Origin of the sequence: Proteiniclasticum sp. C24MP (assembly GCF_043951855.1) — a bacterium.
In the GTDB taxonomy this organism is placed as follows: domain Bacteria; phylum Bacillota; class Clostridia; order Clostridiales; family Clostridiaceae; genus Proteiniclasticum.
This window is the reverse complement of the sequence record NZ_JBINJW010000001.1, coordinates 115,344-173,014: the sequence shown is the minus strand read 5'-3', so window position 1 is coordinate 173,014 and position 57,671 is coordinate 115,344. Positions and strand designations below refer to the sequence as shown.

At 44.3% G+C, this 57,671-nt stretch carries 62 protein-coding genes, 2 pseudogenes and 1 other annotated feature (2 of these 65 cut by a window edge); of the genes and pseudogenes, 57 read left to right on the top strand and 7 right to left on the bottom strand.

What is annotated here, in order from left to right; genetic code table 11:
* The 3 genes from nth to ACHAL6_RS00920 all read left to right on the top strand — a co-directional run.
* On the top strand, window positions 1–454 hold the 3' portion of the coding sequence (gene nth, locus ACHAL6_RS00930; protein ID WP_395268241.1) for an endonuclease III. Its footprint begins 203 nt before the window's first position; only the last 454 of its 657 coding nucleotides appear in the window; its start codon lies beyond the left edge, outside the window; its stop codon occupies window positions 452–454.
* A gap of 31 nt (window positions 455–485) precedes the next feature.
* On the top strand, window positions 486–2,831 hold the full coding sequence (locus tag ACHAL6_RS00925; RefSeq protein ID WP_395268240.1) for an ATP-binding protein: 2,346 nt from the start codon (window positions 486–488) through the stop codon (window positions 2,829–2,831).
* 147 nt (window positions 2,832–2,978) lie between these two features.
* Window positions 2,979–3,896: a D-alanine--D-alanine ligase gene (locus ACHAL6_RS00920; RefSeq protein WP_395268238.1), complete on the top strand. Its 918-nt coding sequence runs from the start codon at window positions 2,979–2,981 to the stop codon at window positions 3,894–3,896.
* 83 nt (window positions 3,897–3,979) lie between these two features.
* Here ACHAL6_RS00920 and ACHAL6_RS00915 read toward each other — a convergent pair whose 3' ends face one another.
* Window positions 3,980–5,005, bottom strand: a complete 1,026-nt coding sequence (locus ACHAL6_RS00915) for a M42 family metallopeptidase (RefSeq protein WP_395268236.1) — start codon at window positions 5,003–5,005, stop codon at window positions 3,980–3,982.
* 352 nt (window positions 5,006–5,357) lie between these two features.
* On the opposite strand from ACHAL6_RS00915, the gene ACHAL6_RS00910 reads away from it, so the two are divergent.
* The 16 genes and pseudogenes from ACHAL6_RS00910 to arr all read left to right on the top strand — a co-directional run.
* A complete protein-coding gene (locus tag ACHAL6_RS00910) occupies window positions 5,358–6,899 on the top strand; it encodes a VanW family protein (RefSeq protein ID WP_395268234.1) in 1,542 nt (513 codons plus the stop codon).
* Window positions 6,900–7,088: 189 nt separating this feature from the next.
* Window positions 7,089–8,021 (top strand): AAA family ATPase, encoded by a 933-nt coding sequence (locus ACHAL6_RS00905; protein ID WP_395268233.1) that lies wholly within the window; start codon window positions 7,089–7,091, stop codon window positions 8,019–8,021.
* Window positions 8,022–8,023: 2 nt separating this feature from the next.
* Window positions 8,024–9,127: a DUF58 domain-containing protein gene (locus ACHAL6_RS00900; protein ID WP_395268231.1), complete on the top strand. Its 1,104-nt coding sequence runs from the start codon at window positions 8,024–8,026 to the stop codon at window positions 9,125–9,127.
* Window position 9,128: 1 nt separating this feature from the next.
* Window positions 9,129–11,309 (top strand): transglutaminase family protein, encoded by a 2,181-nt coding sequence (locus tag ACHAL6_RS00895; protein ID WP_395268229.1) that lies wholly within the window; start codon window positions 9,129–9,131, stop codon window positions 11,307–11,309.
* A 47-nt stretch (window positions 11,310–11,356) separates the two neighbouring features.
* The gene (locus tag ACHAL6_RS00890; protein ID WP_395268228.1) at window positions 11,357–12,190 is read left to right on the top strand and encodes a Cof-type HAD-IIB family hydrolase; all 834 of its coding nucleotides are present in this window, start codon (window positions 11,357–11,359) and stop codon (window positions 12,188–12,190) included.
* A gap of 1 nt (window position 12,191) precedes the next feature.
* Window positions 12,192–12,659, top strand: a complete 468-nt coding sequence (locus tag ACHAL6_RS00885) for a tRNA (cytidine(34)-2'-O)-methyltransferase (RefSeq protein WP_395268778.1) — start codon at window positions 12,192–12,194, stop codon at window positions 12,657–12,659.
* A 244-nt stretch (window positions 12,660–12,903) separates the two neighbouring features.
* On the top strand, window positions 12,904–14,058 hold the full coding sequence (locus ACHAL6_RS00880) for a BMP family protein (RefSeq protein WP_395268227.1): 1,155 nt from the start codon (window positions 12,904–12,906) through the stop codon (window positions 14,056–14,058).
* Window positions 14,059–14,181: 123 nt separating this feature from the next.
* A complete protein-coding gene (locus ACHAL6_RS00875) occupies window positions 14,182–15,729 on the top strand; it encodes an ABC transporter ATP-binding protein (RefSeq protein ID WP_395268226.1) in 1,548 nt (515 codons plus the stop codon).
* The gene (locus ACHAL6_RS00870) at window positions 15,719–16,900 is read left to right on the top strand and encodes an ABC transporter permease (protein ID WP_395268225.1); all 1,182 of its coding nucleotides are present in this window, start codon (window positions 15,719–15,721) and stop codon (window positions 16,898–16,900) included. The genes ACHAL6_RS00875 and ACHAL6_RS00870 overlap by 11 nt, the downstream gene beginning before the upstream one ends.
* Window positions 16,900–17,865, top strand: a complete 966-nt coding sequence (locus tag ACHAL6_RS00865) for an ABC transporter permease (protein WP_395268224.1) — start codon at window positions 16,900–16,902, stop codon at window positions 17,863–17,865. Before ACHAL6_RS00870 ends, ACHAL6_RS00865 begins: the two co-directional genes overlap by 1 nt.
* Before the next feature lie 171 nt (window positions 17,866–18,036).
* Window positions 18,037–18,286, top strand: a binding site (T-box leader).
* 118 nt (window positions 18,287–18,404) lie between these two features.
* The gene (locus tag ACHAL6_RS00860; RefSeq protein ID WP_395268223.1) at window positions 18,405–18,926 is read left to right on the top strand and encodes a tryptophan transporter; all 522 of its coding nucleotides are present in this window, start codon (window positions 18,405–18,407) and stop codon (window positions 18,924–18,926) included.
* Window positions 18,927–19,070: 144 nt separating this feature from the next.
* Entirely contained in the window at window positions 19,071–19,907 is an 837-nt protein-coding gene (locus ACHAL6_RS00855; RefSeq protein ID WP_395268222.1) for a DegV family protein, read from the top strand.
* 211 nt (window positions 19,908–20,118) lie between these two features.
* On the top strand, window positions 20,119–21,045 hold the full coding sequence (gene trxB / locus ACHAL6_RS00850) for a thioredoxin-disulfide reductase (protein WP_395268221.1): 927 nt from the start codon (window positions 20,119–20,121) through the stop codon (window positions 21,043–21,045).
* A gap of 127 nt (window positions 21,046–21,172) precedes the next feature.
* Entirely contained in the window at window positions 21,173–21,823 is a 651-nt protein-coding gene (locus ACHAL6_RS00845; RefSeq protein ID WP_395268220.1) for an NAD(P)-dependent oxidoreductase, read from the top strand.
* A gap of 122 nt (window positions 21,824–21,945) precedes the next feature.
* Complete coding sequence (locus tag ACHAL6_RS00840) at window positions 21,946–22,830, top strand: hypothetical protein (protein ID WP_395268219.1); 885 nt, start codon at window positions 21,946–21,948, stop codon at window positions 22,828–22,830.
* A 504-nt stretch (window positions 22,831–23,334) separates the two neighbouring features.
* Window positions 23,335–23,712, top strand: a pseudogene (arr, locus tag ACHAL6_RS00835) (NAD(+)--rifampin ADP-ribosyltransferase); the annotation flags it as partial.
* Window positions 23,713–23,807: 95 nt separating this feature from the next.
* Here the strand turns inward: arr and zwf are convergent.
* Window positions 23,808–25,283 carry a glucose-6-phosphate dehydrogenase gene (zwf, locus tag ACHAL6_RS00830; protein ID WP_395268218.1) on the bottom strand — a complete coding sequence of 492 codons (1,476 nt, stop codon included), beginning with the start codon at window positions 25,281–25,283 and terminating at the stop codon, window positions 23,808–23,810.
* Between the two features lie 354 nt (window positions 25,284–25,637).
* On the opposite strand from zwf, the gene ACHAL6_RS00825 reads away from it, so the two are divergent.
* The 10 genes from ACHAL6_RS00825 to rnr all read left to right on the top strand — a co-directional run bounded on the left by ACHAL6_RS00825 (window position 25,638) and on the right by rnr (window position 38,605).
* Entirely contained in the window at window positions 25,638–26,678 is a 1,041-nt protein-coding gene (locus ACHAL6_RS00825) for a sugar-binding transcriptional regulator (protein ID WP_395268217.1), read from the top strand.
* A gap of 33 nt (window positions 26,679–26,711) precedes the next feature.
* Window positions 26,712–27,731 (top strand): type I glyceraldehyde-3-phosphate dehydrogenase, encoded by a 1,020-nt coding sequence (gap, locus tag ACHAL6_RS00820; RefSeq protein WP_395268216.1) that lies wholly within the window; start codon window positions 26,712–26,714, stop codon window positions 27,729–27,731.
* An 88-nt stretch (window positions 27,732–27,819) separates the two neighbouring features.
* Window positions 27,820–29,013, top strand: coding sequence for a phosphoglycerate kinase (locus tag ACHAL6_RS00815; protein WP_395268215.1), 1,194 nt, complete (start codon window positions 27,820–27,822; stop codon window positions 29,011–29,013).
* 13 nt (window positions 29,014–29,026) lie between these two features.
* Complete coding sequence (gene tpiA / locus ACHAL6_RS00810) at window positions 29,027–29,773, top strand: triose-phosphate isomerase (protein WP_395268214.1); 747 nt, start codon at window positions 29,027–29,029, stop codon at window positions 29,771–29,773.
* 74 nt (window positions 29,774–29,847) lie between these two features.
* Entirely contained in the window at window positions 29,848–31,377 is a 1,530-nt protein-coding gene (gpmI, locus tag ACHAL6_RS00805) for a 2,3-bisphosphoglycerate-independent phosphoglycerate mutase (RefSeq protein ID WP_395268213.1), read from the top strand.
* 44 nt (window positions 31,378–31,421) lie between these two features.
* On the top strand, window positions 31,422–32,717 hold the full coding sequence (gene eno / locus ACHAL6_RS00800; protein WP_395268212.1) for a phosphopyruvate hydratase: 1,296 nt from the start codon (window positions 31,422–31,424) through the stop codon (window positions 32,715–32,717).
* Window positions 32,718–32,918: 201 nt separating this feature from the next.
* Window positions 32,919–33,149 (top strand): preprotein translocase subunit SecG, encoded by a 231-nt coding sequence (gene secG, locus ACHAL6_RS00795; protein WP_395268211.1) that lies wholly within the window; start codon window positions 32,919–32,921, stop codon window positions 33,147–33,149.
* A 70-nt stretch (window positions 33,150–33,219) separates the two neighbouring features.
* Window positions 33,220–34,203, top strand: a complete 984-nt coding sequence (locus ACHAL6_RS00790) for an alpha/beta hydrolase (RefSeq protein ID WP_395268210.1) — start codon at window positions 33,220–33,222, stop codon at window positions 34,201–34,203.
* Window positions 34,204–34,267: 64 nt separating this feature from the next.
* A complete protein-coding gene (locus ACHAL6_RS00785; RefSeq protein ID WP_395268208.1) occupies window positions 34,268–36,286 on the top strand; it encodes a sodium-translocating pyrophosphatase in 2,019 nt (672 codons plus the stop codon).
* Window positions 36,287–36,472: 186 nt separating this feature from the next.
* Complete coding sequence (gene rnr, locus ACHAL6_RS00780; RefSeq protein ID WP_395268207.1) at window positions 36,473–38,605, top strand: ribonuclease R; 2,133 nt, start codon at window positions 36,473–36,475, stop codon at window positions 38,603–38,605.
* Between the two features lie 106 nt (window positions 38,606–38,711).
* Here the strand turns inward: rnr and ACHAL6_RS00775 are convergent, their stop codons facing one another.
* From ACHAL6_RS00775 to ACHAL6_RS00760, 4 genes are all read right to left on the bottom strand, one after another.
* Window positions 38,712–39,341 carry a GDSL-type esterase/lipase family protein gene (locus ACHAL6_RS00775; RefSeq protein ID WP_395268206.1) on the bottom strand — a complete coding sequence of 210 codons (630 nt, stop codon included), beginning with the start codon at window positions 39,339–39,341 and terminating at the stop codon, window positions 38,712–38,714.
* A 90-nt stretch (window positions 39,342–39,431) separates the two neighbouring features.
* Window positions 39,432–40,499: a tyrosine-type recombinase/integrase gene (locus tag ACHAL6_RS00770; protein WP_395268205.1), complete on the bottom strand. Its 1,068-nt coding sequence runs from the start codon at window positions 40,497–40,499 to the stop codon at window positions 39,432–39,434.
* Between the two features lie 57 nt (window positions 40,500–40,556).
* The gene (locus tag ACHAL6_RS00765; RefSeq protein WP_395268204.1) at window positions 40,557–40,988 is read right to left on the bottom strand and encodes an ImmA/IrrE family metallo-endopeptidase; all 432 of its coding nucleotides are present in this window, start codon (window positions 40,986–40,988) and stop codon (window positions 40,557–40,559) included.
* Between the two features lie 5 nt (window positions 40,989–40,993).
* Window positions 40,994–41,338, bottom strand: coding sequence for a helix-turn-helix domain-containing protein (locus ACHAL6_RS00760; protein ID WP_395268203.1), 345 nt, complete (start codon window positions 41,336–41,338; stop codon window positions 40,994–40,996).
* A 145-nt stretch (window positions 41,339–41,483) separates the two neighbouring features.
* Between ACHAL6_RS00760 and ACHAL6_RS00755 the strand changes: the two genes are divergently transcribed.
* Window positions 41,484–41,681: a helix-turn-helix transcriptional regulator gene (locus tag ACHAL6_RS00755; RefSeq protein ID WP_395268202.1), complete on the top strand. Its 198-nt coding sequence runs from the start codon at window positions 41,484–41,486 to the stop codon at window positions 41,679–41,681.
* Between the two features lie 231 nt (window positions 41,682–41,912).
* Here ACHAL6_RS00755 and ACHAL6_RS00750 read toward each other — a convergent pair whose 3' ends face one another.
* Window positions 41,913–42,227, bottom strand: coding sequence for a hypothetical protein (locus ACHAL6_RS00750; protein WP_395268201.1), 315 nt, complete (start codon window positions 42,225–42,227; stop codon window positions 41,913–41,915).
* A 65-nt stretch (window positions 42,228–42,292) separates the two neighbouring features.
* On the opposite strand from ACHAL6_RS00750, the gene ACHAL6_RS00745 reads away from it, so the two are divergent.
* The 27 genes and pseudogenes from ACHAL6_RS00745 to ACHAL6_RS00615 form a co-directional block, all read left to right on the top strand.
* Window positions 42,293–42,547, top strand: a complete 255-nt coding sequence (locus ACHAL6_RS00745; RefSeq protein WP_395268200.1) for a hypothetical protein — start codon at window positions 42,293–42,295, stop codon at window positions 42,545–42,547.
* 97 nt (window positions 42,548–42,644) lie between these two features.
* Window positions 42,645–42,875 carry a hypothetical protein gene (locus ACHAL6_RS00740; RefSeq protein ID WP_395268199.1) on the top strand — a complete coding sequence of 77 codons (231 nt, stop codon included), beginning with the start codon at window positions 42,645–42,647 and terminating at the stop codon, window positions 42,873–42,875.
* Window positions 42,868–43,017, top strand: a complete 150-nt coding sequence (locus tag ACHAL6_RS00735) for a hypothetical protein (protein WP_395268198.1) — start codon at window positions 42,868–42,870, stop codon at window positions 43,015–43,017. The genes ACHAL6_RS00740 and ACHAL6_RS00735 overlap by 8 nt, the downstream gene beginning before the upstream one ends.
* Window positions 43,014–43,214, top strand: coding sequence for a hypothetical protein (locus ACHAL6_RS00730; protein ID WP_395268197.1), 201 nt, complete (start codon window positions 43,014–43,016; stop codon window positions 43,212–43,214). The genes ACHAL6_RS00735 and ACHAL6_RS00730 overlap by 4 nt, the downstream gene beginning before the upstream one ends.
* 3 nt (window positions 43,215–43,217) lie before the next feature.
* Complete coding sequence (locus tag ACHAL6_RS00725; RefSeq protein WP_395268196.1) at window positions 43,218–43,514, top strand: hypothetical protein; 297 nt, start codon at window positions 43,218–43,220, stop codon at window positions 43,512–43,514.
* Window positions 43,511–43,732: a hypothetical protein gene (locus tag ACHAL6_RS00720; protein WP_395268195.1), complete on the top strand. Its 222-nt coding sequence runs from the start codon at window positions 43,511–43,513 to the stop codon at window positions 43,730–43,732. The genes ACHAL6_RS00725 and ACHAL6_RS00720 overlap by 4 nt, the downstream gene beginning before the upstream one ends.
* The gene (locus ACHAL6_RS00715) at window positions 43,729–43,899 is read left to right on the top strand and encodes a hypothetical protein (protein WP_395268194.1); all 171 of its coding nucleotides are present in this window, start codon (window positions 43,729–43,731) and stop codon (window positions 43,897–43,899) included. The genes ACHAL6_RS00720 and ACHAL6_RS00715 overlap by 4 nt, the downstream gene beginning before the upstream one ends.
* A gap of 88 nt (window positions 43,900–43,987) precedes the next feature.
* The gene (locus ACHAL6_RS00710; RefSeq protein ID WP_395268193.1) at window positions 43,988–44,365 is read left to right on the top strand and encodes a hypothetical protein; all 378 of its coding nucleotides are present in this window, start codon (window positions 43,988–43,990) and stop codon (window positions 44,363–44,365) included.
* Window positions 44,366–44,734 (top strand): hypothetical protein, encoded by a 369-nt coding sequence (locus ACHAL6_RS00705; protein WP_395268192.1) that lies wholly within the window; start codon window positions 44,366–44,368, stop codon window positions 44,732–44,734. It begins immediately after the preceding gene.
* On the top strand, window positions 44,710–45,885 hold the full coding sequence (locus tag ACHAL6_RS00700) for a DUF2800 domain-containing protein (protein ID WP_395268190.1): 1,176 nt from the start codon (window positions 44,710–44,712) through the stop codon (window positions 45,883–45,885). Before ACHAL6_RS00705 ends, ACHAL6_RS00700 begins: the two co-directional genes overlap by 25 nt.
* A 2-nt stretch (window positions 45,886–45,887) precedes the next feature.
* Complete coding sequence (locus ACHAL6_RS00695; RefSeq protein ID WP_395268189.1) at window positions 45,888–46,283, top strand: hypothetical protein; 396 nt, start codon at window positions 45,888–45,890, stop codon at window positions 46,281–46,283.
* An 18-nt stretch (window positions 46,284–46,301) separates the two neighbouring features.
* Window positions 46,302–46,901 (top strand): DUF2815 family protein, encoded by a 600-nt coding sequence (locus ACHAL6_RS00690; RefSeq protein ID WP_395268188.1) that lies wholly within the window; start codon window positions 46,302–46,304, stop codon window positions 46,899–46,901.
* Window positions 46,902–46,913: 12 nt separating this feature from the next.
* The gene (locus tag ACHAL6_RS00685) at window positions 46,914–48,881 is read left to right on the top strand and encodes a DNA polymerase (RefSeq protein WP_395268187.1); all 1,968 of its coding nucleotides are present in this window, start codon (window positions 46,914–46,916) and stop codon (window positions 48,879–48,881) included.
* Window positions 48,882–48,891: 10 nt separating this feature from the next.
* On the top strand, window positions 48,892–49,074 hold the full coding sequence (locus tag ACHAL6_RS00680) for a hypothetical protein (protein ID WP_395268186.1): 183 nt from the start codon (window positions 48,892–48,894) through the stop codon (window positions 49,072–49,074).
* Window positions 49,075–49,184: 110 nt separating this feature from the next.
* Entirely contained in the window at window positions 49,185–49,559 is a 375-nt protein-coding gene (locus ACHAL6_RS00675) for a hypothetical protein (protein WP_395268185.1), read from the top strand.
* The gene (locus tag ACHAL6_RS00670; RefSeq protein ID WP_395268184.1) at window positions 49,559–49,999 is read left to right on the top strand and encodes a hypothetical protein; all 441 of its coding nucleotides are present in this window, start codon (window positions 49,559–49,561) and stop codon (window positions 49,997–49,999) included. The genes ACHAL6_RS00675 and ACHAL6_RS00670 overlap by 1 nt, the downstream gene beginning before the upstream one ends.
* The gene (locus ACHAL6_RS00665) at window positions 49,996–50,241 is read left to right on the top strand and encodes a hypothetical protein (RefSeq protein WP_395268183.1); all 246 of its coding nucleotides are present in this window, start codon (window positions 49,996–49,998) and stop codon (window positions 50,239–50,241) included. Before ACHAL6_RS00670 ends, ACHAL6_RS00665 begins: the two co-directional genes overlap by 4 nt.
* A gap of 12 nt (window positions 50,242–50,253) precedes the next feature.
* Window positions 50,254–50,466 (top strand): hypothetical protein, encoded by a 213-nt coding sequence (locus ACHAL6_RS00660; RefSeq protein WP_395268182.1) that lies wholly within the window; start codon window positions 50,254–50,256, stop codon window positions 50,464–50,466.
* Window positions 50,457–50,732, top strand: coding sequence for a hypothetical protein (locus tag ACHAL6_RS00655; RefSeq protein ID WP_395268181.1), 276 nt, complete (start codon window positions 50,457–50,459; stop codon window positions 50,730–50,732). The genes ACHAL6_RS00660 and ACHAL6_RS00655 overlap by 10 nt, the downstream gene beginning before the upstream one ends.
* Before the next feature lie 2 nt (window positions 50,733–50,734).
* Entirely contained in the window at window positions 50,735–50,893 is a 159-nt protein-coding gene (locus ACHAL6_RS00650; protein WP_395268180.1) for a hypothetical protein, read from the top strand.
* The gene (locus ACHAL6_RS00645; RefSeq protein ID WP_395268179.1) at window positions 50,880–51,560 is read left to right on the top strand and encodes a hypothetical protein; all 681 of its coding nucleotides are present in this window, start codon (window positions 50,880–50,882) and stop codon (window positions 51,558–51,560) included. Before ACHAL6_RS00650 ends, ACHAL6_RS00645 begins: the two co-directional genes overlap by 14 nt.
* Before the next feature lie 30 nt (window positions 51,561–51,590).
* Window positions 51,591–54,053 carry a VapE domain-containing protein gene (locus tag ACHAL6_RS00640; protein WP_395268178.1) on the top strand — a complete coding sequence of 821 codons (2,463 nt, stop codon included), beginning with the start codon at window positions 51,591–51,593 and terminating at the stop codon, window positions 54,051–54,053.
* A gap of 315 nt (window positions 54,054–54,368) precedes the next feature.
* Window positions 54,369–54,665 (top strand): VRR-NUC domain-containing protein, encoded by a 297-nt coding sequence (locus ACHAL6_RS00635; protein WP_395268177.1) that lies wholly within the window; start codon window positions 54,369–54,371, stop codon window positions 54,663–54,665.
* Window positions 54,655–56,022: pseudogene (locus ACHAL6_RS00630) on the top strand (SNF2-related protein). Before ACHAL6_RS00635 ends, ACHAL6_RS00630 begins: the two are co-directional and overlap by 11 nt.
* Window positions 56,019–56,516 carry a hypothetical protein gene (locus ACHAL6_RS00625; RefSeq protein WP_395268176.1) on the top strand — a complete coding sequence of 166 codons (498 nt, stop codon included), beginning with the start codon at window positions 56,019–56,021 and terminating at the stop codon, window positions 56,514–56,516. The pseudogene ACHAL6_RS00630 and the gene ACHAL6_RS00625 overlap by 4 nt, the downstream one beginning before the upstream one ends.
* A gap of 171 nt (window positions 56,517–56,687) precedes the next feature.
* Window positions 56,688–57,071, top strand: coding sequence for an HNH endonuclease (locus ACHAL6_RS00620; RefSeq protein ID WP_395268175.1), 384 nt, complete (start codon window positions 56,688–56,690; stop codon window positions 57,069–57,071).
* Window positions 57,072–57,318: 247 nt separating this feature from the next.
* Window positions 57,319–57,671, top strand: partial view of a phage terminase small subunit P27 family gene (locus ACHAL6_RS00615; protein ID WP_395268174.1) — the 5' portion only. The gene runs 127 nt beyond the window's last position; the window shows 353 of its 480 coding nt (coding positions 1–353); its start codon is at window positions 57,319–57,321; its stop codon lies off the right edge, out of view.

The following is a 57,671-nucleotide window of genomic DNA, read 5'->3' as shown; positions in this document are numbered from 1 at the left end:
GGAAGAGCTTGAAAGCCATATTAAAGTCATCGGCCTTTATAAATCCAAAGGGAGGAATCTCATGAAGCTGTTTCCGATGTTAAAGGAAAAGCATAATGGTGAGGTTCCGAAAACCATGGAAGAGCTTGTGGAGCTTCCAGGTGTGGGCAGAAAGACGGCAAATGTGGTGCTGTCCACAGCATACAGAGTGCCTGCCATAGCTGTGGACACCCATGTGTTCAGAGTCAGCAACCGCATCGGCATTGTGGATGAGACCACAGTGGAAAAGACGGAAAAGGCACTGATGAGAAGAATCGACAAGGACCTGTGGATCGACACGCATCATCTGCTGATCTTCCACGGCAGAAGACTCTGTTTTGCCAGGGCACCGAAATGTGGAGCCTGTCCTGTGAATCATCTCTGCACCTATTACAAGAAGAACAGAAAATCACTGGCAGTGGAACAGAAAAAATAGGAAATGACAAAGAAGAAAGGGCGTGAGCAGATTGAATTCAAGAAAAACACTAAGCAGCTTGATCAGATCAAATATCATAGCCCTTTCTATTCTTGTGCTGTCAGGTCTTCTGGCATTTCTTGCAGCACATCTTTTCACAAGTGGGGGAGAAATACCGTTCTATCTTAATCTTGATGCGGCGAACATAGCCATCGCCTTGCTTTCATCCACCATGATTCTTCTCTACGGGTACTACACGAAGAAGAAATATCTCTACATTTTCGCCTTGGGGCTTCTCTTCGGATCGGTTCTCGAGTATCAGAACAATCTCTTTAATATAGACGGACAGATTGATGCTACGTTTCTCGGGTTCTATTTCCTCATAGTGGTTCTTTCAGGATTTATTCTCACAGCGAAACTGACCTATAGAATCATAAGGATCAATGCGGATTTTCTGGTTTTTCTTTCCATCATGATTCTGTTCTTCTATCTCTACCTGAGATCCTTTGTTCTGGATGATCCACTGATCTTCTCAAATGAGATGACCTATGCGCTCGAACTGATCATGCTGTCAGCCATACCGGTGTTATTCGGATGGTATTACAACACATTTTCGACACTGAAGAATGCCATGAATTTCTCCATCTATCTTGGGAGCTTCACCTACAGCACATCGATGATCTTCTACAGCATCTTTTCCAGCGGAAATGACTACAGATTTCTGTTTGCAGGAACAATCATGGAAACCATGACCTTTGGTCTTTACATCATTTTCGTGCCTCTGGCATTTTATGAGATTGTGAGAGAAAAGGATGAATCCATCAAGAAATCGGAAGTGCTCAAGAAAAATCTTTTCATGTTTTTCAAATCCGCGGAGTACAATGAGAACATCACTGTTTTCGTGAATTCCAGACATCAGATTCTGTATTCGAATTCCAAATACAAGATTTTTTTCAATCACTATGGAGAATATCTGGATAAGGACATGTCCAATTACCTTACAGAGAAATATGAAGTCATCAAATACAATATGAACTATTCTTCTTCCATGAAGTTCAACCTGGGAGACAATACCTATATTCTGGATGTGGATGTGGTGTACATCGAGCAGGATGATGAGGAGATCTTCTGTATCACGGCAAAGGACATCACTGTAATCAGAGCCATGCAGGAATCTCTGGAGAGATCGGAATATAAATACAGAAGCTTCTTCAATCTGATCCCGGATTTCATTTTTCTTTACGATCTTGTGCGCAAGCGCGTGGTGGAAGCCAATGATATTGTGTACAACGATTTTAGAAATCTCCCCAGTGTGAAGCCCGTCAATATGCCTGCAGAGGAACGTTTCATGGGGATGAGCTTCAAGGAGCTGGATGAAATCGGGGAGAGAATCTCCACAAGTGAAATTCTGAAGCTGGAAACAAGAAAAATCAAAGACCATAAAGGGCAGGACATTTATGTGGAACCCAATGTCCGGCTCATCGGTGTGGAAAGCAACAAGAAGCAGATGCTGGTCTTTCTCCGTAATGTGACCAATTCCATCAAGCTGCATGAACTGAGAATCGAAAACGAAGCCAACATCAGAAAGCTCTACATTGCGGAAGAGAATGAAAAGATGTTCAATGAATTCTTTGCGAATATGTCCCATGAACTGAGGACACCCATCAATATCATTCTATCGGCACTGGACATGATGGATATATCAGAGTATGAGAAAGGCAAAACCGAAAAGTATGCGGGGCTCATCCGGCATAATTCCTACCGCCTCATGCGTATTGTCTCCAATATTCTTGATATCACGAAGGTGGACTCTGGATTCTACACACTGCATATGATCAATCAGGATATCGTCAGTTTCACAGAGGATACGGTGATGTCTGTACTTCATTATGCAGAAGGAAAAGGACTGAAAATCATATTCGATACGGAAGTGGAAGAACATCTGGTCGCATTTGATCTCCAGTCTCTGGAGAGAGTGCTGCTGAATCTTCTCAGTAATGCCATCAAATTCACGAAGAAAGGTGGAAGCATCTTTGTGAATCTCTCTCTGGATGAAGAAGAGAATAACGTGTACATTGATGTGCAGGATACCGGAATCGGAATTTCGAAGGATAATGTGGATCATATATTCGACCGGTTCATCCAGGTGAATAAATCCACAACAAGAGATACGGAAGGGACAGGGATCGGACTTTCCATCGTGAAGAAGCTGATGAATCTCATGGAAGGTGACTGTATCGTATCCAGTGAACTGGATAAGGGAACCACCTTCAGACTGATTTTGAAGGACGAACTCACACAAGAAACAGATGAAGTGGCACTGGAGAAGGACTTTTACGAAAAAACTTCAAATCGTGTGGATATCGAGTTTTCCGATATTCCCAACGCAGAAAGATAGGGAAATGCTTCTCGTTAAGACAACCCTGTCTTTTCTCTTTTACATGGGAAAGCCAGAGATTAATTTTTCTTGTCAGAACGGTTTTTTGGTGCAATAATGTACTTTAGAATTTCAGTAATTGTGTAAGTGAAACAGGAGTGAGTTAGATTGAAGATTGGTGTAATCATGGGTGGGATTTCCAGTGAGAGGGAAGTCTCATTATCTTCGGGAAGAGAGATCCTGAAGAATATAAATTTTAACGGATACGAAGGTGTGGAAATCATACTGGACAGCAAGATGGATATTTTCGAGAAAGTGAAGGGAATTGATTTTGCGCTTCTTGCTCTTCACGGAAAATATGGAGAAGATGGAACGGTGCAGAGCATTCTTGACAGTCTCGATATTCCTTATTCCGGATGTGGAATGGCCTCCAGTGCTGTATGCATGGATAAGGACCTTACCAAATGTGTGCTGAAGAGCAAGGGAATCCGAACGGGAGACTGGTTCATCGTAAGAAAACCGGAAGATGTGACGGAAGAGAAGCTGAAGAAACTGGGATTCCCTGTGGTGGTGAAACCCAACTGCGGCGGATCTTCTGTGGCGACATTTATCTGCAGCACCATGGAAGAAGTGATTCATGGTGTCAGAGAAGGGCTCCTTGTGGATACGGAAGTGATGATCGAAGAGTTCATCAAAGGCGATGAAATCACCGTGCCGATTCTGGATGGGAAAGTGCTGCCGACACTGATCATTAAACCCAGCAAAGGCGGTTTCTTCGATTACTCCTCCAAGTATGAAGCGGGCGGTGCTGAGGAAGTGATCATAGAGTATGAAGAGGCCCTTCAGAAAGAGATCAATGAGATGGCCCTTGATACCTTCCGTGTGCTGAAATGTGATGTCTATGCAAGAGTGGATTTCATCATAAGAGATGGTATCCCGTATATTCTTGAAATCAATACACTTCCAGGGATGACAAGCACTTCACTCTTTCCGAAGAGTGCTGCGGGAATCGGGCTTGATTATAAAGGACTCCTGGATGCGATCATACAGACTTCAGTGAAACTGAGAAGTCCTGAAAAAGAATAAAGCAGAAGAAAAGGAAGCAGTGTCAGCCCTGATAAGTACAGGGAGGGCACTGCTTCCTTGATTTCTCCGGTTCGATTCAGCGTCTATTTCTTCGCATAACTTACAATGAGATCATAGGTGGCTTTCATGGATTCCATATGGGTTCTTTCATATCCGTGGGATGCGAAGACCCCCGGTCCGATGAGCGCAGTTCTGATATCATATCCGGCACCTAATGCCGCGGATGCGTCAGAACCGTAGAATGGATAGATGTCTGTGGCATAAGGGATATTCTCTTCTTCACAGAGCATCTCAAGTGTTCTTCGAAGTTCATAATCATATGGACCTGAGCTGTCCTTTGCGCAGATATTCACCTTGAATTCCGAGCTGTTCTGATCATTTCCGGGAGCACCCATATCCACAGCGATGAATTCAGTGAGGTGCTCTGGAAGTGCAGCCTTTGCTCCATGACCGACTTCTTCATAGTTTGAAATGAAGAAGTGAATCGTTTTATTCAGCGTTTCCTTCTTCAGAGTCTTCATGGCTTCCAGCAGGATGGATACGCTTGCCTTGTCATCAAGATATCTTGATTTGATGAATCCGTTTTCCAGAATTCTCAGCTTGGGTTCGATGAATATGAAATCTCCGACGTTTATACCCAGTGCCTTGACATCTTCTGCACTGCTTACCTTCTCGTCGATGATCACTTCCATGGTCTGCTGTTTTCTTTCCAGGGAGCGTGCTTCGCCACCATCAATGTGGACGGAAGGTTTGGTTGTCTGCACGGTTCCGCTGATGAGTTTTCCATGAGAGGTTCTGATCCAGCAGTTCTCTGATTCCAGCGTGTTATACATGTAACCGCCCAGAAGCATGAATTCGAGGCTTCCTTTGCCTTTTATGGATTTCACCATGGCGCCTAAAGTGTCCACGTGCGCGGAAAACAGTCTGCCTTCCTCATTTTCACCCTCTAAGGTAGCAAGAATGGCACCTTTAACTGTTTCCTTGTATGTGATTTTCGAATCATCCAGTTCCTTCCTGATATACGTCATGACTTCTCGGTGATACCCGGTGGGACTGTGGATTTCGATGAGGTCTGTGAGCGTCTTGCCTATATTCTGTTCAAATGACATGTGATCCCTCCTCCAATATTCTATTTTCATATTATCGCAAAATCAAATATCTGTATAGAATGTTATCGATTTTCTTTCTTATGGATATTCAGTCTGTATTGTGGATGGTTCAGCAGGTGGTGAAAATGTTAATTTTCGCGATCTCGATTGCTCTACCACAGAATATGAAGTATGATGGGTTGGATAATGATTATTAATTGAGTCTCAGGGCGGATTGATGATTATCATCGTGTTTTGTAACATATTTGTGAGATTTTGCAATATATCTCATGTTATAATACTTATGTTGAATAGACTGAATGTACAAACGCAATAGATATGGGAGGGCAGGGTAATTTAATTACCGGACAATATGAAGAGAAAAACGATAATCGCAATCATTCTTGCAATAGCATTATCCGGTGCAGGTGCCATCACCTACAGAGGATATGCTGTGGAGCAAGAGAAACAGCTGGCTGAGTCCATTGTCTCAGAGGCGATAGCTCAGGCTGAAATCATTCAGAACGAGCAGGACCAGAAAATCATAAATGCATGGAGCGAAAAGGTCTATCCTGGCGTAACAGTCATGGGGACGGATTTATCCGGAAAGACCAGAGAAGAAGCCAGAACTATTCTGGATACGGAAGTTTCAGAAAAGCTGATGGAACATAAGCTTTCTGTCAGTGCGAAGGATCAGATGTTTCCACTGACACTGGAAGAACTTGAAATCGAAGTGGATTCAGCGACTCTGGCAAATGAAGCTGTGAAACTGGGCAAGAATCTTTCCGATGAGGAAAAGCTTGCAAGAATCATAAGTCCTCAGGAAGAGGAACTGAGCCTGTCTTTTGGACACAATGAGGAAAAGATTGCTGAATTCGTCAAACAAGTGACGGATGAAGTGAATCAGGAAGCGAAGAATGCCACAATCAAGAGAACAGGTGGAGAGTTCATCATCGGTGAACATGCTGAAGGGCGTGTTGTAGATGAAGAAAAACTCATGAGAGATCTGAAGAAAGCCATCGATGAGCTGAATCCGGATCAGGTGGTAGAGGCGGATATCGTGGTATCCCAGCCTGAAATCACCACAGAAGCCTTGTCGAAGATAGACAGTCAGCTGTCTATCTATACAACGAACTATGCTTCTTCTGCGGCTGGAAGAAAATACAACGTAGGCTTTGCGGCATCCAAAATAAACGGTGCTGTGATCATGCCTGGGGAGACATTCAGCTATAATGAGGAAGTCGGGCCAGTCACTGCGGCAGCGGGATTCAGAAACGCCGGAGTCTATATAGGGGATAAGGTGGAGGAAGGAATCGGCGGAGGACTCTGTCAGGTATCCAGCACATTGTATCAGGCAGCACTCCACAGCAACCTTGAAATCGCCCAGCGAAGAAATCACTCCATGGCAGTGTCCTATCTGAAACCTGGTATGGATGCGGTGGTATATGGTCCTTATCTGGATCTGAAATTCACCAACACCTATGCGAATCCGGTATATATTTATGCTTACGGCAATGACACGAACCTTACGGTGGCGGTCTATGGTCATAAGGCGGATATGGGCGGATACACTTACAAGATTTTCAGTGAGACGACTTCTGTCATCCAGCCGAAGACCATCGAAAAAGAAGATCCGACCATGTTTGTGGGAGAAACGGAAATCGAGTTCAAACCTGTAACAGGTTATACTTCTAAAACCTACAAGCAGACCATAAAGGACGGCAAGGTTGTGAAGACGGAACTGATTTCACAGGATACCTATAAGAAGGTGGACAAGGTTGTGCTCGTGGGCACGAAGCCAAAGCCTGAAGAACCCAAGCCGGAACCGACTCCTGAGGAACCACCAGTTGAAAATCCGGTTGAACCTGAAGATCCACCAGTAGAAAATGGTGACAACCAGGATCCGAATGCATAAAAATTAAGCAATCGATATGAATCAGTAAAGCAGAAATGGATTCACCCTTTGGTGAGTCCATTTTCACTACAGAAAGCAATATAACTGTAAATTCATATTCTCATGGACAGGGATATGTTAAAATAATTCTAGATAACAAGAGAATGAGCAGCTGAAAAAGATCAACGGAGCAGAAGGAGATTTTGATAAATGGAATATGTAAGAAGAATAGAAGAGAACATTGAAAAAGTCATCATTGGAAAGAACAGTGTAGTGAAGAATATTCTGAAGGGTATTCTGGCGGGAGGGCATATCCTCATTGAAGACATTCCGGGCATCGGAAAGACAACCCTGGTGAAAGCCCTTGCCAAGAGTCTCAATCTGTCCTATTCAAGAATACAGTTCACTCCGGATCTGCTTCCATCCGATATTCTAGGCGTTTCCATTTACAATCAGAGAGACATGAGTTTTGAATTCAGAAAAGGTCCTGTCTTCGCCAACATTGTCCTGGCGGATGAAATCAACAGAACTTCACCGAAAACACAGGCCGCACTTCTGGAAGTCATGGAAGAATTCCAGGTTTCTGAAGGAACACAGAGCTATAAGCTGGAAATGCCGTTCTTTGTCATGGCCACACAGAATCCCATTGAATATGAAGGAACGTTCAATCTTCCGGAAGCACAGCTGGACCGTTTCATGATGAGAATCAAAATCGGATATCCTTCTCAGACGGATGAAGTGACGATTCTCAGAAACTTCAGAGAAGAGATTCCCATAGAAAAAATAAGCCCTGTGGCTTCCGTTAAAGATGTACTGATGCTTCAGCAGCAGACAAGACAGGTGAAGGTTTCAGAAGAAATCTATAAGTATATTGTGGACATCGTCAAGGAAACAAGAGAGAGCAAACTGTTTACTCTGGGAGCGAGTCCAAGAGCCTCCATTGCTCTCATGAGAGTAAGCCAGGCTACGGCACTGATGAAAGGGAGAAATTATGTGATTCCGGAAGATGTGAAGGAAAATGCCGGAATGGTCCTTGCGCACAGACTGATTCTTTCCTCCTACGCAAGAGGCCAGGGAAGCAATGCTTACGAAGCGCTTCAAGTCATGATTTCAACAGTAGAGCCGCCTAGAATGGATGATTAGCCATGAGAATAGATTACAGATTTATCTTCGGGTTTCTTATTTCCATCGTTCTTTACTATACCATCGGGGGGATTGTATTTACATCCCTCTATTTCATTTTCCTCAGTATGTTCATCCTTGCTCTTCTGAGCATTCTTCTCTTCTCTTTCAAAGTGTATGGAAAGCTCTCGACGATGAAGGAACACTATGAGGTTTTTGAAACTGCCAAGCTGAATCTTCAGATCTTTAACGATTCAAGAATTTTTCTGTCTTTCGTCACGGCGGTCAATGACTATGAGGAGATTGAAACGAGAAGTGTGAACAGCAGAAGCAAGGCGCAGGTGATATTCAACTTCTATTTTCCTAAAAGAGGGGTTTATGAATTCAGCCATCTGAGCATAGAAATCAGAGATTTCTTCAATATCTTCACTATCAGAAAAGCATTGCTGAAGGAGAATGTAAGGGTTTATCCGAAAACGAGGGCATTGAAACCCATGGACTTTGAGGTCGGGGTTGGTAACGAAGGCGTAAGACAGTCCTCTTCCTCCATTGAAGATCCCTACATGACCAAGGAAATGAGAAGATATCAGACTGGAGACAGCCTGAAGAGAATAAACTGGAAAGTTTCCGCTAAGCATGGAGAACTTTATGTAAGGCTTGGAGAGCAGACCAAGGGGATAGATTATCTTCTTGTCATTGACATGAATGAAGACATCTATAAGCTGGATGAAGATGGTGCGAAAGAGGAGATGCTGATCGCGGAAGCTCTGGCTGTCTCGCATCTGCTTCTTAAGGAAGGAAAAGAGCATAAAGTGATCATCAACGGACTGGAGAGAAGAGAATTCGATATGAGAAGAATGCAGCAGCATGATGCCCTGGTGGAATACATGGTGGTGCATGACAGCAATGGAAATAAGCCTATGCAGGACTTCATGAGTGAAAAGACAGAGGTGTTTCAGGGTGCCTCTTCCATCATTCTCTTTACCGGCAATCGCAGCCCGAATCTCATGAAAGTAGTCATGAAAATGAAAGACCGCTACAACAGGATTACCTGGTTTGCCATAGAAGACGAAAGTAAAAGAGAGTCTGAACATGAGGGTATTTCCATGAAATACATAGGTGAATGATATGAGTAGAATGAAAAATCTGGTGATTCCTCTTATAATGATTTTCATAAACATGATCATCATGGCCATGGTTATGGAAAGTGCATATTACATTCAGGGATTTCAGTATGGGAAAATCTGGATCTTTGCAGTGCTGCCAATTACTGCCGTAGTAGGTCTTATCGGCCTGTTCAAAGGAGACAACATCTGGTACAGACTCGGATTCTTTTTTCTCATTCTTGTCAGCGTCTATGCACTGTATTATAGAGTGAAGAGCATTGATATCTATGCGATTCCTGAAGACATCAGCATTATAAACAGCGCCATCATGAAAGGAGAGGACATACAGTTCGAGAACTTTCTCAATACCATCAGACTCATGATGGTGCTGGGTGCCAGCATACTGGCTGTAACGCTTTATATCTTCCCTTATAATATGGTTATTCTGGATATGGGACTGATTCTCTTTCTTTGGATTGTAGACTACTACAAGAACTCCTATGAGTATGTGCGATTCTTCATACCAGTCTGGGCGTTCAGCATACTGTTTTACAGAACCACTCTTTACGATCGCGAAGTGCGGGTGCTGAAAGTGAATCGGAACAAGAGGCTGGTTCAGGCACTGATTTTCACAGTGATCATTACCCTGTCTTCTTTTTTCATAGATATTGAGGAAAAAGGGATCTACTCAGACAGATTATGGAATTTCTTCAACGGACAGGTGGTGACTCAGAACTCCATCAATGGAAGAAATATAGAAGATCCGTTCAGTATTTCCATGTCCGGCTATAACAACTCCGAAAGCAAACTCGGAGGAGACATCATCATCAATGAAGAAGAAGTGCTACATGCCATCGGAGATGGTCCCATCTATCTAAGGGGAAGTGTCAAGGTGAACTATCTTGGTGACAGATGGACCAAGGAATTCAGAGACTATCTGGAGACAGGCAGTATTGTGGAGGAAAAAATCTCCTATTACGAAGATGCGACAGGAAATGATGAACTGAATATACTGGAGATCAGGCCTATAAGAGAAATGACATCGCATCTGTTCAACAGTATCTACACGCGGGATATGGCCATTTCAAATAATCTGGCCTTACTGTTTTATGACGAGAAATATGATGTGTTCACCAGCAACAAGACGGTAACGAATGACTATTTCATCACTTATTTCGAGGAAGATCTGATCAGAGCGCATCTTTCTGAAGTGGAAAGTCCATCTGCAAGAGATGAGGCGTTTCTGGCGAATTATGAGGAGTATCTTCAGATTTCTGATACCATCACCACAAGAACCATGGATCTGGTGTTTGAAATCATCGAACCTACCATGAGCAATCAGGAGAAGGCGCAGGCTCTGACGGATTATCTCAGAACCAATTACACCTATACACTGGAACCGGGAGACCTTCCTGAAGGGGAGGATTTCGTGGATTACTTCCTCTTTGAAAATCCGGAAGGATACTGCGTCTATTTCGGTACAGCTCTGTCCAATATGCTTCGAATAGCAGGTGTTCCCACCAGGTATGTGGAAGGCTTCAAAATGGCAGATGAACTGGATGGCGGCAGATTTGTCGTAAGGAACAGCGATGCCCATGCCTGGACAGAAGTCCTTATCGACGAGGAAAATGATATCTGGCAGATCTATGACGCTACTGGTACACCAAGAGAGCTGATTTTTGATGAAGAGACGGAAGAAACTCCGACGGAAGGCGAAGAAGTGGTGGATGATCCTGAAACACCTGTGGATGAAGAAGAGGATCCGGAAAATCCTTTGAATGAGGATGAAGTGGAAGAAACACCGGAAGAGAAACAGGAAAGAGTATCCAGGAACATAGTCTTTGGTGCGATAGCAGCTCTCTTAATGGTGTTTTCCCTAAGAGTAGCCTACAGAAAATACAGAATCCATAGGATGATGAAGAGTACATCTCTTAAGCCTTACTTCAGAGAACTGAATCGTGGACTGAGTTTCATGTATTATTCCAGAAAACAGGGAGAAACGTATCTTGAAATGGCTGAACGCATCAAGGATGATGAACTGAAAGAAAGCTATACGAAACTTGTGGAGGAAGTATACAGGGAAGAATACAGCGGAGAGATGGGAGAATTCAGCAGCAGACAGGAGCTTTATGATGATGTATACGGTATCGTAAGAGAATACCGAGGACCAGTCTTCACCTTCATCAAAAAATACATTGTCTGATATGATAAGATTGGATAAGAAAGAAGCAGAAATAAGGAGAATGATACATGTATAAAATGATTTGCATTGATATTGACGGGACCCTCATAAGACCGGACCTGACCGTATCGGATAGAGTTGCGCAGGCCATCGGAAAGGCCAAGGAGAAGGGGCTGATTATTGCACTGAGTACAGGCAGAATGCATAAAAGTGCACTGATGTACTCAGATGAACTGGGCCTTACAGACCCCATCGTCTCGTCAAACGGTGCGTATGTCAGCGAAAGAGACGGCAGCAGCGTCTATTATGAAGAGAATCTAAGCGGGGATGACGTGCTTCTGATCCAGGATGTCCTGAACAGACACGATACGAAAATCAACTGGTACAATCATGGAACCATGTATATATCCGAATACAGAGATTATGTGGGTAGATATGAAGCGCTTGCGAAGACGCTTCCGGAAGACAGAAAGATCCTCATCAAATATCTCAATGATGATTTTACACTGAAGCATCTCATAGAAGAAACCGGAAATGCCATACAGAAGGGAATTGTCTTTCCGAAAATGGATCGGATCTCCTCCATCAGAGAGCAGGTCTCAAAGAATCAGAGGATCAAAGTGGTCAGTTCCGGTGTCGATAACCTGGAATTCACGTCCTATCTTGCAGACAAAGGACTGGGTGTCCTTGCTCTGGCAAAGGCCAAAGGAATCCATCCTGATGAAATCATTGCCATCGGTGACAGTGAAAATGACCTTTCCATGCTGAAAGTGGTCGGAATGCCTGTAGCCATGGGCAATGCCATGCAGAATGTCATGGATGTCGCAAAGTATGTCACGGATACAAACATCAATGACGGTGTTGCGAAAATGATTGAAAAACTGGTGTTAAGCGAGGGATAGAATAATGATCAATATCGTGCTCTTCAGACCGGAAATTCCCCAGAATACGGGAAACATCGGAAGGACCTGTGTCCTGACCAACGCAAAACTTCATCTCATTGGCCCCATGGGGTTTTCCATCAACGACAAGACGGTGGCAAGAGCCGGACTTGATTACTGGAATGAACTGGATGTGACTTTATACGGTAGTTACGAGGAACTTAGAGAAAAGTACAAGGATGCTACTTTCTATTTCTCCAGCACCAAAGGAACAGGACGTCACTCTGATATCGAATTTGAGGAAGATGTTTTCATAGTCTTTGGCAGAGAATCCAGCGGGCTTCCTGAATACATCATGGAAGAAAACAGAGAAAATCTGTTTCGTGTACCCATGGCAGAAAGCAGCACCAGAAGTCTGAATCTGTCCAATACGGTAGCTATAGTTGCTTATGAAGCTTTAAGACAGCTCGGATATCCTCAAATGAAATAAATTCACCAAAAAACGCGTAAATCGCTAAAAGAATTGGTTTTCAATGGAAATTGAAAACCAATTCTTTATTTTCAGCTGTAAACGATGTGATAAACTCACAAAGAATCCCCTTGAGTTTCAGCGAATTACGAAAAAACACGTACAATGAGCCCTTTGCGGAGTAATAATAGTTGTGGTTTTTCAGTAAAAAAGATATAATAAATGCAACGACAAAAGTCGAACGAATTATTTGGAGGGTTTTTTAATGAAAAAAATGCTTGCTATTCTAATGTCAATCATGATGGTTGGTATGGTTCTTGCTGGTTGCGGATCCGAAACCGAGGGGGAAGCGGGAGCTGACGGTTTTGAGATTGCACTGATCACCGACAAGGGTAATATCGACGATAAATCATTCAACCAGGGTGCTTGGGAGGGTGTTGTTGAATTTGCGGAAGCAGAAAACATCACACATAAGTACTATAAGCCAGAAGAAGCTTCTGATGCTGGATACCTTGCTGCTATTGATTTAGCTGTACAGGGTGGTGCAGAAGTTATTGTTACACCAGGATTCCTGTTTGAGGTTGCAGTATATGAAGCTCAGACACAGTTCCCTGACGTGAAGTTCATTCTTCTTGATGGTGCTCCTCATACAGCAGACTACTCAACATTTGAAACAAAGGAAAATGTTGCCAGTATCATGTACTCTGAAGAAGAATCAGGTTACCTGGCTGGATATGCTGCTGTAATGGACGGCATGACAGACCTTGGATTCATGGGCGGTATGGCAGTTCCTGCTGTACAGGCATTCGGGTACGGATATCTTCAGGGTGCTGAAGCTGCTGCTGCAGAGCTTGGCCTTGCTGATGGTGCTGTAGAAGTTACTTATCACTACACAGGAAACTTTGAAGAAACTGATACAAACAAGGCTACTGCAAAGACCATGTACCAGGAAGGCGTAGAAGTCATATTCGCTTGTGGTGGTTCCGTTGGTAAGAGCGTAATGTCCGCAGCTGCTGAATCAGAAGCAAAGGTCATCGGTGTTGACGTTGACCAGAGATATGATAGCGAAACTGTAATCACATCCGCTACGAAGGGACTTGCAGCTTCTGTTGTTGCTGTACTTGACTCCATATACAAGTCAGACAGCTGGTCTACTTATTCAGCTAAAACCACATATTTCAATGCTGCTAACGATGGTGTTGGTCTTCCAACAACAGTTATCGGTGATGAAGATGCAGATGCATTCGATAGATTTGAATCATTTGACAAAGCAACATATGATGAGGTTTTCGAATCACTTGTTGATGGTAGTATTGAACTTGTAAGAACATTCGAAGTTGCAGATGCCAATGGATATGCTACTGCAGAAGAACTTACATCTAATCTTGGATTAAGCAAGGTTGCTGTTTCTGTAAGATAATTCGAGTGAAATTTTCACTTGAGTATTGGATGAAACGAATACATCTATGAGTTTTCAGTGGGGGAAGGCGAGAGTTTTCCCCCATTTTCCAACTAAAAAATAAAGTGATAAGAAGAGGTTAAAGTGGATAATTATATTATTGAAATGAGAAATATAACAAAAGAATTCCCCGGTATTATCGCGAACGACAATATTACGCTGACCTTGAAAAGAGGAGAAGTCCATGCTCTGCTCGGAGAAAACGGAGCAGGAAAATCCACTCTGATGAGTGTTCTTTTCGGGCTGTATCAGGCCGAAAAAGGTGAAATCAGAAAGAATGGAGAAGTTGTTAAGATCAACAATCCAAATGATGCCAATGCTTTAGGAATCGGTATGGTGCACCAGCATTTCAAGCTGGTGGAAATATTCACGGTTCTTGAAAACATCATTTTAGGGGTAGAGCCAAATAAAATGGGCTTTTTAGAGAAGAGCGAAGCAAGAAGGAAAGTTGTCGAATTAAGCGAAAAATACGGATTGAAGGTTAATCCTGATGCAGTGATCGAGAAGATTTCTGTAGGTATGCAGCAGAGAGTTGAAATACTCAAGATGCTTTATAGAGACAATGAGATTCTGATCTTTGATGAACCAACGGCTGTGCTTACGCCGCAGGAAATCGAAGAGCTTCTACAGATCATGCGCGGTTTCGCGGATGAAGGAAAGTCCATTTTATTTATTACACATAAGCTGAATGAAATCATGCAGGTGGCTGACAGGTGTACCGTTCTACGTAAAGGTAAATATATTGGCACGGTTGATGTAAAGGATACCACAAAGGAAGAACTGTCCAAGATGATGGTCGGAAGAGACATCAGTTTCTCTGTAGACAAGGAAAAAGCAGAACCGAAGGATGTCGTACTCTCTGTGAGAAACGTGACGGTACCAAGTCACACCCATAAGAACAATGCAGTGAAGAATGTGTCCTTTGACGTGCGTGCAGGAGAAATTGTCTGCCTTGCAGGTATCGACGGAAACGGACAGTCGGAGTTTGTACAAGCCCTGACAGGACTGGAAAAGATGACCACAGGAACCATTACGCTGGCTGGGAAGGATATTACTAAGGCTTCCATCAGAGAGCGTTCCAAAGCAGGCATGAGTCATATTCCTGAAGACAGGCATAAGCATGGTCTGGTTCTGGACTACTCACTGGAAGAAAATATGATTCTTCAGAGATACTGGGAGCCTGCTTTCCAGAAGCATGGATTCCTGAAGTTCGATGCCATGAGAAAATATACGGAAGAGCTGGTGGAGAAGTTTGATGTCCGTAGCGGACAGGGGCCTGTTACAATCGCCAGAAGCATGTCCGGCGGTAACCAGCAGAAAGCCATATTAGCAAGAGAAATTGATAAGAAGCATGAGCTTCTTGTAGCGGTTCAGCCCACAAGAGGGCTTGATGTGGGTGCCATCGAATACATTCACAAGCAGCTGGTGGAAAGAAGAGATGCAGGGAAAGCTGTGCTTCTGATGTCTCTGGAGCTGGATGAGGTCATGGATGTCAGCGACAGAATTCTGGTCATGTACGAAGGCGAAATCGTCGGAGAACTTGATCCTAAAACCACGACGGTGGAAGAGCTTGGTCTTTATATGTCAGGCGCAAAACGTAATACCGTAAAGGAGATTAACCATGCAGGATAATAATAATTCAAAGAAAAATGGATTTAACTTAAAAAGCATTACACAAAGCAAGGGATTTTCATCTTTTACGGCAGCACTTCTTGCCATAGCGCTGGGACTGATCGTAGGCTTCCTCGTTATGCTGATTGCAGATCCGTCCAATGCTGTAAAAGGCTTTAACAGTGTGCTTTCTGGTGGACTGAGAAGAATTGGTGATGTGTTCTATTTTGCCACCCCGATTCTTATGACAGGACTGGCTGTAGGCTTCGCCTTCAAAATGGGGCTGTTTAACATTGGTGCTTCAGGACAATACACCATGGGGATGTATTTTGCCCTTTATGTTGGTTTCATGTGGGATATGCCGAAGGGAATCCACTGGGTTGTTGCGGTGTTTGCCGGAATGATCGGAGGTATGCTCTGGGGATTCATCCCAGGTATCTTCAAAGCACTGCTGAATGTGAACGAAGTCATCACTTCCATCATGTTCAACTACATCGGAATGTATCTGGTGGACATGCTGATTCAGGGCAACAGCAAGATGTATGTGTCCTCCATGACCAGAACAAGCTATCTGTCCGGTGATGTGCAGATCCCATCCCTCGGAATTGCCGGTTCAAATGTGAACTACGGAATCGTGCTTGCGGTTCTCATAGGAATTATTCTCTACATCGTATTGCAGAAAACCACCTTCGGTTATGAACTGAAAGCCACAGGATTCAACAAATCCGCTGCAGACTATGCAGGTATGAAAGGAAAAAGAAACATCATCCTTACCATGGTCATTGCTGGTGGCCTTGCCGGTTTAGGTGGAGCCTTTGCCATACTGGCACCTTCTGCCATCGCGGGAAGCAGTATGACCTATGAGCCCATCAATATCATTGCAGCCAACGGATTCAATGGTATTGCTGTAGCGCTTCTTGGTAATGCACATCCCATCGGCGTGATTTTCTCCTCTGTATTCATCTCTCATATCCAGAGAGGTGGAACCCTTGCGAGTCTTCATGGCTTCAAGCCGGAAATCATCGATGTTGTAATTGCTGTCATCATCTACTTCTCGGCATTTGCCATGATCATGAATTCAGCAGCAGCCAAATTCATCAAAACGAGAAGAGAGAAACTGCATGCGGTTTCAGAGGCCAAAAGCATCGGGGACAAGGATGCTTCAAGTGATACAAAGGAGGCTAAGAAGTAATGGATACTTTATATTATCTGATTCAGAATATGCTTCCTGTTGCGATTCCATTATTGCTGGTAGCTTTAGGTGGAATGTTCAGTGAACGGAGTGGTGTCATCAATATCGGTCTAGAAGGAATCATGCTTTTCGGGGCATTCTTCGGCGCTCTCTTTGTATATTTTGTTCAAGGTACAGAGATGGGACCTCAGACCATTCTGCTGTTAGGCATGATCATAGCAGCCATCTCAGGATTCATCTATTCGCTGCTTCTGTCTTTTGCAGCGGTTACCATGAAAGCAAATCAGACCATCACCGGTACATCAATCAACATGCTGATTCCGGCGATCATTCTGCTGTTTTCGAAAATGTTCTTCAATTCCGATGGTATCACGACAAACAAGAACTTCTATATTCGTGAGGTCCCTGTACTTGGACAGATTCCTGTACTCGGACAGCTGTTCTTCCAGAGAACCTACCTTACAGTCTATATTGGGCTCTTTCTACTTGTCGTTGCTACAGTGGTTTTCTACAAGACCAGATTCGGATTAAGACTAAGAGCCTGTGGAGAGCATCCTCATGCAGCGGATTCTGTAGGAATCAATGTATACAGAATGAGATACGCAGGTGTCAGCATATCCGGAGTACTAGCAGGGATAGGAGGGTTCTTCTACTCAGTGGGTGTCATGGATGGAAATGTCAATGGACATACCGGTGTGGCCGGATTCGGATTCCTGGCCCTTGCGGTTATGATCTTCGGGCAGTGGAAGCCTTTAAGGATTTTCTGGGCAGCGCTGTTCTTCGCATTCCTGAGGACACTGGCCTATTCTGTATCCCTGATTCCATTCCTGAACAACCTGGGAATCAATCAGACATACTACAAGATGCTGCCTTATGTTGCGACCATGATTGTGCTGGCCTTCACTTCCAAGAAGTCCAGAGCACCAAAAGCGGAAGGTATTCCTTACGACAAGTCACAAAGATAAGAGTAAGTTATATATAAGAGATGCTTCAGTTCTGAAGCATCTCTTATTGCGTAATTGCCGCTATTCAGAGAGAACATAGTAATGAATCATGCGGTGAAGTAGCATTTTACTATAGATTATGCGATTTTTGTATTGAAATGATCTGAGAAATGAAGTATACTGATTAAAATATCAAACTCGATGACGAGGAAGAGTAAACTTAAATGTGTTTTCAAAGAGAGTGGAAGAAGGGTGTGACTTCCATATTACAGTTTTTGTTGAATGGGCCTTCGAGAGGCAGAGCGAAACCTTAAGCTGGGGAGTAGTATCTGACGGGAGCCTTCCGTGAAAAGGGATAGGATATGTTAGTATCCGAAATTGAGATGCGTTTCTTTTTAGATACGTGAAATCAGGTGGCAACGCGAGTGACTTCGCCCTGTAATGGGGTGGAGTCTTTTTTACGTTAAAAATCAGGTGAAGGAGGGATCGGTATGTGGTGAAAGAATCTGAATTACAAAAAACGCTGGCAGAACACTTTTATTTTGAAAGGAATGAATGAAATGAATGTAAAGAAAATGACACTATCTGCTATACTGATCGCCATCGGCTATATCCTTCACCAGGTTGTTCCGGGGATTCCCTTTTTAGGTGGAATGAAGATGGATTTTCTTCTGGTCATGATGTTTTTCTCCATATTCCTAATGGATAATTACCGTGAAGTCCTTGCTGTGGCCCTTGTCTGTGGCATCATATCCGCTCTTACGACCACTTTTCCTGGAGGGCAGATTGCCAACATGGTGGATAAGGTCATAACAGGTTCTTTAGTGTTCATCGTATATAAGAGTATGGGACAGAGGATTCCGAGGATCATGAAGATCAGTGTCATCGCGATGTTTGGGACAATCGTAAGTGGTGCGATTTTTCTATCCGTGGGACTGGCGCTGAGTGGTGCTCCGATATCGTTTATGGATCTCTTCATCGGAATTGTTCTTCCCACGTCGGTTCTGAATACAGTAATGTCTGTATTCATGGAAAAAATCATGGAACGAGCAGGCTATGTCAAAGTGCTGAGAGAAGTATAAATCTTAAAATTTTCTTAGTTTCCTGAAGCTTATTTTGATTATCAAAGTGTATCTAGTATACTTTTCTATATTATGACTAATTCTATTGGAAGATACTATGATCATCTCGCCGATAGAACATAGAAAAGAAGCGAGGTTAATGATATGGAAAAAATAAAACTGATCACAGACAGTACCTGTGACCTGACTCAGGAACTGATCGAAAAATATGACATACATGTACTCCCCTTATCTGTTCACATCGGTGACAAGTCCTATAAGGATGGTGAATCCATCACTTTGACTGAAATGTATGAGGGAGTGGAAAACGGCAGTGCGTTCCCGACTACCAGTCAGGTGAATCCACAGGAATTCCATGACGTCTATAAGAAGTATCTGGATGAAGGTTACAAAATCGTCTCCTTCCACATATCTGCACTACTGTCCGGAACAATTCAGTCTGCTGAGATTGCCAAGGATATGCTGGAAACGGAAGACATCACCATAGTGGATTCCAAAGGAGTCTCAGGCGTTCTGTTTTTAGCCTTGGTGGAAGCAGGAGAAAAGATCAAAGCAGGAGGCACTTTGGATGAGGTCGTTGCAATACTTCAGGAAACAGCTGAAAAAGTGAAGCTCCTTGTGACCTTTGATACCATGGAATATCTGGTAAAAGGTGGTAGAGTGCCTAAATCCGTGGGAGCCATCGGTGGATTCCTGGGAATCAAGCCACTCATATCCGTAAAAGAAGGAAAACTTGAAATGGTGGATAAGGCGAGAGGTTCAAAGAAAGCGCTTAAATCACTGCTGTCCTTTATTGACAGCACACCCAGGAAGAAAGACTCGAAGGTCGTTGTAATCAACTCTCTGGACAGTGATGTGAACAGATCGGTGATCAGCCATCTGGAAAAAAGCGGCATCGGATACCATGAGATCGAAGTAGGGTGCGTTCTGGGGGTTCATGCAGGACCCCAACTGGTAGGTATTTTCATACTTGCTGATTAATTTTGTGTTATTCTATTCACTCCAAATAGCGAAAAAGAGAGCATATGCTCTCTTTTTCTGCGTAGACATGGAATAATTTCAGGCCATGCAATTAAATTGAGCACAATGTATTTACAAATACCCGGATTGGGTATAATATATTAAGTACGGTATGGAATTTACTTCCATTCTATATTATCATTAATCTTGAAGTAACCATGGGGAGGTAATCATGTCACATATTTATGAAACGATTATATTAGGAGGAGGTCCAGCTGGACTTTCCGCAGCACTATATGCAGGAAGAGGCAAGCTGGATACGCTGCTTATTGAAAAAGCCACTTACGGTGGGCAGGTTGCGACTACTTATGAAGTGGATAACTATCCTGGAACAGATTTAGGCATTACAGGACCTGAACTTTCCGATAAGATGAGAAAGCAGGCGGAGCATTTCAATACGAAATTCATCAAGGAAGACATCATCAGTGTAGATTTTTCCGATAAGATCAAGAAAATTGTCACCAATAAAGGAGAACACCTGGCAAAGACTGTCATCATCGCCACAGGTGCTCAGCCTAAGATGGTCGGATTCAAAGGAGAAATCGAGTTAAGAGGCAGAGGGGTATCCTACTGTGCCACCTGCGATGCTGATTTCTATACGGATCTTCCCATTGCTGTCATAGGTGGAGGAGATTCAGCTCTTCAGGAAGCTCTTTACCTGACCAAATTCGCTTCCAAAGTGACCATCATACACAGACGTCAGGGGTTCAGAGCTGCTCAGTATCTGGTGGACAAAACCAAAGCAAACCCGAAAATCGAGTTCCTTCTGGACACGGTAGTGGAAGAAGCAATGGAAGAAAACGGTCTGCTAACTGGCCTGAAGGTGAAGAATGTCATCACGGAAGAAGTAAGTGATTTCGTTACAGATGGCGTGTTTGTTTTCGTGGGATATGAACCTATTTCGGAGATCTTCAAGGGCATGGTCAATATGAATGCATTTGGTGAAATCATCACGGATGTATATATGAAAACCGATGTTCCTGGAGTATTTGCAGCAGGAGATATCCGTGAAACCACCATCAGACAGGTCATCACAGCAGCAGCAGATGGAGCCGTTGCAGCGATTTCGTGTGAGAAGTATCTGGAAGAAATGGAATAAGAACATTAGGCATGCTGGAGGAGAGTTTCCTTAGTGTGCCTTTTTTCTGTTTACAAAAGGGAATCTTACGTCTAGAATGTAGATGAGAATTATTATCAGAGCGTCCCAAGGGACCATAGGAGGATATATGCAGAAAATAGCTATAATAGGTGCTACAGGTATGATCGGATCCAGAGTGCTCATGGAACTGATTGAAAGAAGTTATGTGATCACAGCAATTTCCAGACATCCATTCGAACTTCCAGGCAGCCCGCAGATCATCGCCTGCGATGGAGATGTCATGAATGAAAAGGTTGTATCAGGCCATGTACTGGCACTGGAGAATGATGTGCTGATCAGTGCAATCAGTCCTGATCCGGATGATCTTGAAAGTTTTCTTACAGCAACGGAGAATCTCATCAAGATAGCTGAAAAATCAGCAGTGAAGAAACTCATCACCGTCGGTGGCGCTGGAAGTCTTCTGCTTCCAGATGGCAGAAAGCTGATGGAGAGAGAAGATTTCCCTGAAGCTGTAAAACCGATATCGGAGATTCACGAGAGAGCGCTGGAGATTTACAAGAACCTTCAGGGGAAGAAGTTCAACTGGATCAACATCAGTCCCGCTGAAATCATTGAACCAGATGAGAAGAGAGGAAACTACAGGTTCGGAACTGAAGAGAAGCTGCTTCTGGACAACGAAGGAAAATCCTACATCACAGCGGAAGATTTTGCTTCAGCAGTGGTGGATCTCATCAGTGACGAAACCATCGAAAATCAGAGAGTGACCGTAGCCTATTAGGAAGAAAGAAAAATAAGCTTTGATGTCACCCCTAAATATTGTATAATCATACATGTATAGAGAAACTATGACAGTAGAGCCCGAAAGGCTATATAATAACTGGGGAAAAGGGGGCAGGAGAATTGAATAAGAAAGCAATGACAGCAATGTCTGTATTTCTTTTTTTCTCCATGGTACTGAATATTTATCTGATTTCAGAAGCAAGAGAGATGAGCAAGGGTATAATCAGAAATTCAAACAGACTGCAGTATCTGGAAGATAATATCGACAGTGCGGTGGCTGACGCTGTGAAAAATGGCGGTCATGTGGAGACGATTCTTGAAGATGTGAACTGGACGGTCTCAGATCTCATAGACGGAGAAGAGAAAACGGCCATGCTCCACATAGATTTCAAGCTGAAATCCATGGATTCCACTTCGAAAGTCTACGCTGCTGTGGAAGCGGGAGGTGAGGAAGCGGTTCTTCTGGAAGCGCATCTTCTCAATGATACGACGTATACAGTGGACAGGAAAATCAATGTGCTGGAACCGGTAAGAATTGATCTTCTGGTAGAGAAGTACGGAGAAAAAAGACTGGAAAATCTTGTGGATGAAGAGGAAGTCTATAGAAAATACATAGCAGACACTGCATTCAATCTGCTGGATTTCACATCAGCCTATAATGAGGAAACCTCACAGCTTACCGCGTCCTATGATGCAGAAGTGGTGTTTTCCACTAAGAACATGATTGAACTGATCCGCTCGGATATGGTGGTGGAAAAGAACGGTATAGTATTAGAAAAAATACCTATGGAGACCTCCGATGTGAAATATCCTGATCAGATGGTTTATGAAAGTCATATTCATGATCTGAAAATAGAGGCGAAAGAACTGGATACCATCAATTTTTCAGTAATAATGAAAGATAAGCTGGGTTTCACATACAGGTATGATTTCGGCTCCTTCAGATACATCAACGGAGACCCGGTTGTAACAACCACTGCGTTACCTGAACTGTCTTTGAATTGAATAGAATGAGAGGGAAGATAGGTGTGATGAAACGCTTATCTTCTTCTTTTTCAGAGAGCTGAGGGAAAATCAACTTTGTTAGAATCGGAATAGTGAATGAAAGAAATCTCATTACCGCTGGAGGTAAGATAAATGAATAACCTGTTTGATCCCGCCAATAATATTGTGAGACTATGCATGGAAGGAATGAGTCTGGAGGAGAAAGGGCGAGAGGAAGATGCAGCTGACTTCTTCATGAAAGCATGGGAAGAGGCAGAGAATGATTTTGAGCGGTTCATGGCAGCTTTTCATGTGGGGCGTATCCAAAAGAATTATGCGGATAAACTGAAATGGATGAAAATATCCTTGGCCTGTGCATTGAATGCAGAGGACGCTGCTGTGCGAAGTGCATACAGAATGCTGCACAGGAGCATAGCAGCCTGCTATGAAGAGCTCAGCGACCAGGAACATGCTGCTGAAAGCTATAATCAGGCTGATTTCTACAAGGTTTCACCGACAGATGGGGGGCCGTTCTTTCATGGAACAAAGGCTGACCTTTCCATTGGTGATATGCTGACAGCAGGGGGAAACTCCAATTATCAGCCTGAACTTAAAATGAACCACATCTATTTCACTGCTAATATCAATGGTGCAGTTCTTGCCGCAATGCTAGCAAAAGGAGAAGGTGCTGAACGTATTTATGTCGTGGAACCGACGGGGGATTTCGAAAATGATCCAAACGTTACGGATAAGAAATTTCCAGGAAATCTGACACGTTCTTATAGATCGGCTGAACCCTTAAGAATTGTTGGAGAAGTACATGGCTGGAAGAAAATGACAGCAGATGAAAAGCGTGAGTGGATGGAGAAACTAGAGAAAAATAGAGGAAAGATCATAAACTGAATGAAATCAGATATATATATCAAAGAGCAGAAGCGATCAACGGATCATCCGTTTGCTGCTTCTGCTCTATCTTTTTATCATTTTTTTCTGAACGATCAGTATTCTCTGTTGAGATACCACCAGTGATTTGCGCCTGAGTCAATGAAGGAAGACAGATCCTCTGGACCGTTGGATCCCACTTCATAGGACTTCATCATGGAATTCTTCTTTCCGTTGACCTCATCCAGAATGGAGTCCACATATTTCCAGGTGAGCTGAAGCTCATCCCACCGGGTAAACAAGGTGGAATCGCCATTGATGGCATCCAGAAGTAGTTTCTCGTAAGAGTCTGGTGAATTAAAGAGATACAGACAGCTCTGGCAGTAGTCCATTTCCACCATGGCGATTTTATCTACTACTCCAGGTTCCTTGATATTGAGGTGCAGTGTGATGCCTTCGTCAGGCTGAATCTTTATTTCGAGGATATTAGGTTCAGATTCTTTCCCGTAATTGTACCTGTTGCTCTGTTTAAACTCTATGGTGATCTGGGCTGTTTTGTTCTTGAGACTCTTTCCTGTGAGCAGGTAGAAAGGTACACCTTCCCATCGGTCATTCTCGATGAAGACCTTTGTGGCTACAAGGGTCTCGGTGATGGATTCTTTGTCCACCTTATCTTCGTTCTGATATCCTTTATATTGTCCCAGAATCAGCTTCTCTTCAATATGATCACCACTAAAGGGCTTAAGAGAACTGAACACTTTCACCTTTTCGTTTCTTACATCGTCCGTGTCAAGGCTAACCGGTGGCTCCATGGCAGTGATTGCAAGAAGCTGGAGAAGGTGATTCTGCACCATGTCTCTGAGAGCGCCTGTGCCATCATAGTATCCGCCTCGCGTACCAACTCCTTCCTTTTCTAGAACGGTGATTTGTACGTTGCTGATATGATCCTTATTCCAGATGGAACCGAAAATGGCATTCTGGAAACGGAGCATGTTGATGTTCTGAATCATTTCCTTGGCCACATAATGATCGATGCGATAAATATCTTTCTCTTCAAATACGCTGGAAATGGAATCATTGAGTTTTGTTGCACTTTCCAGATTCTGTCCAAAAGGCTTTTCTATGATCAATCTCTGCCAGAGAGAATCCTTATCGCGTAATCCGCTGGCTTTGAGATTCATGACGATTTCACTGAAATAGTTTGGAGATACAGCCAGGTAGAACATGTAGCTGTTCTTGACACCGGGAGTATCCCTGGAATTCAGCTCACTCAGAAGATCCTCATAGTCGCTCTGGTCTTCGAAATTCAGTCTGAAATAGGTGATCATTTTACTGAAGGACTCGAAACTTTCCTCTTCGAAGTTTCTTGAGGAGAATCTTTTTATGGATGTCAGGAGATCCTCTCTGTATTCTTCTGTGGTCTTATCCCGCCTTCCGATGGAAATTGTGGTGAAATCCTTCGGAAGAAAACCGTTGATATGCAGCTGATAAAGTGCAGGTATAAGCTTCCGGTGGGTCAGGTCACCTGTACCACCGAAGATGATCATAGTAGTTTTGCTGGATTCATTATTTATATTGATGTCATTACTCATTCATCTGACCTCCATAGTTCACTGATAAAGTGGTATGCAGAACTTCATTCTGCAGTCTTTTCAATGATTCATTATATCATAGCGGAGATAAAGAGATGTTAATAATATTTGAAGTTGACTACAGCAGGGGTGGGACAATTCTATGCAGAAAAGTTGGATGCACTTAATGGTTATGCTTCAGCAACCTTGAAGTTCAAGATATTAACAACAAAGAAGTATAGTTAATAATCTGTTTACACGATATGCCTCTTTTTTTCAATAAATCTATTTTAAAATGGAAGCACATGGAGTATAATATACATGTGGGACAAATTTGAATACGGTGGGACAAAAATGGCCAAGGGGTGAAATCATGTGAATAGCTTTTTAAAGATACAGCAGAAAATTATTCCTGAGGCAACCGCTCTTCTTGAAAGAAGATACAACATTTTGAGAACCATCTTCAATCATCAGCCCATCGGCAGAAGGACATTATCCCAGAAACTTGAACTGGGGGAAAGAATTGTCAGAGGAGATCTGGATTTCTTCAAATCCATGGATTTCATTGATGTTTCCATACCGGGTGTGACGCTCACGGAAAAAGGGATTGAAATGCTCAATAATCTCAGACAGCTGGTTTCTCAGATCAAAGGACTTGATGATATGGAAAGCATACTCAAGAGTGAACTGGGATATAAGAAAATCATTGTAGTGCCAGGAGACTCGGACAAAGATCCCAATGTGAAGAAGGAACTTGGAAATGTTGCAGCGCTTTATCTGTCCAGTGTCATCAGGCACAAGGACATCATCGCACTGACAGGCGGAAGCACCATCAAGGAAATGGTCAACAGTTTCCCGAGGATGGATTTTCGAGACAATCTCATTGTTCCTGCGAGAGGTAGTCTAGGTCGGATCATTGATATTCAGTCCAATAATGTGGTAGCTGCGCTGGCGGAAAAGGTAGGCGCAAATTACAAACTCCTGAATGTTCCTGACAATTTAAGCAATGAGTCTTTAGAGGTTCTTCTGAAGGAAAAGGAAATCAGAGAGGTTGTAGATCTCATACGCAAGACGCATATCCTTGTACTTGGTATCGGACGGGCGGATAAGATGGCGGCAAGACGCGGCTTATCAGAAGACGAAATCAGAAAGCTTCTGGAAGAAGGTGCTGTGGGTGAAGCCTTTGGAACCTATTTCGGCAAGCAGGGCAAAAGCATCAGAAGGATCAATTCCGTAGGGATTTGTCTGGATGATTTCAAGGATGTACAGCATATGATTGCTGTTACAGGCGGCTCATCAAAAGCGGAAGCGATTGAAGCCGTAAGACTACATAACAAAAATGCTGTTCTCATCACAGATGAAGGAGCAGCAAGGAAAATCGTATCGATATTAAAATCTCAATATAATGAGTTTTAAATAAATAAACAGATTTTAGGAGGAGATTCAACAATGGCAGAAGTTTTAGTTGGAGTAAATGGTTTTGGTAGAATAGGTAGACTTGCATTCAGAGCAGCTCTAGAAAACCCAGAGGTAAGAGTGGTAGGTATCAATGACCCGTTCATCGATCTTGACTACATGGTATACATGATCAAGTATGATTCCGTACATGGCGGATACAAGGGAACAGTGGAAATTGACGAAGCAAACCACAGCCTCATCGTAAACGGAGAAAAGATCAAGATCTTCGGAGAAATGCAGGCAGGAGACATCGACTGGAAGAGCGTTGGCGCTGAGTATATTCTTGAATGTACCGGTATCAACACAACAAAGGAAAAGGCAGAAGCTCATCTTAAGGGTGGCGCAAAGAAGGTTGTTATTTCAGCACCATCAGCTGATGCACCAATGTTTGTAATGGGTGTTAACCAGGACAAGTACACAAGCGATATGACTGTTATTTCAAACGCTTCCTGTACAACAAACTGTCTGGCACCACTTGCTAAGGTCATCAATGATAACTTCGGTATCGTAGAAGGGCTTATGACAACAGTTCACTCCACAACAGCAACACAGAAGACTGTTGACGGACCTTCCAAGAAGGACTGGAGAGGTGGAAGAGCTGCATCCGCAAACATCATTCCATCATCCACAGGAGCTGCAAAGGCTGTTGGTAAGGTTATTCCAGAACTTAATGGAAAGCTTACAGGTATGTCTTTCAGAGTACCTACCATCAACGTATCTGTTGTTGACCTGACAGTTAGACTGGAAAAGGCTGCAACATATGAAGAAATCAAGACTGCAGTGAAGAAAGCATCTGAAAATGAGCTGAAGGGAATTCTTGGATACACAGAAGACGCTGTTGTTTCAACAGACTTCATCCATGACCCGAGAACATCCATCTTTGATGCAGAAGCAGGAATCTCACTGAACGATAACTTCGTGAAGCTTGTTTCATGGTATGACAATGAATGGGGTTATTCCAACAAGCTGGTTGACCTTGTAGCGTATGCTGCCAAGGTAGATGCTAAGTAATAACATCTAACACTATAAAGGTCTGGTCTAATAGTCTTGGCTATATGGCCAGGCCTTTTCAGGATATGAAAGCAAAGAGGTGTAATAAATGAGCTATAACAAAAAGACCATAGAAGACATCAGGGTTTCCGGTAAGAAAGTGCTCGTAAGATGTGATTTCAACGTTCCGCTGCAGGAAGGGAAGATCACGGATGAGAACAGACTGCTGGGCGCACTTCCTACCATCAAGTATCTCATGGAAAACGGAGCACGAGTGATTCTTTGTTCCCATTTAGGAAAACCAAAGGGACCGGATGCGAAATTTTCACTTGAACCTGTAGCAAAAAGACTGTCTGAACTGCTTGAAAAGGAAGTTGTCTTTGCTGCAGATGATACTGTTGTGGGTGAACACGCGAAGAAATCCGTATCGGAAATGAAGGACGGAGACGTGGTTCTGCTTCAGAACACAAGATTCAGAGCAGAAGAAACCAAAAACGGGGAAGAGTTTTCCAAAGATCTTGCGGGATTATGTGATGTGTATGTCAACGATGCATTCGGAACAGCGCACAGAGCACACTCCTCCACTGAAGGTGTCACAAAGTTTGTGGACACAGCAGTTGCAGGTTACCTGATCAATAAAGAGCTGAAGTTCTTAGGTGAAGCGGTAAACAAGCCTGAAAGACCATTCGTTGCCATTCTCGGAGGAGCTAAGGTTTCAGATAAGATCAATGTCATCAATGCGCTTCTTGATAAAGTGGACACTTTGATCATCGGTGGCGGCATGAGCTACACATTCCTGAAATCTCAGGGCTTCACAGTAGGTACTTCTCTTCTTGAAGAAGATAAGATCGACTATGCAAAAGAAATGATTGAAAAAGCGAAAGAGAAGAACGTTGAACTGCTTTTACCAGTTGATAATGTGGTAGCAGACAAGTTCAGCGCGGATGCAGAGCCTGTGACAACAGAAGATGAAAACATCAAGGATGGTTACATGGGACTGGATATCGGACCTAAGACCGCGAAGCTTTACGCTGATGCCATCAAAGATGCAAAAACCGTCATCTGGAATGGACCCATGGGTGTATTCGAATTTGACAACTTTGCAAAGGGAACCATTAAAGTGGCTGAGGCCATGGCTGAATCAGATGCTACTACAGTCATCGGTGGAGGAGATTCCGCTGCAGCTGTGAACATTCTGGGATTCGGTGACAAAATGACCCATATTTCAACCGGTGGAGGCGCTTCACTGGAATTCCTCGAAGGAAAGGTTCTTCCAGGAATAGCTGCTTTAAATGACAAATAAGGAGGATTTTACTATGCGTAAACCAATCATCGCGGGAAACTGGAAGATGCACTACACTGTGAGCGAAGCAGTCAATGTTGCAAATGAACTCAAGGGACTTGTTAAGGATGCGGAGGTAGATGTGGTCATCTGTGCCCCATATATACAGCTTCCGGCTTTAGTGGAAGAACTGAAGGGAACCAACGTAAAAGTGGGAGCCCAGAATATGCATTTTGAAGAAAAGGGTGCGTTTACAGGAGAAATCGCTCCATCCATGCTTACAGACCTGGGTGTGGAATATGTGATCATCGGTCATTCCGAAAGAAGACAGTATTTCAATGAAACGGATGAAACTGTGAACATGAAGCTTAAGGCGGCATATCGTCATGGCTTGAAACCTATTCTCTGCGTAGGAGAGTCATTGGAGCAGAGAGAAGCAGACACAACAAAGGACATCATCACGAACCAGATCAATAAGGCGTTCCTGGATGTGGAAGCAGAGCACGCACAGGACACTGTCATCGCTTACGAGCCAATCTGGGCCATCGGCACAGGAAAGACAGCTACCAGCGAACAGGCAAATGAAACCATCGGACAGATCAGAGATATGATCAGTACGCTATATGGTGCTGGAGTTGCTTCCAAAGTACGTATACAGTACGGCGGTTCTGTTAAGCCTAACACCATCAAGGAACAGATGGGCATGTCCGATATAGACGGTGCTCTGGTTGGTGGGGCAAGTCTTCTTGCAGAGGACTTCTCAAAGATCGTCAAGTTTTAGCATCAAAAGATAAGATGCTTCCTGATGCTGAGGAAACTCAGCAGGAATTTAGCAGACAAACTGGAGGAATATTCATGAAAAAACCTGTAATGCTGATGATCCTGGATGGATTCGGCTTAACAGACAATGAACTTGGCAATGCCGTCAAGGCAGCCAGAAAACCGAATTTCGACCACTACTGGGAAAACTATCCTCATACAACAATTGAGGCTTCAGGTCTGGCTGTAGGGCTTCCTGAAGGACAGATGGGAAACTCTGAAGTAGGGCATATGAACATCGGTGCTGGAAGAGTAATCTTCCAGGAACTTACAAAAATCACCCATGAAATAGAGACAGGAAATTTCTTCTCCAATGAGAACCTGAATCTTGCGGTGGATAATGCTTTAAAGAGCGGTGGAGATCTTCATCTTCTTGGACTTCTGTCCAATGGTGGTGTTCATTCCCATATCGACCATATTAAAGCGCTGGTTAAACTTGCGAAGGACAAAGGACTGGATCGTATCTATGTTCATGGATTCATGGACGGTAGAGACGTATCCCCTACATCAGGTATCGAGTTTGTCAGAGAACTGGAAGCATATTTTACCGAGGTAGGTGCAGGTAAGATCGCATCGGTCAGCGGAAGATACTATGCCATGGACAGAGACAACCGATGGGAAAGAATTGAAAAAGCATATGATGTTCTTGTCCACGGAAAAGGAGAATACAAGGAATCGGCAGTGGAATGCATGGAGGAAACCTATAAGAATGGCATCACGGATGAATTCGTTCTGCCTACTGTCATCGGAAAGGAAGGTTCACCTACAGCAACCATCAAAAACAATGACTCTGTAATCTTCTACAACTTCAGACCGGATAGAGGAAGAGAAATGACAAGAGCGCTGAATGACAAGGTCTTCAAAGGCTTTGACAGAGAGCCCCTTGATCTCACTTACGTGACACTGACTCAGTATGACAATACACTGGAAGATGTACATGTAGCTTATAATCCGACAGATTTCAGCAATACCCTCGGACAGTATGTTTCCGACAAGGGAATCAAGCAGCTGAGAATTGCGGAAACGGAAAAATATGCTCATGTGACCTTTTTCTTCAATGGTGGAGTGGAAGTGCCAAACCCTGGCGAAGATCGTATTCTTGTGGCATCTCCAAAGGTTGCCACCTATGATCTGAAACCGGAAATGAGCGCAGAAGGCATCACTGAAAAAGTCGTAGAGGCTATGGATCAGGAAGACTACGGTCTGGTGATCCTGAACTATGCAAATCCTGATATGGTAGGACATACTGGTATCATGAAAGCCGTTGTGGAAGCCCTCGAAGACATCGACATGTACATGAAGAGAGTCATCGACAAGGTCCTTGAAAAAGACGGAACGGTGTTCATCACAGCAGATCACGGTAATGCAGAGCAGCTGATCAACTATGAGACCGGTGGTCCCATGACTGCACATACCACAAATCCGGTTCCACTGATCTATGTGACGAACAACCCTGATAAGAAGCTCATAGAGGGTGGAAGACTTGCGGATCTGGCACCAACCATGCTGGAAGAAATGGGTCTTGAAATACCTAAGGAAATGACCGGACACTCCCTGCTTAAGTAATCACAAAATAAAAATATATAGATATTCCAAGGAGGAATTCATTCATGAAAAATTACGTAGAAATCATTGACGTAGTCGCAAGACAGATCCTGGACTCAAGAGCTTTCCCAACCGTTGAGGTGGAAGTATACCTTGAAGACGGTACCGTAGGAAGAGCAGCTGTTCCATCAGGTGCATCCACAGGTATGTTCGAAGCTGTTGAGCTTAGAGATGGAGACAAGGAAGTCTTCGGTGGAAAGGGTGTCCTTAAGGCAGTTGAGCATGTGAACAACGAAATCGCTGCAGAAATCATAGGACTGAACGTATTTGATCAGATTCTCATCGACAAACTGATGATTGAACTGGATGGAACAAAGAACAAGGGGAACCTTGGTGCCAATGCGATCTTAGGTGTATCTCTTGCAGTGGCTAAGGCAGCAGCAGGTTCAGTAGGACTTCCACTCTACCAGTATATCGGTGGCGTGAATGCGAAGACACTTCCAGCACCAATGATGAACATCATCAATGGTGGATCCCATGCAGACAACAATGTGGACCTTCAGGAATTCATGATTATGGCTCTGGGTGCTGAAACATTCTCTCAGGCTATTCAGATGTGTTCTGAAACTTATCATGTTCTCAAGGGTATCCTGAAGAGCAAGGGACTAGCTACAGGCGTAGGCGATGAAGGCGGATTTGCTCCGAACCTGAATTCCAACGAAGAAGCGATCCAGATCATCATCGAAGCCATCGAAAAGGCTGGATTCACACCTGGTAAGGATATGTTCATCGCTCTTGACCCAGCTTCATCCGAGTTCTTTGAAGACGGAATGTACAACCTGGCAGGAGAAGGCAGAAAGCTTACACCAGCAGAAATGGTGGACTACTATGCAGAACTGGTTGAAAAGTACCCAATCATTTCCATCGAAGATGGTATGGCTGAGGAAGACTGGGATGGCTGGAAGCTCATGACTGAAAAGCTTGGTGGAAAGATTCAGCTGGTTGGTGACGATCTGTTCGTTACAAACGTGGAAAGACTGAAGAGAGGTATTGATCTTGGCGTGGCAAACTCCATCCTGATCAAGCTGAACCAGATCGGTTCCCTGACAGAAACTCTTGATGCCATTGAAATGGCAAACAGAGCTGGATACACAGCGGTTATTTCACACAGATCCGGTGAAACCGAAGATGCAACCATCGCAGATCTTGCTGTGGCACTGAATGCTGGCCAGATCAAGACTGGAGCACCTGCAAGAAGTGAAAGAGTTGCCAAGTACAACCAGCTTCTGAGAATCGAAGAAGAACTGGACGAAGTAGCTCAGTACAGAGGATTAGGCGGTTTCTTCAACCTGAAGAAATAAGAGATCCGTATGCTGAATAGAATAGAATAGAATAGACGGACACCTTCATTATATGGAGGTGTCTTCTTCATGAAAAGTATTTGGACCCATGGCATTTATATGTTATGATAGGTAAGAATAAAAAGGTCTTAGAAGGTATACTTATTGTAGTGATAGGATAAGTATGATAAAATAAGTTGTTAGATAATCAGGAGGGATAGTATGGAAACTGTTTTAATCGTAGTTGAATTTATACTGGCAATCATCATGATCGCATTGGTTCTGATGCAGCAGAGTAAATCCGACGGTCTTAAGGGACTGACAGGTGGAAGCTCACAGGAATCTTTCTTTGCCAAGAATCGTGGAAGAACCGGAGAAGCATTCTTGAAGAAGCTAACTGTAATTGTTGCAGTGCTGTTTGCAATCAATACCATCGCAATGAATATGATTTAGATTTTGCTGCCTAGTAGTAGGCAGCATTTTGCTTTTTTGCTATAAATACAGGAAGATACTGGGGGAGAGTATGATGAAAAAACCACTGATCTTATTTGCTGCAGCAGTCCTGCTTCTAACGGGATCATGCGGGAAAAAAGAAGAGACGATTCATCTGGTGGATGACAAATATCAGGAAGAGAATGTTTCTGTTCTATTTGAAGAAGGGGAACTCAAAGGAAGTCTCATGTGGCCTGTGGTAGAAGGAGAGGGAAACCTGGTGATCATCGTTCCTGGTTCAGGTCCGACGGACCGCAATGGGAACAACCCGCAGGCAGGCGAAAACAATAACCTGCTGATGATTGCGGAAGCGCTCTCAGAGGCAGGGCACTACAGTCTTCGATATGATAAAAGGGGAATCGGAGAGAGTTCGGATCTTATAAAGAAGGAAAGCGATATGGATTTTCATGACTCCGTCAATGATGTACTCTCCTGGATCACCAAGTTCAAAGGGGATACCAGGTTCGAGAAAATCATTCTTCTAGGGCATAGTGAAGGAGCGCTCATATCAGCTGAAGTCTGCTCCATTTCTTCAGACTGTGATGCACTGATATCGGTATCCGGAACGGCTCAGAAAGCCCATGAGCTTCTTCTTGCGCAGCTGAAGGCCCAGTCTCAGGAAGCCTATGAAATGAGCGTGCCCATAGTGGAGGAGCTTGTAGAAGGGAATATGGTACCAGAAGTTCCAGTAAGTCTTTTCAATCTTTTCAGGCCTAGTGTTCAGCCGTATCTCATATCCTGGTTCTCCTATGATCCCGTGAAAATCATTTCTGAGATTACTGACCCGATACTGATCCTGCATGGAGACAGAGATATTCAGATCAGTCACAAGGAAGCACAGGTGCTGCATGAGGCCTCACCAGATTCTCAGCTTGAAATCATAGAAGGGATGAATCATGTCCTGAAGGATGCACCGGAAGACCTGGAAGGAAACATCGCCACCTACAGCGATCCGGATTTGCCTTTGAGTAAAGAATTTATGGAGAAAGTCATTGAATTTATCGGTGGTTTATAATAACATTTAAACATGAAAGAATATTCATACAATTAAAAGGTTTTGTAAAATGCAGGGGGTTTTTATGGAAACAGTTTTTTTTGTTACCGGATTCATTGGGGTTATTGCTGTCGGGATTGCACTTCTGCTTGCAAAGAGAATATCCGGCTATGACAGCGGAAATGAACGTATGCGTGAGATTTCAGAGTATATCCATAAGGGAGCATTGGCTTTCCTGAAGAGTGAGTACAAGTATCTTAGTGTGTTCATCTCCGCTGTTTTTTTTATTCTTGTTTTTGCCATAAGCTTTCGAACAGCCATGGCATTTGTTCTAGGTGCGATTTTTTCTATTTTAGCAGGCTTTTTTGGCATGACCGTTGCCACAAAAGCCAATGTGAGAACTGCGGAAGCGGCAAGGCATTCCCAGAGTAGAGCACTGAAAATCGCTTTTTCTGGTGGTGCTGTCATGGGACTCAGCGTCGTGGGGCTTGGGGTCATTGGCATTGGCTTTCTTCTGAGCATCTTTTCAGATGATACTTCCAGTCTCACCGGTTTTGCGCTGGGGGCTTCCTCCATTGCGCTTTTCGCTCGTGTAGGAGGAGGAATCTTCACCAAAGCGGCGGATGTGGGAGCAGATCTGGTGGGTAAGGTGGAAGCGCATATTCCTGAAGATGATCCCAGAAATCCTGCGGTAATCGCGGATAACGTGGGAGACAATGTAGGAGACGTGGCAGGCATGGGTGCGGATCTCTTTGAATCCTATGTGGGATCCATCATTTCTTCCGTCACCTTAGGCTATATCGTACTGGATAAGTTCGGAGCAGTTTTTCCGCTGCTGCTGACATCCATTGGAATCATAGCATCTATAGCGGGCATATATATTGCAGCCAACGGCAGAGGAAACAATCCCCAGAAATCACTCAATATGGGTACTTATACAGCTGGTATCATTGTAATCATCGGTACACTTGTTTTAAGCTATCTTGTACTGGACTCCATCAGCGCTTTCTTTGCTGTGACTGCAGGTCTTCTGGTGGGTATTCTCATTGGAAGAATCACTGAAGTCTATACCTCTGCAGATTTCAGAAGCGTCAAGAACATTGCATTGGAATCGGTGAGCGGTTCTGCCACGAACATCATTTCAGGGTTAGGGGTTGGCATGTTTTCCACCATGATTCCCACACTGCTTATTGTGACTGGAGTGCTTGTCTCGTATTTCGTCATGGGCGGAACAGAAGATCCGACCATGGGCCTTTATGGGATTTCTCTGGCTGCAGTGGGGATGCTCTCTACTACAGGGATCACAGTGGCAGTGGATGCCTACGGTCCCATAGCGGATAATGCAGGTGGCATCGCGCAGATGGCGGATCTCCCAGCAGAGGTCAGAGAAATCACAGACAAACTGGACTCCGTTGGAAATACGACAGCCGCTATCGGAAAAGGATTTGCCATAGGATCCGCTGCGCTCACAGCACTTTCCCTCTTCGCCTCCTACGCGGAAAGCGTGGAGCTGACCAGCATCAATCTGCTTAATCCACTAAGTCTCGTTGGTCTTCTTATTGGCGGGATGCTTCCCTTCCTGTTTGCTGCGCTGACCATGAACTCTGTGGGCAAAGCAGCCAATGAGATGGTCACTGAGGTGAGAAGACAGTTCAGAGAGATTGAAGGCATCATGGAGGGCACCGGGAAACCTGACTATGACAGATGCGTAGCCATTTCCACGAAAGCTGCCTTAAGAGAGATGATTCTTCCAGGTGTGCTTGCGGTTGTGATTCCGGTAGTGGTGGGTCTTCTGTTTGGACCGGAAACTCTAGGCGGGCTCATTGCAGGTGCAGTGGTGACAGGTGTACTTCTGGCCATCATGATGTCCAATGCAGGCGGAGCCTGGGACAATGCCAAGAAATACATCGAATCCGGAGAACATGGAGGAAAGGGCAGTGATGCGCATACAGCAGGTGTTGTAGGGGATACAGTTGGAGATCCTTTCAAGGATACCTCGGGACCTTCCATGAACATACTCATCAAGCTCATGTCCATCGTATCTCTGGTCTTTGCACCGGTGATTCTGGAATATGGCGGTATCATCATTAAACTGTTCAATTAAGGAAGGAAAAAAGGGAGCCTGATTATCATCGGGCTCCCGGTTTTTGACCTTTAACATGAAAATTATTAGAAAGTATACAAGTTATTATCCAAATCTCAGGATAAGTTAACACTTTTTCTGTATACTGATAGTATAACTTAATGAAGCGGATTTAATGATAAAAGTAAATCTAACATGGAGGTAAGTATGTTAAGAGAAAAGATAATGGAAATTCTTTCGGCACATAGCTATAATCCGATGAATACGGATGAACTGGCTAATGTCCTGGGGCTGGAAAAGAATGAGAAGAAAGAACTGAGAAAAGTCATCGATGGCCTTATGAAAGAGGGCGTGGTGATTAAAATCAAGAAAGAGAAAATCGTCCTTCCTGAAGAGTATGGAGTATACACAGGAAGAATTGATGTGAATAAGAGAGGTTTCGGTTTTGTGGCAAGAGGGGAAGGCAAGGAGGATATCTTTGTTCCGGAGAATGCCATGAAGACCGCCATGCATGGTGATAAGGTTCAGGTGAAGGTGATGAGAGAAAATGCCGGATCCAGAAGAGCTGAAGGAGAAGTCCTTCAGATCATCGAAAGAAAGAATAATAAGATCATCGGTGTCTATGAGGAGTCCAAAGCCTTCGGCTTCGTGGTTCCTGAAGACACGAAGATGCATCATGATGTATTCATTAACAAGAAGAACAGAAACTTTGCGGAAAATGGTGACGTGGTTGTGGTGGAAATCACTAAATGGCCGGAGAAAGGAAGGAATCCCGAAGGACTCATTACTGAAATCCTAGGTAAGAAAGGAGACAAGGGTGTAGACATTCTTACTGTGGTCAAGAAATATAGTCTTCCAGAAGAATTTTCACCTGAAGTCATCGGATACACGGATCGGATTCCCGAGGAAGTTCCGCAGAAGGAGATCGAAAGAAGAAGAGACCTGAGGCATGAGATGATCATGACCATCGACGGAGCCGATGCCAAGGATCTGGACGATGCAGTATCAGTGGTAAGACTTCAGAACGGAAACTTCAAGCTCAGTGTGCATATCGCCGATGTGACGCACTTTGTCAAAGAAGGAAGCCCCATTGACAAGGAGGCATTTAAAAGAGCCACATCCGTGTATCTGCTGGATCTGGTGATACCGATGCTGCCAAAGAAACTGTCAAACAATCTGTGTTCTTTGAATCCATTTGAACCGAAGCTTACCTTAAGCTGTGATATGGTCATTGATCCACAAGGGAAAGTGGTGGAATACGACATCTATGAATCCATCATCGAATCCAAACTGAGGGCAACCTATGCGGGAGTCACCAGAGTTCTCAAGGGAGAAATGGATGAGGAGCTGGAAAAGTACAAGGAATTTATCCCCATGATCAAAGATATGGAGGAGCTTCAGCATATTCTGGAGAAGAAGAGAGAAAGAAGAGGGGCCATTGAGTTTGATTTCCCGGAGAGTAAGATCACCCTGGATAAACTCGGCAAGCCTGTGGATGTTTCTCTATATCCAAGAGAAATCTCCAACAAGATGATTGAAGAGTTCATGCTGGCCTGCAATGAAACAGTGGCTGAGCATATGTTCTGGGCTCATGTTCCGTTCATCTACAGAATTCACGAAGAACCGGATGAGGAGAAGCTGAAGGCATTCACCGAGTTTTCCTTTAATCTGGGATATCCTGTGAAGCTTTTTGCAGGCGTTCAGCCTAAGATGCTTCAGGAGATTCTTGAGAAGGTGAAGGGTGAACCGGCAGAACCGGTTTTATCTAAACTTCTATTAAGAAGTATGATGCAGGCCAGGTATGCGCCTGAAAACATCGGGCATTTCGGTCTTGCAGCAACTTACTATTCTCACTTCACATCACCCATCAGAAGATATCCCGATCTTCAGATTCATCGCATCATCAAGGAATTCCTGAATGGTGAGCTGGATGAGAAGAGAGCGAAAAAGCTGATTCCCATTGTAGCAGAAGCTTCGAAACAGGCATCTGAAATGGAGAGAGTGGCTGTGGAGGCGGAAAGAGAACTGGATGCGCTGAAGAAGGCGGAGTTCATGAAGAACCACGTGGGAGAGACTTTCGAAGGAATCATTTCCTCCGTAACCAACTTCGGTCTCTTTGTGGAACTGCCCAATACCATAGAAGGTCTGATACACATCACATCCCTCTATGATGATTATTATGTCTATGATGATCGTTATATGACACTCATCGGAGAACGCTCAGGAAGAAAGTTCAGTCTGGGTGAGAAAATCGAAGTCCTTGTGTCCAACGTCAATCTGGATTCCAGAGAAATTTTCTTTGAAGTCAGTGATGGAGAGGATTCGGAGAAGAACAATTAGTATTTTAAAATGATGAAACAGAAAAGTCCTATCTGATCTTGCCTGATCGGATAGGACTTTTCGAAAAAAAAGAAAATGGCGAGTTCTCGCCATTTTTCATTCTTCATCATATGGTGTCATAATTGATGATATAGTCTGTGGGGTTTTTGTGCACAAGGATGTAGTTGTACTTATACAGGAATTTATCTGTCATCTTTCTGTGCGCGAATTCGGTCAGATGGATTCCGTCGATATAGTATTTTTCCGGGTTCTCCTCCATGTCTGAACCTATGAATGCACGATTGAAGTCTATGGTGTCAATATGTTCGTCTATGCAGTAGTCTTCAATGAGCCTTCTGAATCGTTTCAGTGTGTTGGCTGAGGATTCGAAAGTCTCCTTCAGGGAAGGATCGTCCTTTATCGCTGTCTCTACATTTAAAAAGGGCGGAAGAAGAACGATGGGTGTAATGCCATTGTTGATACACTGCCTGATCATTTCCTGCACATTGTTGTAGATGTAGTTTGCTGTTCTTCCAGCCAATGCATCATTGGTGCCTGCCAGAATAAATACGGTTTTTGGTGAATGCATGATGACATCCTCATGAAATCTGTTGAGGATATCCGCGGTTGTGTCGCCGTTAACGCCTTTGTTTTCAATATATTCACTGGATTCTTCACAGACCAGATCAAGCCAGCCTTTTCCATCTGGAAGACCGTATCCTGTTACCAGACTATCCCCGATGATTAAGAGTTTCATTTTATCACCACCTGTTAAGGGTATTTTACTACTATAATTCTACACCATTTCTTCTAAAAGTTAAATATTTATTAACAGATTTTGCGCTAATTATTGTTGATTTTCCTGGGCTATTCTGTTATTTGTCTCAGGATTTGTCAAATCTTTTCCGGAGAGGATGTCATCGGCCAGTTTCTGCATGTCCGTATTTACGTGCGCATAGGTGGAAATAACAGTCTCTAACTTATCACCGAGTATGTGCGCAAGGGTCTTGAAATCTATTCCTCTCTGAATGCAGACCGTTGCAAAGCTATGTCTTAAAGAGTGCAGTGTCGTCTCTGGATAACCCTGTTGCTCGAAGGCTTTTTTCACAGCTGTGCTGGATATGAAAGTTTCCAGTAGAAAATCATCTTTGTTTATTGGTATGGGGAGCTTGAGATATTCCTCGATCATGCGGTCATGCATCCGGATAGATCTCTCTCCACCTTCGGATTTCATTACGGCTTTTACTTTATTGCTTTCCGTGCGTTGCTTGTCTATTGTTATCCGTTTAGATTTTAGATTGATTGCTCGAGGTCTCGTTGCCCTAGCCTCTGATATTCTCATACCCGCAAGCCCTGCACAGACAAATAACCATTTGATACCAGGGTTAGGCTCGTTATCGATAAGCTTGATGATCTCGTCAAAGGTAAAGAGCCTAGGCTCACGCTTTGTTTTATCACTTTGCTTGCGTAAAGTGATTTCGTCAAATGGATTGTCCACGTCTATTTTTAATTTTCTAGATGCAAACCTGAAAACTGATTTTCCGAATCCCACCAAAGATTTTGTACCATTATATTTATGAGTGTCATAATAATCAAAGATCAAAGGCGATACATCCTGGTACGTCACCTTTGTGATTTCGGTATGCCAGATTGGTTCCAGATTTTTCAGCCACTGCTTGTAAGCTCTTCTTGTAGATTCCGCTTTCATACCATCTTTGATATAGAGGTCTGCAATCTCCTTAAAAGTCTGTTTATTTCTCTCAGGGGTCTTAATCTTTAACGCAGCTGTATCTCCGGCTCTCTTTGCCTCGCGTTTGGTTTTAAAACCTGACTTACTGCTATGATACTGCCCATCGACTATTATCTGGTAACTCCATGTATCTGATCGTTTACGTGTGGATACGGTGTAGTTCATCTTCCATTCTCCTTTCTAAAAATATAAACATGTGTTCTTTTTAAGGCGAAAAATATATTAGAACCACTTGATAATCTGCAAGTTTGGTTCAAAAACAATCAAATATTTATCTAACTCAACATAGCATCCATATTTCTTCTTGTAGCTTTCAATTGCCTCATGAAAAAAATCTTCTGTGATATTTAGCTTATCTATAAGTTCATATCGAGTAAGTCTTAGTTCAAATCCCTCAATCAGCGCTTCTAGGGGAACGAGATGCTGGTATGCCCACTTTTTCCCTTGAAGCTCGATTTTTCTCTTAACAATATTGTTTTGGTCAAGAATATCGCCACTAGCAGTGTGATAGTGACCGACCTCTTCAGCTAAAATACAGTTTAATTCTGCTTTGTTTTTTATCTCTCTCATATTCAGAATTATTTGATTGCCGGATAAAATCCCTTTAACTTTCTTTACAGGGAAATCATATGACTCCACAATTTCTAATTCCAACTAGATCACTTCCTTTTTGACTTCAGATAATCAATATATTTTCGAACTTCATCCATTTCCTCTTCAGTTAGATCATCGGTCGCATGCGCAGCTAAGACGTCGGAGGTGGTCGGATCTAAAACAGTAGTGGAATCCTTTCTTCCAAGTAAATAATCAACATCAACGTTGAAAAAATCAGCAAAAGCATCGAGGGTTTCAAGGTCTGGAGATCTTGATCCAAGCTCGTAGCCACTAATTGTAGTTCTAGCTATAACTCCACTCTCCATTGTCTTCCCAACTTGAATTCCTAACTCTTCCTGGGTAAGCTTACGCGATTCCCTTAACTGCTTTAATCTTTTAGCGAAATCCATTGATTAACCCTCCTTTTACTTTCTACCAACATTATTACACATAACGCGACATTTTCCAAATAAATTATTCAATGTGCTTGACACGTATTGAGTAGTAAGTTAGACTAGATTCAAGACGCGATTCGCGTACAAGGGAGGTGATAATATGCAAAAGACGATAGGGGAAAAGCTTATATTGCTTAGAGGTGAAAGAACACAAGAGGAAGTCGCAAATAGCGTAGGCATTGCTAGAACGACATTGGCGATGTATGAACAAGATAGACGCATTCCGCGTGATCAAATTAAAATCAGACTTGCTAGCTATTATAGAACTCCAATACAGGATATTTTTTTTGATGAATAATGACTCGAATCGAGTATTATAATCAATATTATAGCCCAAGAAAAGAGGTGAAACATATGAAAACCCTAATACAGATACTATCTGAGCTTCGTGAAATCAAAAAAGAACTCCAGTCTATTGCGAGTAGCCTGGAGCGGGCTCAAATACCTCAACCATCGAAAGTAGGTCGTCTGAGCACTGAGATCAAACTTGATACTGAAGAAATTGTTAGCTCAATTCGTGAATTCTTGGCTAACGAAGAGCGCGTTTGATTTTCTCTTCTGAGTAGTTCTTAACCGCTGCATTCAGCATAGTAGACCAATCCTGAAACTTCGTTTTTTCAGAGATTAGTTTATCAAACTCATCTTCGGGAATAGCTTCAAAATCTTCTTCTGATTCTATATGGTATCCACCATATTCAAGAAGTTCTTCAAGTGAATTGAAACTGGTATACCTACTCATGAAATCTTGAGTAAATAGTTCAGCGAAAGATACAGTACCGTTGACAGATTTAATAGCATCCTCTAATTTATCCAAACCCGACCCAAACTCAATTTTAAATGACATTTAAATCACCTCCTTTCTATATCCAGTATATCGAAAGGAGAGATAAAAGAAAGGAGAAATATAAAATGAAAACTCTCCTCACAAGAAAAGAACTTGCTGAGCGATGGGGAGTAAATGTTACTACAATAGACCGCTACGAGAGAGAAGGGTTGATCCGGAAAAACAAACTGGATAAATTTTCACTCTCCAGTATCGAAAAAATAGAGTATGACGGAACAGATACTCTCCTAAGTAGAAAGGAAAGAGAAATACAGGAACTGAAGCTTGAAAATATAAGGCTTCGAAACAAATTTCAGGAAATAAGAGGCATTCTCGGATGAGCTTTATGAAATACCTGATCTGGCTCTCAAAACTCATCGTCTTCGTGGCCTGCGTGGCTGTGATCATAAAAATCTTAACCAAAGGAGGATTTTAATAATGTGGATTCAAACGCAAAACCTTCGGGAGATTCTGGAGGTAAAACGTATCAAGTTACTGGAAGTAGATGACGACGTCAAGATTCTGGCCAAGCTCGATAGAGAGACCGTAACGCTGGGTGTATACCCTAAAGAGCAGGCGGATTCAGTCGTGGAAGATCTCAAGGACTTCATAAGATTCAGAGACGGCATGTATGTAATGCCAAAGGAATGGGAGGACGAAGATGAATAGAGCGGAGTATATCAGAAGATTATCAGACGAGGAGCTGGCCATGTATCTGTATCACAACAAGAAGAGTACGGGTCTGGGGTACAAGAGGATTACAGAGTGGGTTAAAGAAGAAGTAAAACCGGAGGAGGAAGACAGGAGATGAATGTAGGAAGAAAGCTCACAGGCTTTTGCAACGGATACTTCGGAAGAGATGACTACAATGACAAGATGATTATCTACGAGGGCAGAACATGGATTGTCTGCAAGTACATCGACAGGGACGAGATAACCTGCCTTAACTTCAAGAGTGAAGAAGAGAAGAACCGTATGATTGATAGCTGGGAAGAAGAGGAGGATTAAACCATGGATCTAAAAGGTTTATCGGGAAGTTACACCATAGAAATTGCTGAGATGAAACCAATAAGCGTAGAAGAACAAGAGGAAGTGCGGAGGTATCTCGCAAGGTTAAAAGAATTAAATGTCCTTAGAGTAATAAAGGCAAAAAGGCAGAGCCCTAAGGAAGCTTTCAAGCATGTTGCAGATTTTGCGGCTGGCGAAACACATAAGCGCCAATATTCAAGAGAAGAACTCAAGAAACTCTCAGAAGCGCTGATACTACTCCATGAGTTTTTTGAAAAGTATGAGGAGGAAGAGCGATGAATGAAGAAACCACAAAAAGCACTCTCTTAGCGCTCCATAAAAGAGAGACTGCGCGGTATAACCATGCAATGGCCAAACTGGAAAAAGCGAAACAAGAGATATCCGTGCGGCAGCAGCTACTTAAGTTTGGTACAAACGAGGCGGAACGCTTAAGGGTAAGAATTGAGGTTCTGGAAGAGCTGATGGAAGATACATCAATCGAGGAGGAAATCGAATGAAGACATGGAGATTCATCAAACGTGAAGTGTTATTCGCTGAAGAGCTGACCGACCGCGAGCTGCTGATCTTAGCACTGAAATACACTGTAGCAGCACCTTTCCTGATTATTCTTACCTGGATGATGTTTGGAGCCGGATATGTGCTTCAAGGGATTCTACCATGGTAAAAGACCAAAGAAAAAGGAGCCCTGCCAGGCCCCCAATGGAAATGTTTCTAGCACAATTATAGCACGAAAATTTAAGGAGGAAAAACAAATGGAAATTACTGTAAAAATCGAAGCACCTGGAATCATGGAGGCGTTACTTGCCATAGCAGAACAGATGCAGACCCACAACGCATTACTCGCAGGTAAGCCTGCACCGACCGGGTCCATTACTGTAGGGAAACTGGAGAAGGCCATTGAGATGACTGTCAAAGAAGACAAGCCTAAAGAGGTCGAAGAGGCGAAGGAAGAAGTCAAGGAAACCACAGAGGATATCGATGTGGAGACCACCAGAGCACTGGTGATGTCATCCAAGGCACACAAGGAAAAGGCAAAGGAAGTCATGACTCAGATGGGTGAAAGGAAAATAACTGATCTCAACCAGGAACAGCTGAATGAACTCTATAAGGCGCTGCAGGAGGTTAAATAGATGAGAGATGTTAAAGACTACAAGTCCGAAATTCTACCTATCATCCAGGATATGAGATCAAGAGGCTTCAGTGATCATCTCATTCTACAGACCTTTCAACTGGTCATTGAGGGTATCCCCGCTAGAGAACTGAAACCACTTCTTTCAGTAAAGGTCAATGTTAATGCCGGAAGAGATGATGTGTTCCTGGAAGGAGATCCGGAGTATCTGCTTCATGTAATGGCCTCTCTGATGATCGCATACAGACACAAGACGGATTCCACTTATGGTGAAGGGATGGCGGATCTCATCCTGGAACTGGAACAGCTGGGTAAAGGTCCAATAACGGTAAGGGAGGCTGGAACATGCCAGGAAAACACGCGCTGCTAGGCGCATCAGCCGCACACAGGTGGATGCACTGTCCACCTTCAGCCAGACTCACAGAGGACATGGAGGACAGCTCTTCCATCTTTGCCCAGGAAGGCACTCTGGCACACGAACTCGGAGAGCTGGAGCTGAACTATCAGCTGAAGAACATCACTAAAAGAAAGTACAACGCGGAGCTTAAGAAAATCCAAGCGGATGAGCTCTACTCCGCAGACATGCCGGATCACGTAGGTGTCTATACCGGATATGTCATGGAGCGACTGGCAGAAGCCAAAGCAAGGTCAAAGGATGCCCTGGCGTTCCTGGAACAGAGGCTGGACTTCTCCTCCTGGGTACCCGAGGGATTCGGGACCGGTGACACCGTGATCATATCTGACGGGGTCATAGAGATAGTAGACCTCAAATATGGTAAAGGTGTCGAAGTATCAGCCATAGACAACCCACAAATGATGCTGTATGCCCTGGGCGCATACCACGAATACGATTGGCTTTACGCCCCAGAGAGGGTAAAGATGACCATCGTACAGCCCAGAATCGATAATATCAGCTCTTTCGAGATGACCGTTGAGGATCTTCTGAAATGGGCTGAAGAGGACTGTAAACCCGCCGCAGAAAAAGCATGGAAGGGGGAAGGAGAACTTCAGGCAGGGGATCACTGCAGATTCTGTAAAGTGAGAGCTACCTGCAAAGCCAGAGCGGACTATAACATCACCTTCATCGAATCAAAGCGCAGCGAAGAAAACAAGCTCAAGAAACTTCATCTGCTGCAGCCGGAGGAGATATCCGGAGTCCTGGCTATGGCCATGGAAATCAAGAACTGGCTCAAAGATGTGGAAGAAAGCGCTCTCAACGCGGCACTTGAAGGTGAACGCTATCCAGGATTCAAGCTGGTGGAAGGAAGATCCAACCGGATCATATCAGACATTGAAGAAGCTGTGGCCACTCTGAAGATGGAAGAGTACACCGAGGAACAGATCTATAACATCAAGCTGAAAGGCATCACGGATCTCGAGAAGCTTCTAGGCAAGAAAATGTTCGAACAGCTCCTCGGCCCCTACATCATGAAACCGCCCGGCAAACCAACACTTGTATCTGAAACTGACAAGCGCCCTGAACTTAATTCCGCTGCTGATGACTTCGATTTGGAGGTGTAGACATGAACAAGCCTAAGATAATAGTCCCGGAAATCAACTTCGATTCCGAGATATTTGAGGAAGCCAGGAGGCTGCTCGATCTCAACATAAGAGAAATCCTGCATAAGGTATATAACGGTGAATTTGCAGGAGGAGACATCAGTCTCAAGATCTCATTGTCTCTTATAGATGATTATACGATTCTGCCTACTGATGATCCGGTTACAGGAGAAACCACAGAAACGACCTATGAGTACCGCAGACCTGTCATAGAGTCCACGGTATCCAGGACCCTGAAGAAAGTGTCCAAAGACAAAACATCCTATTCTCCAGCTGTGGAGATTAAAGAGGTAGACGGAGAGTTTGTTCTCCAGGAGCTGCCAAAAGCACAGATCACTATCGACGATTTCGAATTTTAAATATTAGGAGGAAACAAAATGAACAAAGAATTCAAGGCAAAGAGAAACGGAACAAAGGTAACAACAGGAGAGGTAAGACTGAGCTACGCGCATCTGCTTGAGCCTCATGCAATCGAAGAAGGTCAGACAAAGAAGTACAGTGTGTCCCTCATCATCCCTAAAGACGATAAGGAAACACTTAAGCTTATCAAGGAAGCCATTGAAGAAGCCAAGGAAGCAGCAAAGACAAAACTTGCAGGAAAGTCCGGTAAGATTCCGGCAAACCTGAAGATCCCTGTAAGAGATGGAGATGAGGAAAGACCGGATGATGACGCTTATGCAAACAGCTACTTTATAAATGCAAATTCCACCAAGAAACCAAAGATTCTGGAATTCAGGAAGTTTACTTCCGAAGGGAAGATCAAGGCCGACCCGATTGACTCCGAAGAAGACATATACTCTGGTATGTATGGACTCGTAAGTCTCAACTTCTACGCGTTTGACACATCAGGCAACAAGGGCATTGCGGCGGGGCTCGGCAATGTACTCAAGACAGATGAGGGAGACAGATTAGGTGGTGGATCCAGCGCCGAAGAAGACTTCGACCTGGCAGATGACGAAGACGATTTCGAATTTTAGGGGGTGGTCTAATTGACCACAGCTCATATCGATATCGAGACATACTGCGATCTATCACTTAAGGATGTGGGCGTATACAAGTACGCCTCTCATCCTTCTTTTAAAATCTTACTCCTGGCCTATGCCATAGATGATGGTCCTACCAGGATACTGGATCTGGAGAATGGCGATGTCATACCGGACAAGCTGGAAGACATGATCAGGAATACATCCATCAGGAAAGTGGCACACAATGCCCAGTTCGAGAGAGTCTGCTTATGTTACCACCTTAAGACCCGACTGGACCCGAAGAACTGGGATTGCACCATGATCAAAGCTTTAACCCTTGGACTACCTGGAAGTCTGGATGCCGTTTCTAAGGCGCTGGGCTTTCCACAGGACATGCAGAAGCTCATGACAGGCAAGAACCTTATAAGACTCTTCTCGATGCCCAGGAAGCCGTCAAAGAGCAATGGATATCAGACATCCTTCTTTCCGGATGATAAGCCGGATGAGTGGCAGCAGTTTAAAGACTACTGCATCCAGGACGTAGAGGTTGAAAGAAATATTGACAAGGCTCTAGGTAAGTACAGGACAACACCTGATGAGGTGAAGCTCTGGGAGCTGGACCAGCGGATCAATGACAGAGGCGTAGCGCTGGATAAAGACTTTGCTAAAGCCGCGGTAAAGATTGACACCGAGTACCAGGAAGAGACCATGGAGCAGTTCAAGAAAATCACCGGATTAAACAACCCTAAGAGCGTGGCACAGCTCAAGATCTGGCTCAGTGACAAACTAGGTATTGATGTACCCAAAGTCACAAAGGAGACCGTACCGGAGCTGATCAAGGCCGCCAGAGAAAAGAGTATGCCCGAGGTGGTGGAAGCGCTCTCACTGAGACAGGAAACAGCCAAGACAAGCACATCGAAGTATCAGAAGATGCTGGATGTTGTACTGGATGATGGGAGGGCCAGAGGGCTTCTCCAGTTCTACGGAGCTTCCAGGACAGGCAGATGGGCAGGACGTCTCATCCAGGTGCAGAACCTTCCTCAGAACCACATATCAGATCTGGACACGGCACGAAGAATAGTGGCCACAGGAGACGCGGAGCTCCTTGAAATGTCTTATGACAAGGTGCCTAACATACTCAGTCAGCTGATCAGAACCGCCTTTATAGCAAAGTCTGGCCATAGATTTGTGGTGGCCGACTTCTCCGCTATAGAGGCCCGAGTGATTGCCTGGCTATCCGGAGAGGATTGGAGAATGGAGGTCTTCAGGACCCACGGCAAGATCTATGAAGCTTCAGCTTCTCAGATGTTCAAGGTCCCGCTGGAAGAAGTGACAAAGGGGTCACAGCTTCGCCAGAAAGGTAAAGTATCGGAACTGGCCCTTGGTTATCAAGGCGGACCAGGGGCCCTAAGATCCATGGACAGGAAATGGGCCGCCAAGGCATCCGATGAGGAGCTGCAGGAGCTGGTGGATCAATGGAGATCCTCCAACACTGCTATCACTAAATTCTGGAAAGACTGTGAAGCTGGCGCCAAAGAATCAATACGTGAAAACTCAGTGGTGCAGATACAGAAGGGTCTGAAGTTTATAGGAACACCGGAGTATCTCTTCATAGAACTTCCTTCCGGAAGACGATTGGCCTACAGAGAACCAAAACTTGAAGAATCCAAGTATGGAAGCAAGATCACCTATATGGGCCAGAACCAGACCACAAACGCCTGGGAAACTCAGGAAACCTACGGAGGGAAGCTGGTCGAGAACATCGTCCAGGCCACTGCAAGAGATTGCCTGGCCGTATCCATGATACGTGTCGAGGAGGCCGGCTACAAGATCGTAATGCACGTACATGATGAGATCATCGTGGAAGCTTCGAAGGAAGACACGGATGCGCTCAAGAAGATCAGCGCTATCATGGGTAAACCAATCAGCTGGGCCGAAGGACTTCCGCTGAGAGCTGATGCCTATGAGTGCGACTACTATCAGAAAGATTAGGAGGATAGAAATGATTGATACAAACTCAGCTCAGGTAACAAAAGAAGAGATCAATGAAGTAATCAAAGAATTCGAAGATCGGTACAAACACATCACACCCTCAAAGCCCAGGATATTCAAGAAGTCAAAGATCATCCTGGAGGGTCTCAAGTCTCTAAGAAAAGAGATTGAAAACGGAAGGAGGTTCTTATAGTGAATAAAGTAGTAGAGGTTCTTGTTTACTCCTTATTCAGTCTGATACTGATCTATTGCTGCTTCTGGGTGGCCCTTCAGGTCATTCGTCTGTTCTAGGAGGGAAATCGGATGAAGAAGAAAATAAAGAAGAGATACCGATACAAACCACAAAACCTGCCAGCCAAAGTGCAGGAGGGGCCTAAAGTAAACACCTCAAAACCGATATGGGGGTACAGTCCGACAGGAAGAATCGTGTGTGAGGATCCGATGAGAACCCAGACTCCAATGAGAGCTTTCGAGCAGACAGCATCCAGGAAGAGTCTTTCAAACTTTCAGGACCCTTCACAGGTTACACCTATTGTTAGGATGTGTGGCGGATGTGGGGGTCGAGGGTATTTGAGAGCTATGCAGAGAGCAAGCACATTAGATGGTGGTTCGGTGCGGGCCAAAGATAGACTAATAGCATGCTCAGCCTGCCATGGTACAGGTAGGAGGCCCTTGTGATGAATAGAATCAAGAAAGCCCTCCGTAGATGGATGGGGGCGAATGAACTTACTTATAGCGAATTCCTTTGTAGAGAAATTGGAGTGCCGATATTTGAACCACCAATCAATAAAAAGGAGGAAGAAAAGATGAAATGGAAATGTTTTAACTGTGACCAGATCGTTGCGGTAGAAAATAAATGGCCTGACGGGTCCCGGTGCCCTTTCTGCGGTGGAGGACCCATATATGCCATACAGACAATTGCTGAAGTAGAAGAACCTTCTGCCCTCAAACTTATCAACAGGGTGTCAGAAAACGGGAGTTTAGTTTCTGAACATCTGTCAATCGAACCTCCGATGGAGTTGACAATTCAATGGGATGCTAAAGTTTACGGAATGGTCTCGCTGAAGCCCGGAGAGCTTTTGCTGAAGAGGAGAGTTGAGGAGGCGGAAGAGTCATGAATGGATTGAAGGTACGACTCATAGACAAGAAGACCGGATTCACCATGAACGGTATTTATAAAATGAAAACAAGCGACTGCCACGTTGTACAGACGGATGTAGGGACCGATACACTTTTCAGAATTGATGAATGGGACTGCTACCCGTTCGATGAGAGAGAAGAGAAGAACCCTATAGTGCAGTTGGGTAGAGCCATCGACCAAATTGCTAAGGGTCTCGACAAAGCATTCAAACTTAGATAGGAGGGAAGAGGGATGTACAGAAATGAACAGATCAAAGCCCGAGGATGGCTGTGGGAGAAATCGGAAATAAAATCAGCCTGGAACAAGTGCTGGTGTGCCGGATGCAACATAATCAGTATCATGCCATCAAACGTAGCAGACCTGAAACGATGCCCGTCATGCGGGCGCAAGATGTTTAAAGGCGAATATGTACGTAAGATTAAGGAGGATAAGACATGGAAATAACAGTAATCAGTAATGATGTCACATTCACTTTTGACACCGCCCAGCCCATAGAGCCTCAGCTTAAAAAACAGGGGTATGTATTCATGGACAGCTTTGACGGAAGGCTCTCTGAGCAGAGACTAAAGGCACTCAGATCTCTGACCGGTTGCTTTCCTGTAATCAAAACCGAAACCTCACTACTCAGAGAAAAGGAGCAGATGGAGAGGATTGCATCGGAAATCATTAAGAAGGCTCTCTACTGGGCAAAGAAAAAAGGAGTGGAGTAAGGATGAGTAAATACATACTAAGCCTGACAGCTAAGGACCCCCAAGATAACATGGTTTTCGATTGCAGCACCGCACAGGAAGCAAACGAATACAAACGCAAGGCAGAGATCCTGGGATATAAAGTGAAAGTAAGAAAGGAGAAGAGAAATGATCAGAGTTGAACTGATGTATAAAGTCTACGTGTATGAGACCGACTGGCTGATGACAGCAGAAGAATATGAAGAATTCAGGCACCAGGCACAGAACCTGCCTATATTCTTCTCCGGTCCTGTGCTGGATCTCTACCCACGACCGGAAGAAGAGGATCAGGCAGACGAATGCCCGGAATACATCGAGCCACCAACACGAATTGAAGCCACCGATTACGGCACGCCAGGTGGAGATATGACCGTCACAGTGACAGCAGAAAAACAAGGTGAAGATCTGAAAGTCATTGATATGACTGTAGAACTTCCTGAAGTAACAGAATCGTACGAAAATCTTACGAAATCGGAAGAAAAATCACAAGAAACCCAGAAAAAAGACTTCTCTCGCTATATACAGATGTTTAAGGATCATGTTGATGCTAAAGAGATACAGCTTCAAATGATTGACGACTGGGGAATTTCAGAGAGTACCGCAAACAATTACTATTACATGAAAGTGAAAAAGGTTGCAGAGGCAGAAATCGAAGCAGAAAAGAAAGTGCTGGAGAAGGAGCTTGAAAAGAAGCTTGAAAAGAAAGTACAGGTGATCCCTCCGGCGACCTTCGAAAAACCCAAGAACGGGAAATTCTTCAGCGATGAAGACAGAGAACGGATCCAGAAGAAAGTCGGCATCAAGAAATAAATGGCAGTGCAGCACCTAAGGAGGTAGCTAATGATAGACACAGTAAAACAGATAAAGGTCAAACATGACCGGACCCTGGCTATCTCGATAGGCAAGTCGCGTTATGAGACTCGGTGGAAAAGGAAAGAGGTGGAGTGGTCCTATCTCGTATCGAGAATGGGAGACTCCATCCGGACCCCCGAAACCCTGGCGGAGTTCAAGAGACTGTCCAAGGACAAGCAGGGTCAGATCAAAGATATCGGTGGATTCGTTGGAGGGCCACTCAAGGAAGGTCGCAGAAAGGCCGAGAACGTGGCCAATCGAACACTGATCACTCTGGACCTGGATTATGTCAAAGGATCCGCACAGGATATCTGGGACAGCCACACGATGCTGAATGACTACGCAACGGTGATCTACTCCACCCATCAGCACTCACCGGACTCACCCAGGCTCCGACTGATCATACCGCTGAGCCGACCTGCATTGCCTGACGAGTACCAGGCCATCTCCAGGAAGATCGCCCAGGAGATCGGCATAGACATGTTTGATGATACAACCTATGAGCCAGTACGTCTCATGTACTGGCCATCACACCCGAGAGATATAGAGCCTGTATTCCTGTTCCAGGACGGACCCATGCTCGACCCTGACTACTACCTGGATCATTATGAGGACTGGACCGATGTTACGCAGTGGCCGGTTTCCTCCAGGCAGGACGAGGCGATCCAGAAGCTCATGAAGAAGCAGGAGGACCCGCTGACCAAGAAAGGAATCATTGGTGCCTTCTGCAGAGCTTACACGATCCAGGATGCCATGGATAAGTTCCTTCCTGGCGTATATCTGCCTACAAGCTCAGAGAACCGATACACCTTCAACGGTGGCTCAACATTCGGCGGTATGATCGTCTACGATGACCGCTACACATACAGCCATCATGGCACTGACCCGACTACCGGACAGCTGTGCAACGCGTTCGACCTGGTAAGACTTCATAAGTTCGGTCATGAGGATGACAACACGAAACCTGATACACCTGTGGCCAAGCTGCCAAGCTTTACGAAGATGAGTGAGTTTGCCTCAGAGGACGACACGGTCAAGAAGACCATCGGAGAGGAGAGGCTCCGGGAAGCACTGGATGACTTTGACCTGGATGATTCAGGAGAAGATGATCCGGAAGAAGCGGTGGAGCTGGACACGGAGTGGATGGAGAAGTTGGAGATGGTCAAGGACCGATACAAGTCCACGATCAATAATGTAGCCGTGATCCTGGCCAACGATCCGATTCTGAAAGGAAAGCTCAAGTACAACGCCTTTGCCGGAAGGTCCATCATAGCAGGAGCGCTGCCATGGAATAAGGACCGGAAGGAAAGAGACTGGACCGATTCAGACGACTCCGGACTCAGACACTACATGGAAAAGACCTACGACATCACAGGCATCCAGAAGATCTCCGACGGACTGGCGGTGCACTTCACGAAACACAGCTTCCATCCGGTGAGAGACTACTTGGAGACCCTGGAATGGGACGGCATTCCGAGACTGGACTATCTTCTTATCGACTACCTTGGCACACCCGACACGCCGTACCACAGAGCTACTATCAGGATCCACCTGGCAGCGGCCGTGGCCAGAGTCATGAGGCCGGGGTTCAAGTATGACACCATGCTCAGCTTAACGGGTGCCCAGGGCATCGGAAAATCAACATTCATTCGTGTTCTGGGCCGTAACCAGTGGTTTTCGGACAGCCTGACTACCGTGCAGGGTAAAGAAGCCTATGAACAGCTGCAGGGCGTATGGCTACTGGAGATTGCGGAAATGATGGCCACGAAGAAGGCAGAGCAGGAAGCAATCAAACTGTTCCTTTCAAAGACAGAGGATATCTACCGTGAAGCCTATGGCCGCCGTACTGTCCGTCATAAGAGGCAGTGCGTGTTCTTCGCCACCACAAACGACAACGAGTTCCTGAGAGACCGTACAGGGGATAGGCGTTACTGGCCGGTTAAGTGCGGGGAGCAGGAGCCCAAGAAAAGCATATTCGATGACCTTCCGGAAGAGATTGACCAGGTCTGGGCTGAAGCATTAGAGGTTTATAAGGAAATGATTGAAAAGAAGATCATCTTTGATCTACCGATAGAAGTGCTGCAGGAAGCCGCTGCAATCAAGAAAAGACATACAGAGGTCAACGATAATGCTGGTATGGTCTACGAATATCTCCAGATCCCTATTAGCGAGGACTGGTATCAGCTTGATAGGTTCCAGCGCCGGGACTACATCAACAGTTATTCAAAGGATAGCTTTGATGCTGGTGAGGTGCAGAGAGAAAAGGTATGTGTGGCTGAGGTATGGGTGGAGTGCTACGGAGGTGATCCGAAGAATCTCACCCAGCTTAAAAGTAGAGAAATCAATGACATTTTACGAACATTTGACGATTGGGAACAGGCAGCAGGCCCGATGAGGTTTGGATCTGCTTATGGGACCCAAAGAGCATATATCAAGCGTCAACAGATTTAGGTGAAACGTCAACAGTGTCAACAAGTTAACATTTTGTTCATATAATTGATCATAAAAAAGCGTCAACAAGTGTCAACAAGGGCAACAGAAAAAAGCAGTTTGTTGACAACTCTGTTGACAGGTCTAAGCATTGATATAAAAGGGTTTAAGGCACAATGTCAACAAAGTAAACAAAAAATACTTATAAAAGAAAAATAGTATTAATACGTGTATATAGGGGTATATATAGGGGGTTACACCCTATTATGCGTACTACTTACAGAAATTCTGTTGACATTGTTGACACCCGTAAAAAATGGACAGCCAGGAGGAGAGATGAGAGAGTCAAAAGTAGAAAAATACCTAAAGGAAAAAGTCGAACAATTAGACGGAATGTACCTTAAATTTTCGTCTATTGGCACAAATGGGGTACCGGACCGGATTGTCATTCTGGACCATAAAGTTTATTTTGTGGAGCTGAAGGCTACGGGAAAAACACCGAGAAAACTCCAGAAATACATACATGCTGAAATGCTTAAACGGGGATTCAAGGTTTATGTCATAGACAGTTTTGAAGGTGCCATAGAATTCATGAATTCCATACAAAGGGGAGGTGATCACCATGAGGTATAAACCACACACATATCAGGAAACAGCGTTAAACCATATCATCGAAAACGATGCTGCGGGGCTCTTTCTTGATATGGGATAGCTAGGTATGGGAAAAACGGTCACAACACTGACCGCAGTAGACCAGCTGATGAATGACTACCTGGAAGTGGATAAGGTTCTTGTGATCGCACCGCTGAGAGTTGCGGAAGACACCTGGAGCCGTGAAACTGAAAAATGGGATCATCTGAAGCATCTGAAAATCGCAAAAATCCTTGGACCGGAAAAGCAGAGATTGTCAGCACTTCAGGAAGAAGCCGATGTCTACATTATCAACCGAGAAAATACGGAGTGGCTTGTAAGCACCTTGGGACTGAAATGGGATTTTGACATGGTGGTGATTGATGAACTTTCAAGCTTCAAGTCACACACCTCAAAAAGGTTCAAGGCCCTGAAGAAGGTACGGCCACTGATCAAAAGGATTGTTGGTCTGACTGGAACTCCAGCTCCCAACGGTTACATGGATATATGGGCAGAGATTTATCTTCTTGATCGAGGAGAGAGACTAGGGAAAAACATCACAGCCTACAGACAGGAATATTTCTACACTGTCCAGAGACCCGGATTCCAGCTATACAAGATCAGAGAGGGCAGTGAAGAGAGAATAAACGACCAGATCAAGGACATCTGCATCTCCATGAAGGCCCGAGATTATCTGAAACTGAAAGAGCCATTATTCATAAATGTTCCAGCGACTCTGACAAGAGAAGAATATAAGACCTATAAAGAAATGGAAAAAGATGCCATCCTTCAGCTGGAAGAAGGGACAATCACAGCACTGAATGCGGCAGCCGTAGCAGGAAAGCTTCTTCAGATAGCAAACGGAGCTGTATACGACACCGAAGGAAACCATATAAGGATCCATGACAGAAAACTCGATGTCCTGGAGGATCTGGTTGAAGCGGCGAACGGAAAACCGGTTCTGGTGTTCTATAGCTTCAAACATGATTTCGAACGGATCATGAAGAGATTCCCAAAGGCGCAGAAACTGGAAACATCCGAAGACATCAGAAAATGGAATGCAGGAAAAGCGCCGATCATGCTGGCCCATCCAGCCAGTACCGGACATGGGCTGAATCTCCAGGATGGTGGAAACATCATCGTGTGGTTTGGGCTGAACTGGTCACTGGAATTATATCAGCAGGCCAACGCCAGACTGCATAGACAGGGCCAGAGGGAAGGAGTTATTATCCATCACATCATATCAGAAGGAACCATCGATGAAAGAGTGCTGCAGGTACTCCAGGGAAAAAACAACAGGCAAGAGGCATTGCTTGAGGCCCTGAAAGCAATGAAAGCTGAGATAGGGGGTCCGACATGAGCATGAAAGCAGAAAGGGGGCTACCAATGCAGAAGAATGAAGATTCAGGCGAAGATACAGTATTCCACAGAAAGAAGAAGTTTTTAAAAAGGTATCAGAGAATACTGAAGAAGATAGAGAGACTGGATGAGAAAATAGGAGAAATAGAAGGCCAGCTTACATCCGTACAGAGTCAGAGAATAACGGACATGCCTAGAGGCGGACAACCCGTCTCTGCAGCGGAGCTGATATCAGATCGGGATGAGACAAGAATCAGGAAGGCAGCGCTTCTCGAGCAGGCCAAAGAAATCAGAATGGAAATATACATGGCCCTTGATACCCTGGAGGACTACAGAGAGGTGGAGGTGCTGGAGCTGTTCTTCATTTACTGCATGGACCTGGAAGAAATATCAGACAAGATGGGCTATACCATAAGACACACCATCAGGTTCTACAGCAGCGCTATACGCAATCTTGATGAGGATGTCACAAACGTGTCAGTAAAATGTCAGTAACGTGTCATTAACAGAGACAACAATACAGGTGTAAGATGATAGTGTCCAGAATTGGATGGAACAGTGGCGCGTTCATGGTATACTTCCTCCGAATTGAGAGACCCATCAGGCATTACGCAGCAGCCTTGGGTCTCTTTTACTTTGTCTTGAAACCAGGAAAGGATGATCGATATGCTTTTGAAATCATGCAGGAAATGCGGCAGGGTGATACCCTACCCCAAGACATACTGCGACAGCTGTCAGCCCTTGATGGAAGAACAGAAGAAGGTCAATGAGAAGTTGAGTGAACAGCGTTACAACAAGAACAGGAAGATCCGGAAAGACCCCAGGTATGCGAAGTTCTACAAGAGTAAGGAGTGGCGTACACTATCTCGTGTTTATCTGAGAGATCATCAGTACAAGTGTGAGCAGTGCAATAAGATAGCAACAGAAGTACATCATGTAGTACCTATACAGACCGAAGACGGCTGGACCAGACGATTGGACTATGAGAACCTGGAAGCTGTCTGCATAAACTGTCATAACGACAAGCATAAGAGATTCACTGTCAGATAACACAAAGCAAATACCGACACCGCTTAAGGCCTCTAGGAGCCTCTGTGAGAGGTTTTGTTTTTAGACAGGGAATTACACGGTGAATAAGTTTTGAACCTGACATGGTCAGGAGGTAGACCCCAGGGGGTGGTTCTAAAAGTATGAGAGTGGCCCAGAGGAACGGTGCAGGTGCCTGTCCTGTAGAAAAATCCCCTTTTTTGAAACATATTCAGCAACGCGCATAACAGGCATGGAGGAGGTGGGGAATGTGGGTGGAAGAGCAGCACAGCCTATAGCTTTGATAAAAGCAAAGGGAAAGACACACATGTCAAAAGCTCAGATGAAGGAACGCGAGGAACATGAAATCAAAGTCGACATGACCGATGTGAAGCCTCCGGCCTATCTAACGGCAAAGCAGAAAAGAACTTTCACGGAGATCTCCGGAAAACTCATGAAAATCGGGATCATGACAGAATTGGATGAAGACACGCTGGCTCGATACCTTGTAGCACATGATCAGTATATTCAAGCTCTGAGAATGTATAAAAGTGCAGTCAGAGCAAATGAAGGTATTGATGTACTTGATAAGATATCAAGAATGCAGGACAGATATGCAAAGCA

Coding starts and splice junctions, on each gene's coding strand:
- ACHAL6_RS00915 (WP_395268236.1), bottom strand. CDS start 5,005: ATGTCATTTGAACAGAATATAGGCAAGACGCTCACAGACCTCATCGAA.
- ACHAL6_RS00910 (WP_395268234.1), top strand. CDS start 5,358: ATGAAGAGAAAAACGATAATCGCAATCATTCTTGCAATAGCATTATCC.
- ACHAL6_RS00905 (WP_395268233.1), top strand. CDS start 7,089: ATGGAATATGTAAGAAGAATAGAAGAGAACATTGAAAAAGTCATCATT.
- ACHAL6_RS00900 (WP_395268231.1), top strand. CDS start 8,024: ATGAGAATAGATTACAGATTTATCTTCGGGTTTCTTATTTCCATCGTT.
- ACHAL6_RS00895 (WP_395268229.1), top strand. CDS start 9,129: ATGAGTAGAATGAAAAATCTGGTGATTCCTCTTATAATGATTTTCATA.
- ACHAL6_RS00890 (WP_395268228.1), top strand. CDS start 11,357: ATGTATAAAATGATTTGCATTGATATTGACGGGACCCTCATAAGACCG.
- ACHAL6_RS00880 (WP_395268227.1), top strand. CDS start 12,904: ATGAAAAAAATGCTTGCTATTCTAATGTCAATCATGATGGTTGGTATG.
- ACHAL6_RS00870 (WP_395268225.1), top strand. CDS start 15,719: ATGCAGGATAATAATAATTCAAAGAAAAATGGATTTAACTTAAAAAGC.
- ACHAL6_RS00865 (WP_395268224.1), top strand. CDS start 16,900: ATGGATACTTTATATTATCTGATTCAGAATATGCTTCCTGTTGCGATT.
- ACHAL6_RS00860 (WP_395268223.1), top strand. CDS start 18,405: ATGAATGTAAAGAAAATGACACTATCTGCTATACTGATCGCCATCGGC.
- ACHAL6_RS00855 (WP_395268222.1), top strand. CDS start 19,071: ATGGAAAAAATAAAACTGATCACAGACAGTACCTGTGACCTGACTCAG.
- trxB (WP_395268221.1), top strand. CDS start 20,119: ATGTCACATATTTATGAAACGATTATATTAGGAGGAGGTCCAGCTGGA.
- ACHAL6_RS00845 (WP_395268220.1), top strand. CDS start 21,173: ATGCAGAAAATAGCTATAATAGGTGCTACAGGTATGATCGGATCCAGA.
- zwf (WP_395268218.1), bottom strand. CDS start 25,283: ATGAGTAATGACATCAATATAAATAATGAATCCAGCAAAACTACTATG.
- gap (WP_395268216.1), top strand. CDS start 26,712: ATGGCAGAAGTTTTAGTTGGAGTAAATGGTTTTGGTAGAATAGGTAGA.
- ACHAL6_RS00815 (WP_395268215.1), top strand. CDS start 27,820: ATGAGCTATAACAAAAAGACCATAGAAGACATCAGGGTTTCCGGTAAG.
- tpiA (WP_395268214.1), top strand. CDS start 29,027: ATGCGTAAACCAATCATCGCGGGAAACTGGAAGATGCACTACACTGTG.
- gpmI (WP_395268213.1), top strand. CDS start 29,848: ATGAAAAAACCTGTAATGCTGATGATCCTGGATGGATTCGGCTTAACA.
- eno (WP_395268212.1), top strand. CDS start 31,422: ATGAAAAATTACGTAGAAATCATTGACGTAGTCGCAAGACAGATCCTG.
- secG (WP_395268211.1), top strand. CDS start 32,919: ATGGAAACTGTTTTAATCGTAGTTGAATTTATACTGGCAATCATCATG.
- ACHAL6_RS00790 (WP_395268210.1), top strand. CDS start 33,220: ATGATGAAAAAACCACTGATCTTATTTGCTGCAGCAGTCCTGCTTCTA.
- ACHAL6_RS00785 (WP_395268208.1), top strand. CDS start 34,268: ATGGAAACAGTTTTTTTTGTTACCGGATTCATTGGGGTTATTGCTGTC.
- rnr (WP_395268207.1), top strand. CDS start 36,473: ATGTTAAGAGAAAAGATAATGGAAATTCTTTCGGCACATAGCTATAAT.
- ACHAL6_RS00775 (WP_395268206.1), bottom strand. CDS start 39,341: ATGAAACTCTTAATCATCGGGGATAGTCTGGTAACAGGATACGGTCTT.
- ACHAL6_RS00770 (WP_395268205.1), bottom strand. CDS start 40,499: ATGAACTACACCGTATCCACACGTAAACGATCAGATACATGGAGTTAC.
- ACHAL6_RS00760 (WP_395268203.1), bottom strand. CDS start 41,338: ATGGATTTCGCTAAAAGATTAAAGCAGTTAAGGGAATCGCGTAAGCTT.
- ACHAL6_RS00755 (WP_395268202.1), top strand. CDS start 41,484: ATGCAAAAGACGATAGGGGAAAAGCTTATATTGCTTAGAGGTGAAAGA.
- ACHAL6_RS00750 (WP_395268201.1), bottom strand. CDS start 42,227: ATGTCATTTAAAATTGAGTTTGGGTCGGGTTTGGATAAATTAGAGGAT.
- ACHAL6_RS00745 (WP_395268200.1), top strand. CDS start 42,293: ATGAAAACTCTCCTCACAAGAAAAGAACTTGCTGAGCGATGGGGAGTA.
- ACHAL6_RS00740 (WP_395268199.1), top strand. CDS start 42,645: ATGTGGATTCAAACGCAAAACCTTCGGGAGATTCTGGAGGTAAAACGT.
- ACHAL6_RS00735 (WP_395268198.1), top strand. CDS start 42,868: ATGAATAGAGCGGAGTATATCAGAAGATTATCAGACGAGGAGCTGGCC.
- ACHAL6_RS00730 (WP_395268197.1), top strand. CDS start 43,014: ATGAATGTAGGAAGAAAGCTCACAGGCTTTTGCAACGGATACTTCGGA.
- ACHAL6_RS00725 (WP_395268196.1), top strand. CDS start 43,218: ATGGATCTAAAAGGTTTATCGGGAAGTTACACCATAGAAATTGCTGAG.
- ACHAL6_RS00720 (WP_395268195.1), top strand. CDS start 43,511: ATGAATGAAGAAACCACAAAAAGCACTCTCTTAGCGCTCCATAAAAGA.
- ACHAL6_RS00715 (WP_395268194.1), top strand. CDS start 43,729: ATGAAGACATGGAGATTCATCAAACGTGAAGTGTTATTCGCTGAAGAG.
- ACHAL6_RS00710 (WP_395268193.1), top strand. CDS start 43,988: ATGGAAATTACTGTAAAAATCGAAGCACCTGGAATCATGGAGGCGTTA.
- ACHAL6_RS00705 (WP_395268192.1), top strand. CDS start 44,366: ATGAGAGATGTTAAAGACTACAAGTCCGAAATTCTACCTATCATCCAG.
- ACHAL6_RS00700 (WP_395268190.1), top strand. CDS start 44,710: ATGCCAGGAAAACACGCGCTGCTAGGCGCATCAGCCGCACACAGGTGG.
- ACHAL6_RS00695 (WP_395268189.1), top strand. CDS start 45,888: ATGAACAAGCCTAAGATAATAGTCCCGGAAATCAACTTCGATTCCGAG.
- ACHAL6_RS00690 (WP_395268188.1), top strand. CDS start 46,302: ATGAACAAAGAATTCAAGGCAAAGAGAAACGGAACAAAGGTAACAACA.
- ACHAL6_RS00680 (WP_395268186.1), top strand. CDS start 48,892: ATGATTGATACAAACTCAGCTCAGGTAACAAAAGAAGAGATCAATGAA.
- ACHAL6_RS00675 (WP_395268185.1), top strand. CDS start 49,185: ATGAAGAAGAAAATAAAGAAGAGATACCGATACAAACCACAAAACCTG.
- ACHAL6_RS00670 (WP_395268184.1), top strand. CDS start 49,559: ATGAATAGAATCAAGAAAGCCCTCCGTAGATGGATGGGGGCGAATGAA.
- ACHAL6_RS00665 (WP_395268183.1), top strand. CDS start 49,996: ATGAATGGATTGAAGGTACGACTCATAGACAAGAAGACCGGATTCACC.
- ACHAL6_RS00660 (WP_395268182.1), top strand. CDS start 50,254: ATGTACAGAAATGAACAGATCAAAGCCCGAGGATGGCTGTGGGAGAAA.
- ACHAL6_RS00655 (WP_395268181.1), top strand. CDS start 50,457: ATGGAAATAACAGTAATCAGTAATGATGTCACATTCACTTTTGACACC.
- ACHAL6_RS00650 (WP_395268180.1), top strand. CDS start 50,735: ATGAGTAAATACATACTAAGCCTGACAGCTAAGGACCCCCAAGATAAC.
- ACHAL6_RS00645 (WP_395268179.1), top strand. CDS start 50,880: ATGATCAGAGTTGAACTGATGTATAAAGTCTACGTGTATGAGACCGAC.
- ACHAL6_RS00640 (WP_395268178.1), top strand. CDS start 51,591: ATGATAGACACAGTAAAACAGATAAAGGTCAAACATGACCGGACCCTG.
- ACHAL6_RS00635 (WP_395268177.1), top strand. CDS start 54,369: ATGAGAGAGTCAAAAGTAGAAAAATACCTAAAGGAAAAAGTCGAACAA.
- ACHAL6_RS00625 (WP_395268176.1), top strand. CDS start 56,019: ATGAGCATGAAAGCAGAAAGGGGGCTACCAATGCAGAAGAATGAAGAT.
- ACHAL6_RS00620 (WP_395268175.1), top strand. CDS start 56,688: ATGCTTTTGAAATCATGCAGGAAATGCGGCAGGGTGATACCCTACCCC.